Source organism: Microvirga sp. Mcv34, from assembly GCF_024519725.1.
Classification (GTDB): Bacteria; Pseudomonadota; Alphaproteobacteria; order Rhizobiales; family Beijerinckiaceae; genus Microvirga.
Map to the genome: position 1 here is coordinate 115,344 of NZ_JALJRK010000003.1, position 50,601 is coordinate 165,944.

General features: G+C 62.3%; 74 protein-coding genes (2 of these 74 running past the window's edge). 13 read left to right on the forward strand and 61 right to left on the reverse strand.

Translation table 11 applies throughout. The annotated features are described in order from the left end of the window. The 3 genes from OC446_RS02895 to OC446_RS02905 form a co-directional block, all read right to left on the reverse strand. A protein-coding gene (locus OC446_RS02895) for a TRAP transporter substrate-binding protein (RefSeq protein ID WP_262027539.1) crosses the window boundary here: on the reverse strand, positions 1-1,052 show its 5' portion. Its footprint begins 37 nt before the window's first position; only the first 1,052 of its 1,089 coding nucleotides appear in the window; the start codon lies at positions 1,050-1,052; its stop codon lies beyond the left edge, outside the window. A 135-nt stretch (positions 1,053-1,187) separates the two neighbouring features. Further along, entirely contained in the window at positions 1,188-2,678 is a 1,491-nt protein-coding gene (locus tag OC446_RS02900) for a sensor histidine kinase (protein WP_262027540.1), read from the reverse strand. A gap of 137 nt (positions 2,679-2,815) precedes the next feature. Continuing rightward, positions 2,816-3,010 (reverse strand): hypothetical protein, encoded by a 195-nt coding sequence (locus OC446_RS02905; protein ID WP_262027541.1) that lies wholly within the window; start codon positions 3,008-3,010, stop codon positions 2,816-2,818. Between the two features lie 159 nt (positions 3,011-3,169). On the opposite strand from OC446_RS02905, the gene OC446_RS02910 reads away from it, so the two are divergent. The 3 genes from OC446_RS02910 (at position 3,170) to OC446_RS02920 (ending at position 6,517) form a co-directional block, all read left to right on the forward strand. Continuing rightward, complete coding sequence (locus OC446_RS02910) at positions 3,170-4,201, forward strand: endonuclease/exonuclease/phosphatase family protein (RefSeq protein WP_262027542.1); 1,032 nt, start codon at positions 3,170-3,172, stop codon at positions 4,199-4,201. A gap of 506 nt (positions 4,202-4,707) precedes the next feature. Then, positions 4,708-5,256, forward strand: coding sequence for a hypothetical protein (locus OC446_RS02915; RefSeq protein WP_262027543.1), 549 nt, complete (start codon positions 4,708-4,710; stop codon positions 5,254-5,256). 103 nt (positions 5,257-5,359) lie between these two features. Beyond that, positions 5,360-6,517, forward strand: a complete 1,158-nt coding sequence (locus OC446_RS02920; RefSeq protein ID WP_410054994.1) for a DNA-packaging protein — start codon at positions 5,360-5,362, stop codon at positions 6,515-6,517. Between the two features lie 675 nt (positions 6,518-7,192). Here the strand turns inward: OC446_RS02920 and OC446_RS02925 are convergent. Then, a complete protein-coding gene (locus OC446_RS02925; protein WP_262027544.1) occupies positions 7,193-7,558 on the reverse strand; it encodes a DoxX family membrane protein in 366 nt (121 codons plus the stop codon). A gap of 102 nt (positions 7,559-7,660) precedes the next feature. Here OC446_RS02925 and OC446_RS02930 point away from each other — a divergent pair, with 102 nt between their 5' ends. The 10 genes from OC446_RS02930 (at position 7,661) to OC446_RS02975 (ending at position 11,529) form a co-directional block, all read left to right on the forward strand. Next, a complete protein-coding gene (locus OC446_RS02930) occupies positions 7,661-8,854 on the forward strand; it encodes a phage portal protein (RefSeq protein ID WP_262027545.1) in 1,194 nt (397 codons plus the stop codon). A gap of 83 nt (positions 8,855-8,937) precedes the next feature. Further along, complete coding sequence (locus tag OC446_RS02935; protein ID WP_262027546.1) at positions 8,938-9,162, forward strand: hypothetical protein; 225 nt, start codon at positions 8,938-8,940, stop codon at positions 9,160-9,162. A gap of 12 nt (positions 9,163-9,174) precedes the next feature. Beyond that, complete coding sequence (locus tag OC446_RS02940) at positions 9,175-9,429, forward strand: hypothetical protein (RefSeq protein WP_262027547.1); 255 nt, start codon at positions 9,175-9,177, stop codon at positions 9,427-9,429. A gap of 1 nt (position 9,430) precedes the next feature. After that, on the forward strand, positions 9,431-9,769 hold the full coding sequence (locus OC446_RS02945) for a hypothetical protein (protein WP_262027548.1): 339 nt from the start codon (positions 9,431-9,433) through the stop codon (positions 9,767-9,769). Beyond that, complete coding sequence (locus tag OC446_RS02950; protein ID WP_262027549.1) at positions 9,759-9,968, forward strand: hypothetical protein; 210 nt, start codon at positions 9,759-9,761, stop codon at positions 9,966-9,968. Before OC446_RS02945 ends, OC446_RS02950 begins: the two co-directional genes overlap by 11 nt. Beyond that, entirely contained in the window at positions 9,968-10,138 is a 171-nt protein-coding gene (locus tag OC446_RS02955) for a hypothetical protein (RefSeq protein WP_262027550.1), read from the forward strand. Before OC446_RS02950 ends, OC446_RS02955 begins: the two co-directional genes overlap by 1 nt. Before the next feature lie 13 nt (positions 10,139-10,151). Then, complete coding sequence (locus OC446_RS02960) at positions 10,152-10,391, forward strand: hypothetical protein (protein WP_262027551.1); 240 nt, start codon at positions 10,152-10,154, stop codon at positions 10,389-10,391. Next, on the forward strand, positions 10,388-10,690 hold the full coding sequence (locus OC446_RS02965; RefSeq protein ID WP_262027552.1) for a hypothetical protein: 303 nt from the start codon (positions 10,388-10,390) through the stop codon (positions 10,688-10,690). The genes OC446_RS02960 and OC446_RS02965 overlap by 4 nt, the downstream gene beginning before the upstream one ends. 158 nt (positions 10,691-10,848) lie before the next feature. Continuing rightward, on the forward strand, positions 10,849-11,220 hold the full coding sequence (locus OC446_RS02970) for a hypothetical protein (RefSeq protein ID WP_262027553.1): 372 nt from the start codon (positions 10,849-10,851) through the stop codon (positions 11,218-11,220). Between the two features lie 51 nt (positions 11,221-11,271). After that, on the forward strand, positions 11,272-11,529 hold the full coding sequence (locus tag OC446_RS02975; RefSeq protein WP_262027554.1) for a hypothetical protein: 258 nt from the start codon (positions 11,272-11,274) through the stop codon (positions 11,527-11,529). A 93-nt stretch (positions 11,530-11,622) separates the two neighbouring features. Here OC446_RS02975 and OC446_RS02980 read toward each other — a convergent pair whose 3' ends face one another. From OC446_RS02980 to OC446_RS03260, 57 genes are all read right to left on the reverse strand, one after another. After that, positions 11,623-12,153, reverse strand: coding sequence for a hypothetical protein (locus tag OC446_RS02980; protein ID WP_262027555.1), 531 nt, complete (start codon positions 12,151-12,153; stop codon positions 11,623-11,625). A 649-nt stretch (positions 12,154-12,802) separates the two neighbouring features. After that, positions 12,803-13,720 carry a glycoside hydrolase family 108 protein gene (locus OC446_RS02985; RefSeq protein ID WP_262027556.1) on the reverse strand — a complete coding sequence of 306 codons (918 nt, stop codon included), beginning with the start codon at positions 13,718-13,720 and terminating at the stop codon, positions 12,803-12,805. Positions 13,721-13,804: 84 nt separating this feature from the next. Beyond that, complete coding sequence (locus OC446_RS02990; RefSeq protein WP_262027557.1) at positions 13,805-14,962, reverse strand: phage late control D family protein; 1,158 nt, start codon at positions 14,960-14,962, stop codon at positions 13,805-13,807. A gap of 94 nt (positions 14,963-15,056) precedes the next feature. Beyond that, on the reverse strand, positions 15,057-15,302 hold the full coding sequence (locus OC446_RS02995) for a tail protein X (protein ID WP_262027558.1): 246 nt from the start codon (positions 15,300-15,302) through the stop codon (positions 15,057-15,059). Continuing rightward, positions 15,299-15,724: a phage tail protein gene (locus tag OC446_RS03000; RefSeq protein ID WP_262027559.1), complete on the reverse strand. Its 426-nt coding sequence runs from the start codon at positions 15,722-15,724 to the stop codon at positions 15,299-15,301. Before OC446_RS03000 ends, OC446_RS02995 begins: the two co-directional genes overlap by 4 nt. Before the next feature lies 1 nt (position 15,725). Beyond that, positions 15,726-17,759: a phage tail tape measure protein gene (locus OC446_RS03005; protein ID WP_262027560.1), complete on the reverse strand. Its 2,034-nt coding sequence runs from the start codon at positions 17,757-17,759 to the stop codon at positions 15,726-15,728. 88 nt (positions 17,760-17,847) lie between these two features. After that, positions 17,848-18,306 (reverse strand): hypothetical protein, encoded by a 459-nt coding sequence (locus OC446_RS03010; RefSeq protein WP_262027561.1) that lies wholly within the window; start codon positions 18,304-18,306, stop codon positions 17,848-17,850. Positions 18,307-18,318: 12 nt separating this feature from the next. Continuing rightward, on the reverse strand, positions 18,319-18,852 hold the full coding sequence (locus OC446_RS03015) for a phage major tail tube protein (RefSeq protein ID WP_262027562.1): 534 nt from the start codon (positions 18,850-18,852) through the stop codon (positions 18,319-18,321). Between the two features lie 18 nt (positions 18,853-18,870). After that, a complete protein-coding gene (locus OC446_RS03020) occupies positions 18,871-19,623 on the reverse strand; it encodes a hypothetical protein (protein WP_262027563.1) in 753 nt (250 codons plus the stop codon). A 10-nt stretch (positions 19,624-19,633) separates the two neighbouring features. Then, positions 19,634-20,905 carry a phage tail protein gene (locus OC446_RS03025; protein ID WP_262027564.1) on the reverse strand — a complete coding sequence of 424 codons (1,272 nt, stop codon included), beginning with the start codon at positions 20,903-20,905 and terminating at the stop codon, positions 19,634-19,636. Positions 20,906-21,095: 190 nt separating this feature from the next. Further along, positions 21,096-21,587, reverse strand: coding sequence for a DUF4376 domain-containing protein (locus OC446_RS03030; protein WP_262027565.1), 492 nt, complete (start codon positions 21,585-21,587; stop codon positions 21,096-21,098). A 12-nt stretch (positions 21,588-21,599) separates the two neighbouring features. Further along, entirely contained in the window at positions 21,600-22,103 is a 504-nt protein-coding gene (locus OC446_RS03035) for an HNH endonuclease (RefSeq protein ID WP_262027566.1), read from the reverse strand. Continuing rightward, complete coding sequence (locus OC446_RS03040) at positions 22,103-22,549, reverse strand: hypothetical protein (RefSeq protein ID WP_262027567.1); 447 nt, start codon at positions 22,547-22,549, stop codon at positions 22,103-22,105. The genes OC446_RS03035 and OC446_RS03040 overlap by 1 nt, the downstream gene beginning before the upstream one ends. Before the next feature lie 358 nt (positions 22,550-22,907). After that, positions 22,908-23,270 (reverse strand): hypothetical protein, encoded by a 363-nt coding sequence (locus OC446_RS03045; protein ID WP_262027568.1) that lies wholly within the window; start codon positions 23,268-23,270, stop codon positions 22,908-22,910. Beyond that, the gene (locus OC446_RS03050) at positions 23,267-23,626 is read right to left on the reverse strand and encodes a hypothetical protein (RefSeq protein ID WP_262027569.1); all 360 of its coding nucleotides are present in this window, start codon (positions 23,624-23,626) and stop codon (positions 23,267-23,269) included. Before OC446_RS03050 ends, OC446_RS03045 begins: the two co-directional genes overlap by 4 nt. Then, the gene (locus OC446_RS03055; RefSeq protein ID WP_262027570.1) at positions 23,626-24,567 is read right to left on the reverse strand and encodes a hypothetical protein; all 942 of its coding nucleotides are present in this window, start codon (positions 24,565-24,567) and stop codon (positions 23,626-23,628) included. The genes OC446_RS03050 and OC446_RS03055 overlap by 1 nt, the downstream gene beginning before the upstream one ends. A 3-nt stretch (positions 24,568-24,570) precedes the next feature. Next, entirely contained in the window at positions 24,571-24,768 is a 198-nt protein-coding gene (locus OC446_RS03060) for a hypothetical protein (protein WP_262027571.1), read from the reverse strand. Between the two features lie 12 nt (positions 24,769-24,780). Beyond that, entirely contained in the window at positions 24,781-27,063 is a 2,283-nt protein-coding gene (locus tag OC446_RS03065; protein WP_262027572.1) for a hypothetical protein, read from the reverse strand. A 9-nt stretch (positions 27,064-27,072) separates the two neighbouring features. Further along, positions 27,073-27,708, reverse strand: coding sequence for a phage tail protein I (locus tag OC446_RS03070; protein WP_262027573.1), 636 nt, complete (start codon positions 27,706-27,708; stop codon positions 27,073-27,075). Further along, entirely contained in the window at positions 27,705-28,634 is a 930-nt protein-coding gene (locus OC446_RS03075; RefSeq protein WP_262027574.1) for a baseplate J/gp47 family protein, read from the reverse strand. The genes OC446_RS03070 and OC446_RS03075 overlap by 4 nt, the downstream gene beginning before the upstream one ends. An 87-nt stretch (positions 28,635-28,721) precedes the next feature. Beyond that, positions 28,722-29,222: a hypothetical protein gene (locus tag OC446_RS03080; RefSeq protein WP_262027575.1), complete on the reverse strand. Its 501-nt coding sequence runs from the start codon at positions 29,220-29,222 to the stop codon at positions 28,722-28,724. A gap of 3 nt (positions 29,223-29,225) precedes the next feature. Beyond that, entirely contained in the window at positions 29,226-29,465 is a 240-nt protein-coding gene (locus tag OC446_RS03085) for a hypothetical protein (protein WP_262027576.1), read from the reverse strand. Between the two features lie 10 nt (positions 29,466-29,475). After that, a complete protein-coding gene (locus OC446_RS03090) occupies positions 29,476-30,129 on the reverse strand; it encodes a hypothetical protein (RefSeq protein ID WP_262027577.1) in 654 nt (217 codons plus the stop codon). Next, the gene (locus OC446_RS03095) at positions 30,129-30,962 is read right to left on the reverse strand and encodes a hypothetical protein (protein WP_262027578.1); all 834 of its coding nucleotides are present in this window, start codon (positions 30,960-30,962) and stop codon (positions 30,129-30,131) included. The genes OC446_RS03090 and OC446_RS03095 overlap by 1 nt, the downstream gene beginning before the upstream one ends. 438 nt (positions 30,963-31,400) lie before the next feature. Next, the gene (locus OC446_RS03100; RefSeq protein ID WP_262027579.1) at positions 31,401-32,405 is read right to left on the reverse strand and encodes a major capsid protein; all 1,005 of its coding nucleotides are present in this window, start codon (positions 32,403-32,405) and stop codon (positions 31,401-31,403) included. A 32-nt stretch (positions 32,406-32,437) separates the two neighbouring features. Further along, entirely contained in the window at positions 32,438-32,812 is a 375-nt protein-coding gene (locus OC446_RS03105; RefSeq protein ID WP_262027580.1) for a head decoration protein, read from the reverse strand. 40 nt (positions 32,813-32,852) lie between these two features. Beyond that, the gene (locus OC446_RS03110) at positions 32,853-34,514 is read right to left on the reverse strand and encodes a S49 family peptidase (protein ID WP_262027581.1); all 1,662 of its coding nucleotides are present in this window, start codon (positions 34,512-34,514) and stop codon (positions 32,853-32,855) included. 288 nt (positions 34,515-34,802) lie between these two features. After that, positions 34,803-36,416 (reverse strand): phage portal protein, encoded by a 1,614-nt coding sequence (locus tag OC446_RS03115; RefSeq protein WP_262027582.1) that lies wholly within the window; start codon positions 36,414-36,416, stop codon positions 34,803-34,805. 24 nt (positions 36,417-36,440) lie between these two features. Next, complete coding sequence (locus OC446_RS03120; protein WP_262027583.1) at positions 36,441-38,333, reverse strand: phage terminase large subunit family protein; 1,893 nt, start codon at positions 38,331-38,333, stop codon at positions 36,441-36,443. 349 nt (positions 38,334-38,682) lie between these two features. Then, entirely contained in the window at positions 38,683-38,868 is a 186-nt protein-coding gene (locus tag OC446_RS03125) for a hypothetical protein (RefSeq protein WP_262027584.1), read from the reverse strand. Continuing rightward, positions 38,865-39,095 carry a hypothetical protein gene (locus tag OC446_RS03130; protein ID WP_262027585.1) on the reverse strand — a complete coding sequence of 77 codons (231 nt, stop codon included), beginning with the start codon at positions 39,093-39,095 and terminating at the stop codon, positions 38,865-38,867. The genes OC446_RS03125 and OC446_RS03130 overlap by 4 nt, the downstream gene beginning before the upstream one ends. 16 nt (positions 39,096-39,111) lie before the next feature. Then, positions 39,112-39,498 (reverse strand): hypothetical protein, encoded by a 387-nt coding sequence (locus OC446_RS03135; protein WP_262027586.1) that lies wholly within the window; start codon positions 39,496-39,498, stop codon positions 39,112-39,114. Positions 39,499-39,503: 5 nt separating this feature from the next. After that, entirely contained in the window at positions 39,504-39,671 is a 168-nt protein-coding gene (locus OC446_RS03140; RefSeq protein ID WP_262027587.1) for a hypothetical protein, read from the reverse strand. Between the two features lie 53 nt (positions 39,672-39,724). After that, positions 39,725-40,282: a hypothetical protein gene (locus OC446_RS03145; protein ID WP_262027588.1), complete on the reverse strand. Its 558-nt coding sequence runs from the start codon at positions 40,280-40,282 to the stop codon at positions 39,725-39,727. After that, positions 40,279-40,563 carry a hypothetical protein gene (locus OC446_RS03150; RefSeq protein ID WP_262027589.1) on the reverse strand — a complete coding sequence of 95 codons (285 nt, stop codon included), beginning with the start codon at positions 40,561-40,563 and terminating at the stop codon, positions 40,279-40,281. Before OC446_RS03150 ends, OC446_RS03145 begins: the two co-directional genes overlap by 4 nt. Further along, positions 40,560-41,009 (reverse strand): WYL domain-containing protein, encoded by a 450-nt coding sequence (locus OC446_RS03155; protein ID WP_262027590.1) that lies wholly within the window; start codon positions 41,007-41,009, stop codon positions 40,560-40,562. The genes OC446_RS03150 and OC446_RS03155 overlap by 4 nt, the downstream gene beginning before the upstream one ends. Next, positions 41,006-41,479 (reverse strand): hypothetical protein, encoded by a 474-nt coding sequence (locus OC446_RS03160; protein WP_262027591.1) that lies wholly within the window; start codon positions 41,477-41,479, stop codon positions 41,006-41,008. Before OC446_RS03160 ends, OC446_RS03155 begins: the two co-directional genes overlap by 4 nt. A gap of 88 nt (positions 41,480-41,567) precedes the next feature. Next, positions 41,568-42,086, reverse strand: a complete 519-nt coding sequence (locus tag OC446_RS03165) for a hypothetical protein (RefSeq protein ID WP_262027592.1) — start codon at positions 42,084-42,086, stop codon at positions 41,568-41,570. 189 nt (positions 42,087-42,275) lie between these two features. Then, positions 42,276-43,055, reverse strand: coding sequence for a hypothetical protein (locus tag OC446_RS03170; RefSeq protein ID WP_262027593.1), 780 nt, complete (start codon positions 43,053-43,055; stop codon positions 42,276-42,278). Between the two features lie 198 nt (positions 43,056-43,253). Then, positions 43,254-43,619, reverse strand: a complete 366-nt coding sequence (locus OC446_RS03175; RefSeq protein ID WP_262027594.1) for a DUF2493 domain-containing protein — start codon at positions 43,617-43,619, stop codon at positions 43,254-43,256. Next, complete coding sequence (locus tag OC446_RS03180) at positions 43,616-43,780, reverse strand: hypothetical protein (protein ID WP_262027595.1); 165 nt, start codon at positions 43,778-43,780, stop codon at positions 43,616-43,618. Before OC446_RS03180 ends, OC446_RS03175 begins: the two co-directional genes overlap by 4 nt. Beyond that, positions 43,777-44,106 carry a hypothetical protein gene (locus tag OC446_RS03185; protein WP_262027596.1) on the reverse strand — a complete coding sequence of 110 codons (330 nt, stop codon included), beginning with the start codon at positions 44,104-44,106 and terminating at the stop codon, positions 43,777-43,779. The genes OC446_RS03180 and OC446_RS03185 overlap by 4 nt, the downstream gene beginning before the upstream one ends. Further along, positions 44,103-44,804 (reverse strand): hypothetical protein, encoded by a 702-nt coding sequence (locus OC446_RS03190; RefSeq protein WP_262027597.1) that lies wholly within the window; start codon positions 44,802-44,804, stop codon positions 44,103-44,105. Before OC446_RS03190 ends, OC446_RS03185 begins: the two co-directional genes overlap by 4 nt. Next, on the reverse strand, positions 44,801-45,052 hold the full coding sequence (locus tag OC446_RS03195; protein WP_262027598.1) for a hypothetical protein: 252 nt from the start codon (positions 45,050-45,052) through the stop codon (positions 44,801-44,803). The genes OC446_RS03190 and OC446_RS03195 overlap by 4 nt, the downstream gene beginning before the upstream one ends. Beyond that, positions 45,049-45,270: a hypothetical protein gene (locus OC446_RS03200; RefSeq protein ID WP_262027599.1), complete on the reverse strand. Its 222-nt coding sequence runs from the start codon at positions 45,268-45,270 to the stop codon at positions 45,049-45,051. The genes OC446_RS03195 and OC446_RS03200 overlap by 4 nt, the downstream gene beginning before the upstream one ends. Then, positions 45,267-45,485: a hypothetical protein gene (locus tag OC446_RS03205; RefSeq protein WP_262027600.1), complete on the reverse strand. Its 219-nt coding sequence runs from the start codon at positions 45,483-45,485 to the stop codon at positions 45,267-45,269. Before OC446_RS03205 ends, OC446_RS03200 begins: the two co-directional genes overlap by 4 nt. Further along, a complete protein-coding gene (locus OC446_RS03210; protein ID WP_262027601.1) occupies positions 45,482-46,300 on the reverse strand; it encodes a hypothetical protein in 819 nt (272 codons plus the stop codon). Before OC446_RS03210 ends, OC446_RS03205 begins: the two co-directional genes overlap by 4 nt. Next, complete coding sequence (locus OC446_RS03215; RefSeq protein WP_262027602.1) at positions 46,297-46,653, reverse strand: hypothetical protein; 357 nt, start codon at positions 46,651-46,653, stop codon at positions 46,297-46,299. Before OC446_RS03215 ends, OC446_RS03210 begins: the two co-directional genes overlap by 4 nt. After that, complete coding sequence (locus tag OC446_RS03220) at positions 46,650-47,234, reverse strand: YfbR-like 5'-deoxynucleotidase (protein ID WP_262027603.1); 585 nt, start codon at positions 47,232-47,234, stop codon at positions 46,650-46,652. The genes OC446_RS03215 and OC446_RS03220 overlap by 4 nt, the downstream gene beginning before the upstream one ends. After that, positions 47,231-47,491, reverse strand: a complete 261-nt coding sequence (locus OC446_RS03225) for a hypothetical protein (RefSeq protein WP_262027604.1) — start codon at positions 47,489-47,491, stop codon at positions 47,231-47,233. Before OC446_RS03225 ends, OC446_RS03220 begins: the two co-directional genes overlap by 4 nt. A 16-nt stretch (positions 47,492-47,507) precedes the next feature. Continuing rightward, positions 47,508-48,095 (reverse strand): hypothetical protein, encoded by a 588-nt coding sequence (locus OC446_RS03230; RefSeq protein WP_262027605.1) that lies wholly within the window; start codon positions 48,093-48,095, stop codon positions 47,508-47,510. A 5-nt stretch (positions 48,096-48,100) separates the two neighbouring features. After that, the gene (locus tag OC446_RS03235; protein WP_262027606.1) at positions 48,101-48,496 is read right to left on the reverse strand and encodes a hypothetical protein; all 396 of its coding nucleotides are present in this window, start codon (positions 48,494-48,496) and stop codon (positions 48,101-48,103) included. Between the two features lie 4 nt (positions 48,497-48,500). Next, positions 48,501-49,085: a hypothetical protein gene (locus tag OC446_RS03240; RefSeq protein ID WP_262027607.1), complete on the reverse strand. Its 585-nt coding sequence runs from the start codon at positions 49,083-49,085 to the stop codon at positions 48,501-48,503. A 10-nt stretch (positions 49,086-49,095) separates the two neighbouring features. Further along, entirely contained in the window at positions 49,096-49,683 is a 588-nt protein-coding gene (locus OC446_RS03245; RefSeq protein ID WP_262027608.1) for a DUF1643 domain-containing protein, read from the reverse strand. 5 nt (positions 49,684-49,688) lie between these two features. After that, complete coding sequence (locus OC446_RS03250; protein WP_262027609.1) at positions 49,689-49,955, reverse strand: hypothetical protein; 267 nt, start codon at positions 49,953-49,955, stop codon at positions 49,689-49,691. Next, positions 49,952-50,185, reverse strand: coding sequence for a hypothetical protein (locus tag OC446_RS03255; protein WP_262027610.1), 234 nt, complete (start codon positions 50,183-50,185; stop codon positions 49,952-49,954). Before OC446_RS03255 ends, OC446_RS03250 begins: the two co-directional genes overlap by 4 nt. 4 nt (positions 50,186-50,189) lie before the next feature. After that, positions 50,190-50,601, reverse strand: the 3' portion of a protein-coding gene (locus OC446_RS03260) for a phage tail protein (RefSeq protein WP_262027611.1). It continues 155 nt past the right edge of the window; the window shows 412 of its 567 coding nt (coding positions 156-567); the start codon falls outside the window, past its right edge — the gene reads right to left on this strand; its stop codon occupies positions 50,190-50,192.

The window sequence follows — 50,601 nt, forward strand, 5'->3', positions numbered from 1 at the left end:
TAGGCGTATTCGGCCACTTGGAACCAGAGATATTCTTCGTTCCGGAACGCCTTGACCGCGTCGATGATCTTCTTGAAATCGGCGTTCTTGGCCGAGACCTCATCGAAGACCTCGTTGGTGGCCTTGTAGGCGGCTTCGAGGATCTCCTGCGAGAACGGACGCAGCTGCGTGCCCGATCCGAGCAGGCGGCGCAGGGCGGCCGGGTTCCGGGCGTCGTACTTGGCCAGCATGTCATTGTTGGCATAGCCGGCGGCCGTGGTCAGGATTGCCTGATACGACTTGGGGAGTTCTTTCCACTTGGCCTGGTTGATAAAGAGGTGGATCGCGGGACCGCCCTCCCAGAAGCCCGGATAATAGTAGTACGGGGCGACTTTCGAGAAGCCGAGCTTCTCGTCGTCGTAGGGGCCAACCCACTCAGCGGCGTCGATGGTGCCGCGCTCGAGCGACGGATAGATGTCGCCACCGGGGATCTGCTGCGGCACGGCGCCGAGCTTCTGCATCACCAGGCCGGCGATGCCGGCGATACGGATCTTCAGGCCCTTCAGGTCCTCGACGGTCTTGATCTCCTTACGGTACCAGCCACCCATCTGCACGCCGGTGTTGCCGGCCGGCATGCCGTACATGTTGTGCTTGGCGTAGAACTCGTTCAGCAGGTCGTTGCCGCCGCCCTGATAGAGCCAGGCGTTCATCTGGCGGGCATTGAGGCCGAACGGAGCCGCCGTGCCGAGAGCGAAGGTCGGATCCTTGCCGAAATAATAGTAGGAGCAGGTGTGGCCCATCTCGATCGTGCCGTTGCCGACCGCATCGGCGATCTGAGGCTGGCCGACAATTTCACCAGCAGCGAAGGGCTGGATCTGGAACTTGCCGTCCGTCGCCTCGGAGACGAACTTCGCGATCACTTCGGCGCCGCCGTAGATGGTGTCCAGGGACTTGGGGAAGCCCGATTGCAGACGCCACTTCAACTCGGGCATGGACTGGGCGATGGCCGGAGCGGCCACGGCGGTCGCGGCGGCTCCAACCGCTGCGGCCTGCATAAACTGACGACGTTTCATTGCTTTTTTTCCTCTCTGGATCGTGACCTTCGTCACTTGCGCCTATTGACACTAAATTAGGTTGCGTTCGCAAGAAGCCTGACGGCTCTATCGACTAATGATCTATGCCCCTTGTGAAAACGTCCTCGCTCGTGCTCAAGAAAGCGGCACGTCGATTGTGCAGACGACCCCGTCGGGCTCGTAGTCCAAGCTGACCGTGCCGTTCAGCTCCCGGGCCAGACCATCCTGAATCAGCCGCGATCCAAAACCCTTGCGGGTCGGAGGTGTGACCGGCGGACCGCCACGCTCCGCCCAGCGCAGCGACAGGCGCGGACCGCTCGGACCGGCAAGGATTGACCAGGAGATACGGACGACGCCCGATGCGGTGCTCAGGGCGCCGTACTTCAGGGCGTTGGTGAAAAGCTCGTGCAGGATCATGGAGAAGCTGAGAGCCATCGGGGGCGAAATGCGAAGAGCCGGGCCTTCGGTTTCGACGCGGCTGCACTCCGCCTCGTCGGTCCGGTAAGGCGCGCATGCCTCCGTTAGGACGTCCGAGAATTCGGCTCCCTCCCACTTCTCCCGCGTCAGCACGTCATGAGCGCGGGCGAGGGCGAACAGTCGCGCCTCGAAGGTGGCGCAGGCGGACGGCAGAGGCTGAAGACTTTGGGTCGCAGCGCCGCGGAAGCTTTGCGCCGCAAGGGATTGGACCGTTGCGAGCGTGTTCTTCACCCGATGATTCAACTCGTTGAGCAGCAGACGCTGATGCTCTTCGGAACGCTTCTGCTCGGTGATGTCGATCTGAATTCCATCCCAGACGATCTTGCCGTTCGGCAGCCGGCGCGGCGCATCGACGATGCGCTGCCAGCGGATCTCACCGGTCTTGGCGTGGCGAATGGCGAACTCGATGTCGAGGGGTTTGAGTTGGGCATGCGCTTCCAGCTGCGCCCGATGGACGGACTCGCGGAACTCCGGGAGGATGAGATTGAAGAGAAGACTTTGATCGCCCGGGACCTTGTCCGCGGGGATGCCGTTCAACCGCTCGCAACTGGCCGAGACGTAGATGAAGCGACGGCCCTCAAAGCCGACGCCGTTATCCATCTGATAAACCATGCCGAGCGGGAGATTGTCGGCTAGAGCGCTGATCTGCGCCTGGCGCTCGCGCATTTCTTCCTCGGCGCAGTGGCGCTCCGTCCGGTCGCGGAAGCTGACGCCGAGGCCGCTCTTGAAGGGAAAGACGCGAAATTCCAGGTAGTGCCCCGGGCGGCCCACGGCTTCGGCCTCGAACACGTGAGGCTGTCCGGACGCGAGTACCTCTTCGTAGCGCCGCCTCAGCTCGGTGCCGCCGGATTGGGGGAACACATCCCAGATCACCTGGTGCAGCATGGAATGGCGAGGCTCGCCGAAATAACTTTCCGCCGCGCGGTTGATATAGCTGAAGCGCCATTGGTCATCGAGGGCGTAGAACGCGTCTCCGATGCCTTCCAGGACCACCGAGAGCTGAGCTTGGACCTTCGTTTCGATGGTATGGGCGAGGGCCTCTTGCAGGGCGCTGTCTGGGGCGCCCTTGAATTGCTCGGAGACAGAGGCGGCGAAGTCGCCGGTGAGCTGCTCCAGATCCACGGGTGAGGCCAATACGGTGCCGAGCATGTTCATTCATGAAACATAATCACGAAACCGAGATTAACGCAACGTTTCTACATTTCAATAAACAGGTGGCCATTCGGTTCAACCGGGTGCTTCGCCGGTTCCGATCGCGACCTCAAATTTGCCCGGTCCGCGCGGAATCAGGATTCCGGCTGGGCCTGGCCTTTGTCGAAGTTTGGGTTCTTCGGAATGCTGAAGGCTTCCGCGGCGCAGATCAGCATGAACAGAGCGATCACGCCGCCGATCTCGGCCACGCTCACCAGAATCGAAGAGGGGTCGCCCATATAAGCGAAAGCGCCCATGACGAGCGCGGAAACAGCAGCCCAAAAGATCATGGGCCTTCTCCCCTGCAAAGCTTGATGCGCACACATAACGGCCTAGGTCCCAATAAGTTCCTAAGGCCGGGCGAAAGATTCCCGAGACCTGCCGTAACGGCAAGGGAAAAATGCCCTAAATCCCGATCTTCGATAAACTATTTTCGAGTCGTTCGTTCCATGCGCCCGATCATTCGTCGGATCGTCCGAAAACTCGATGCTCCCGAGGCCTCGATCCTGGGGGATGCGCGAAAGGCCGCGCTGAAGCGCGAGGGCGACCAAGACGCCTTCCTGGCGCGCATTCCGGCCTTTCGGGCCATGGAACAGGAGCCGCCGGCGCACCCGCTTCCTTGGCCCGGCTCGTTGAGAATTGCGGCCCTCAATGCGGAACGCATGAAGGATCGACCGTCGGTTCGCCGTATGATGAGCCGAGCGGGTGCCGATATCGCATTGTTCAGCGAAGTCGATCTCGGCATGGCTCGGTCCGGCAACGTGCACAACATCCGCGATCTCATCACCGGAACGGGAGAGGGCTATCTCTACGGCGTCGAGTTCGTGGAACTCGATCTCGGTGATCGACAGGAGATGCGCGCCCATCCGGGCGAGCGGAATGTCTGCGGTCTCCACGGCAACGCCATCGTGAGCGGGCTGGCCGTCGAGGCCCCGCATCTGATTCCGCTCGAGGAGAACGGCCTCTGGTTTTTCGGCATCGACGGCGCGCAGCGGCGAATCGGCGGGCGGATGGCGCTGGCCGCGCGAGTCGCCGGGGCACCTTCGCCGCTCTGGATCGTCTCCACCCACCTCGAAAGCAAGACCGATCCGGCGGATCGCCAAGCGCAGATCCAGGCGCTTCTGCGCGCCCTCGATTCCGTCGCACGGAACGCGCCCTGCATTATCGGCGGGGACTTCAACACCAAGGCTCTGCCGCGCGGAGAGGATGAGCGGCGCCGCCTGCTCGAGGCGCCGGAGCGCGACGAGCCCTTGTTCGCCGACCTGCGCGACGCCGGATTTACATGGCGACACGCGAATCTCGCGCTGCCGACCCAAAACCCAGGTCCGACCAGCAAGCACGAGCCGCCGTTCGGAAAACTCGACTGGCTGGTGGTGCGCGGGCTCTCGGCGGCAAATCCGCAGATCGTGCCAGCGCGGGACGAGCAGGGCAGGGCCATTTCGGATCACGAGATGATCACGGTCGATGTGAGCTTTCCGTGAGTCGCGGGGCAAGCGTTCATGTATAGCTTCGCTTGCGATCCCGTTCCGAGGTGAAGCTTGAAATAAAGCCGAGTAACGAGCGTTTCAGGCATCTGATCAGTATTTTGATGCCCGATGGTAGAGACTGTGAGAGTGCGTCGGATGTTTTTGATTGATTTATCGTATGTTCTGATTTTGATCGCGCATGGACGCAACAACATCCGATGTTGCGTCGACTAGGAGAACTTTCCAGAAACGTCTTTCGGATGAGAACGGATTCGCTCCAGTGAAGCCGAGTCGGTCTGACGGTTGTGGACAAAGCGATCTTACGAGATGGGCATGGCGGCGCAAACCCTTGCCCTGCAACAATGTCCGTTAGTGATACACAATAACCTTGACAGCGTTACGGTCTTAGAGTACAAAACGTGAACACTGACGAAGTGTGAATGCAGCCCCCGCTTCACGGTTTCCGGTGTCCCTCCACCGCCCAGCGCCTCCGCCTGGGCGGTTTTTTATTGGCTCATTCCATGCCCAAGAGAATCGAAGTCACCGACGAACAGAGGCAGCAGGCCTGGGAGATCTATGCCCGCGAGCCGGGCAAGAATCTCCCGGACATCCAGAAATTTCTCGGCCTCAGCGCCAGCGGCTTCGTGCGGATGCGCCAGCGCTGGGGCTGGCCGTCTCGCCAGGTTGCGCTCAACGAAAACGCCTTAAGCAAGGCCGGCAAGAACGAGGGCGGCGTCGCGGGCCTTCACAAGGCCGCCGCGGCATCAGTCAACGATGCCGCGCGGGCTCTCGCCCAGGCGACCCGGGTTCAGATCGACGCGCTTATGGACGAACAGCGCACCGGACGCGCCAAGGATCACGACAAGACGGCCCGACGGCTCGCCTCCTATGCCAAGACGCTGGCGTCTGCCCGGGCCCTGCTCGAACAGGAAGGCTCACCGCTCGATGACAGCGAGCATCACGATAAACCACGACGCAGCCTCCACGAGCTGCGCGACGAACTTGCTCACCATCTTGACCGGGTTATCGCGGAAGAGGAGGCTCGCGGACGCGACGGCATCCTGGTCTGAACACGATTTCGAACAGGTGCTGCGCCATTGGCCGATCCGCTGCCGGCCCGAGCAGCGGCTGCCCGGCCTTGCGCGCAAGCACGATCCCTGGACGACCTGGCTCATCCTCGGTGGGCGAGGGGCGGGCAAGACCCGCACCGGCGCCGAGTGGGTGCGCGGCATCGCGCTTGCGCAACCCGACTTCGCCCATCAATCGTCGCGGCGTATCGCGCTGATCGGCGAAACTTTTTCCGATGCGCGCAACGTGATGGTGGAGGGGCCTGCGGGCATTCTCTCCATCCATGGGCGCCATGAACGTCCCGCCTGGTCGCCGTCCCTGCGCAAGCTCGAATGGGCGAACGGCGCGGTCGCGCATGTGTTCTCGGCGGAGGATCCGGATTCCCTGCGCGGCCCGCAATTCGACGCCGCCTGGGCCGACGAGCTCGCCAAGTGGAGGCACGTGGAGGAGACCTGGGACATGCTGCAATTCGGCCTTCGCCTTGGAGCGCATCCGCGCCAGATGGTGACGACCACACCGCGGCCGATCCCGCTCATCAAGCGCTTCCTCGCCGATCCCACAGTGGCGGTGTCGCGGGTGCGCACGTCCGACAATGCAGAGAACCTGGCGCCTGTCTTTCTCGATACGGTCATGCGCCGCTATGCAGGCACGCGTCTTGGCCGGCAGGAACTCGACGGAGACATCATCGAGGATCGTCCGGACGCCCTGTGGACCCGCGACGTGATCGAAGCGAACCGCGTCGCGTCCGCGCCGCCGCTCGCGCGCATCGTCGTGGCCGTCGACCCGCCGGCCTCCTCGTCGAAGCGCGCCGATGCCTGCGGGATCGTTGCAGCGGGCGTGGACGAGGACGGCATCGCATATGTCATGGAGGATGCGACCGCCGCGCACCTGAAGCCGCCGGAATGGGCCGCGAAGGCCGTGGCGCTCTACCGGCGCTTGGAGGCCGACGCGCTCGTCGTCGAGACGAACCAGGGCGGCGAGATGGCGACCGGCGTGATCCGTGAGGTCGATCCTTCCGTGCCCGTGATCGGCGTGCGCGCGACGCGCGGCAAGTACCTGCGCGCCGAGCCGGTCTCTGTGCTCTACGCGCAGGCCCGCGTTCGTCACGTGGGGGCGCTGCCGGAACTGGAAGACGAGCTGTGTGACTTCGGCCCTGGCGGTCTCACCTCAGGCCGATCTCCCGACCGTATGGACGCCCTCGTGTGGGCGCTCACCGACCTGATGCTGCGGGAGAAGCGCGAGCCACGGGTGCGGGTGTTGTGACGGGCGCGCCTCGAAGAAGCGCGATCACCGGCATGGGACCTCAGATCGCGTTCAGCGTGTCATGACGAGGCTTGAAAAACGCCCCAGCCGAAGCACTACGTTCACGCAAGTCTCCAGCCGGGGCGCCGTGACTCCCGTAGGGGCAAAAAACGGAGCCACGGTGCATAAGCTATGGGGTTTCACGCAATCCTCAACGTCTCCTGATGGAGTGAGTCTTTGGAGCAGCTCTCCCGGAAGGGAACACCTCTTTAGAGCCCGATGTCCCAAGCATCGCACACGGAACCGTTCGAGGGTAAGGGGCGGGCGATCATTCGCCTGGAGGCCGGGGCGGATGGCAGCCCATCCGTGCCGCTCCGCCCCGCCATCTGCCTCATGTCGTCCCGAATAGGAGAAGGGACGACAGAGCTCGAGAAACTGATGGTCGCGCCAGCCAAGTGGGGGGACCAACCTGGCTGGCGCGTGAATGTCGCTGGATGCCCCGCAACATCTGAAGACTACCTCATGGTCTGTGACCGTCCAATGACAACCCTGCAAAAATTGCCCGCTTCTTCGGCAACCCATGCGGAAGTTGTCGCCATTCTGAAACGCGCGAAGGCAGAGAGCGTCAGCGGCGTGTCGGACGGCATCCTCTACGTCATCACCGGCCTCGTGAGTCAGACGGCTTCTTCGCGACGATCAGAGTCTGATGGCGCTCACATTCCGCAATCTTTCCGCCGTCGTGGTGAGCCAGGATGAGATCGCCGCCTTGCTCTGGAGAAGCGCCTCGTCGCGAAGCAGGAGGTCTCGATAGACCGTTCCGTTCAGGAGGCTGAAGAGCACGATGGCGGGGATCGCGAAGCGCCATTGGAGTCCGATGGCGATGCAAAATCCCAGGACGAGTTCCACGAGAGTGGCTCCGGGAGCGACGAGCCAGGCATAGGGGACGCCCATGTCCTTCAGAGTCCACATGGCGTCATTGTTCTGGTTGAACTTGCTGATGCTGGGCAGCAGGAGAAAGGCGGCCAAGAGCAGCCTTCCGCTCAGAATGAATGTGCGCTGCATGGCCTATTCCGGCGATGTTTATGTTACAAAGTATCGAAACGTAGTCGCCGGGGCCCGTGCCGTCAATAGAGACGGCAAATTGTTGTTATTCAAGGAGATTGCATGTTGAAGGGATGGTCCAGGCGATTTCGCTCGCCGCCCGAAGCCAAGGCTTCGCGCGCGCAAAGCGCCGTCGCGCTCTATGTCGCCGGGCGCGCCGTGTGGACGCCGCGCGACTATGCGGCTTTGTCCCGCGAGGGCTTCCAGAAGAACGCCATCGTGCATCGCGCCGTGCGGCTCGTGAGCGAGGCGGCGGCGTCGCTGCCGCTGGTGCTCAAGAGCGACGACCGGGAGCTGTCGGCGCATCCGCTTCTCGATCTGCTCTCGCGGCCGAATGCGCGCGAGACCGGACAGCGCTTTCTGGAGAGCCTCTACGGCCACCTCATGGTGTCCGGCAATGCCTATGTGGAGGCGGTAAGCCTCGACGGTGCGCCGCACGAGCTCTACGCCCTGCGGCCCGACCGGATGCGCGTGGTGCCCGACGCGGACGGCTGGCCGGGCGCTTACGAATACGCGGTCGGCACGCAAACCGTGCGCTTCGCCATCCGCGACGACGACAACGTGCAGCCGATCCTGCATCTGACCCTGTTCCATCCGGCGGACGACCATTACGGCCTCTCGCCCATGGAAGCGGCCGCGACCGCGCTCGACATCCACAATGCGGCGGGCGCGTGGAACAAGGCGCTTCTCGACAACGCGGCGCGTCCCTCCGGTGCGCTCGTCGTCGGCGGCGCGACGCTCACCGACGCGCAGTTCGACCGGCTGAAGAGCGAGCTCGAAACCAATTATCAGGGCGCCGGCAATGCGGGCCGCCCGCTGCTCCTCGAGGGCGGCCTCGACTGGCGGCCGCTCTCGCTCTCGCCGAAGGACATGGATTTCGTCGAAGCGAAAGCGGCCGCCGCCCGCGAGATCGCGCTCGCCTTCGGCGTGCCGCCCCTGCTGCTCGGCCTTCCCGGCGACAGCACCCACGCGAATTACGCCGAAGCCAACCGCGCCTTCTATCGCCAGACGGTGATCCCGCTCGTGAAGCGCACGGCGGAATCGCTGGCGCACTGGCTCGCCCCCGGCTTCGGCGAAACCCTGCGCCTCGAACCTGACCTCGACGCCATCGAGGCGCTCGCCGATGAACGCGAAAGCCTCTGGCGCCGCGTCTCCGCGGCGACGTTCCTGTCCGACGACGAGAACACATCGGGTTCGCAATCCGGAAAAGGCCGGATCTTCGTCGGGACGTTCCGGGAAAGGCGCCTCGCGGCGTAATCGGACATTTCGTCCGCTTTTTCTGTTGACGCCCGGAAATTTTGTCCGCTAGTCTCCCTCGATCAACAGAGGGACACGACCCCATGAAGAAGACGTTCACGATCCGGCCGAACTCCTTCGGCTCCTCGCCTGTCACCATCCACGCCGAGAACGAGCGAGACGCGGCGATCCGCTTCGCCGAGACTGTCGGCCTGATCGCCGTCGATATCGAGATCCCTCCGCCGGCTCCGGATGCTCCGTTTCATCTGTCCTTCACAATCGGGACCGGCCGGAAGTTCGTCGCTTACGATGCTGCTATCGATCAGTAAGGAGCCGGGACGATGAAGCTCTATCGGATCTGGAATGATCTCGGCGAGAGCCAAGGGACCGAATATTTCGGCTCCATGAGGGAAGCTGAGCGCGGCGCTCGCGCTGTCCTGAATGGAGACGAGCAAACGGACGCCGTCGAGATCTCCCTCGTCGAGATCGTCCCTCTCACAAAAGCTAACCTGATCGAGATCCTCAACTCCTCCGGCGGACGCTGCGAAGCCTCCTCCGAAGTCGTGAAGACGATCCGTCGCAAGGGAGACCGATAGGATGATCCGCGCTACTGCCTCCGCCGGCGTCGCCTTCGCGGAACGCATGATCCGGGAAGGGGAGGTTTACGCCGAGGCCGTCCGCCGCTGGACGGAGGATCTCCGCTCCCGCCATGACGTCGCGGCCGTTCACTTCGACGACGGATGGATCGATCGAGAGAAGGGGAGCCTCGTCATCCCGTCTTATGCTCCCTTTGTCGGCCCGATCACCGTCGGATCCCTGATCGCGATCGGCTTCCCGGATAAGGCGACCCGCCTCGTCCGCGTGATCCGGATCGAGGAGAGCCTTCTCGGAGGCGGCCCCCGCTATTTCTTCGAGATGGTCGCCGATGCCGGATGATCTCGCCAGAGCGGCCGCCGCTCATTCGACAGAGGCTCATGTTCTCCTGTCCGTATCGAGGGAGCTTCGCGAGGCCGCGCGGCGCGTCCGATCGCTCGGAAATTACGAGATCGACTTTGGCGACGAGGCGGAGACGATCGCCAGGATCGCCGACAAGCTCGATCGGAAGCGGCGAGCCATCATGAAGGATCCGAAGTGATGCCTACTCTCCTCCTGAACTTCCTCGTCGCCTTCGGCTTCACGATCGCCGCGATCCTGACAGGGATCCCGGCCTTCGCGGGAAGCCGGATCGCGATCGTCCTCTTCGCCGGCGTCCTGATCGCCGGCTTCTTCACCCTTCACAAGCTGTCCAAAGGAGCGCCGAGATAATGGAGAACGCGCAATGACACCCGAAGAATATGAAGCTGCGCTCGCGCAAGTCGGCCTTAAGCCGGGAGGAGAGACCTCCCGGTTTTTCGGCGTTACGGACCGGACGGAACGCCGATGGAGATCGGCCGGACCATCCCCAGAGGCCGCCCTCGTCCTCCGTATAATGTGCGAGTTCAAGATATCGGCCGCCGAGGTTCTCGAACGCCTGGACCCGCCTCCCGCGGCGCCTGAGAGCGAGGAGGACGCCGGATGAACGAGCCGGACCTCGGATCCTTCCTCGCCTTCCTCGCCGCCGTCATCGCCGCGGCGCTCCCTGTCATCGTCGGAATAATCGGCCTGAGCCTCCTCGCCGTCGTGATCGGCGTCCTCCTCTGCGTCGTCGCCGCCTTCGTCTTCCTGAAGGTCGCGCCGATCGCCGGAATCGGGATTTGGATCGTCGGACTTATTGTTTCGATATTCCTTGTCCGGGATTCGAAGCGCCGGAGCCGCGAGGAGGAGCGCCATCGGGAGCTTTTGCGGTCCATCGAGGCAAGGGACAAACCGCGCCCTTAGACCGCGTCACCCTGACTCATGTCCTGTCGCTCGACGAAAGTCGATAGCGAACCCTTGCGTTTGTTCATCGCCGTTAATGATTCGCTAACTATGTTTTACCGAGCCGCGCCGGGATCGCGCGGACTCCCCCGTCCAAAAACGAAAAGGCAGACACGACAATGCCCCAAACTTTTAGCTACGGCCGCCTTGTGGCCGAAATCGCTCTCCTCTCCACCAACGCTCAAGACGAGGCCGACGAAATTCGGCTCGAAGCCGCGATCCGGGAACTCGATTCCATTTACGCCGGCGTCGTGAAGGGGATCGTCGCGGGAACCGGAGCCGCTTCGCTGCCGCCGCGCTATCTGCCGGAGGAGGACACGGAGGCTATCGACGCCGTGAAACTCCTCGAGCCTCTCCGGAGGCATGTCGAAAACATGATCGATGAATTCCGGAAAGGGACGAGGGAAATCAGCCGGGAAGCGGCGATCCGGAATTGCCAGATCATTCTTTCGATGATCCCGGCCCCGACGAGCGCGAACGAGTCGGCATAGCTTCGCCTTAATTCCGAGTTGCTTTCCCCTTCGGCGACGGAGGGGGAAGCGATGGGACGGGAACCGGCGAAATTGATCGCGGACGATTCTTCCTTCCGCTGCGACGACCTCGTCGCCATGCCCCTTCAAGGCGACGCCTTCCTCTTCGAGATCCAAGGCGGCCATGTGGCCGAGATCCTGTCCGCCGAGTGCGCCCAAGCCCTCGCGATCTGGATTCTCATGCGGTCCGGAGCCGAGATCTCGAGCCTCGAAGCGACGGACGGAAATATCCGCGTCCGGTTCCTAAACGGCAAACGGCCCGGATCCTGAGATCCGAGCCGTCCGCCAAGAGGAGCCGCAATGAACCGCCGAGGGAGGAAACCAAGCCGGTAGGAGGACGCTAACTCCCGATTCCTTCTGCCGTCAATGCGGGATGAACGGCTCGATCGCGTCGATAACGAGCCGGAGATCCGCGCTCTTCCCGGCGAGATAGATCGCCATTCCGAGGCCGCCGGCGATCGTCACTCCGACGAGGAGCCAGGATCGAGTCGGAACCTTCCCGTCGACCGCTCCCGGCGCGGTGAGATGGAGAACGGCCGCGAGGAACTGGAGCCAGAAGAAGGCGCCGACGATATCGTTATTTAGCATCCAAGCCGGTTGACCGGAGATCCGCCAGATCAGCCCCCAAAGGCTCGAGAGGAGCGTCGCGATCCATCCGAGCGTGATCCCGAGCGTAAGATGAATCACGCGATCATATTGATGATGAGCCAGAGCGAAGAGGACCGGACGGGAATAGGCGATCGCGACGGCGAGCGAGACGATCAGAAGAAGCGATCGAAGAAAGGCGAGCCATTCGTCATTAGGGATGATCGCCGCGAGGATCCAATAAACGCCGAAGGCGGCCGTCGCCGCCCAGATGATCCGATTACGAATGAGGCCGCGGAAGCCTGTCATCTTGAAGCCGCTCCATTCTCTCAATGACGCCTAGCGTCGTCTGATAAACCTCGTCCGCCTTCTCGGCGTGATCGAGAGCGGCTGTTTTCATCCGTCCGAGGATCGACTTCGCGTTTTCAACCTCTGCGCTGATCTGATCGCGAAGCGCCTTGTCGTCCGAGCGTCCGAAGAATGGCATTGCGATTCCGAGGCTCATGACCTCGTCTCCCGGCTCGAGGAATGGGAGCGCCCGTTACCGAACTTGTCTTGAAGCTGGAAAGCAAACTCGACCTTCGCCGCGAGGAGTTCTGTCGCCTTGGCTTGTTCTTCCATCGCTCGCCGTAAGCCCTCGTTCGAAACGTTCGTTTGTTCTAACCCGCTCAAGTTCGCTGCGGAAGCCGCGTTAAACGATGAAACGATCTGAAGAACCTCTCGAAGCTCCTTCACCCGTTCCGCATGAGCCGACAGAAGCGCCCGGAAGAGAACGACAACGGCGATCGACAAAAGGACCGTGATCGAACCCCAAACGGGATGGAAGTCGAGAAGACTCTTCGCTGCCTGTGTCGGATCCATGATCGCCCCCGCTCCGGATCTCTGCGCTATAACCCGGAAACCGCGGAGGCGACGCTACGTTAAAGCCGCGCCTCCGCTTAGGTTTCCTAGATTGCGATTAGATCGGCGCCCCTGAGAGGATTCGCCACTTCTCGAGGAGAGCGTTCCACGCCACCGCGGCGCCGGAGACGATCGGCCCCGCGGCCGTGAGGAAGACGAAGACCTTTTGCGTCGTCGGCGAGATATTCGCGAACGGTTCGAGCGCCGTCGCGAGCGCGGAGATGATCGTCACCAGAAGGCCGAGAAGCGCCGTAATGATCGCGACGCCCTGTTTCGTCGAGGAGAGGCCCGTCATCGAAGGAGCGGCCGAGGCGCGAGCCTGGATGAAGATCTCCTCCGTCGGAACCTCGACGATCGTTTGAGCGAGGGAGAGGAGACGCTTTCGCTCCTCGGCCGGCTTCTTCGCCATCGTGAGCGCGTGACCGATAACTCCCGGCTGCGCCTTCCATTGCCCCTTGGGATCCTTGCCAGTGACGCGGATCGTCCACCCGCGGCCGTTCGCGCTGAAGCCTTTGCTTCCCTTCAGACCGCGGAGATAGTCCATCCGAGCGTCGATATAATCGACGATCAGTTTCTCGAGGCCGGCGTCGGAGAGGCAACGCTCCCGGATCGCGGCGATCGTCTTATTCCCGATAATGCCATCCGCGCCGGCTCCGACGAGGCGTTGCAAGGTCTTTGCGGCCTGTGCCGGACCGGAGTTCACCGCGAAGTCAAAGACCGCGTAATCGAGGCCGGAGGGAAGATCGTCGAACTTGATCGGCGCGAGATACTGAGCGCGGAGGATCTCTTCCGCCTCCCGGAGCGTAAGCTTCTGGACCTCCGCGGCCGTCGCCGCCCGTCCGAGTTTCCGCGAGGCTCCGAGCGTCTTCGCCGTGATGCCGTACTTCGTCGGACCGCCGGCGTCTGTCTTCGCGTTGACGTACCCGCCTTCATGTCCGAAGACGAGGCCGATCGCCGTATCTGTATTTTCTCTCATGATGGGCGCCTTCTCTTAGGAGACGCTCCACCGATAACCCGGAATCCGAATTTCGGAACCTCGGCGCCGAAATCCGGCGGAGGATCAATCCGCGATGATGTCGACGAGGTTCGGATCCGGCGCCGGAGTCGACGTCCCGGCGTCCTCGGCGCCCTTCTTCTCGCTATCGCCGCGCTTATCCGAGCCGACCTTCTCTCCCGGCCGCGCGATCGTGAGTCGAGTGATCCATCCCTCGGACTTGGAATAAAGCTGTTCCGCGGTATCGATCCGATATTCGCCGTCCACGCCCGGACGGATCCCGTCCAGGATGCAAGCCCCCTCTGCCATCGCTTCGGCGTTGCCGTTAATCGAGACGCTCCCGGATCCCTTCTTCCGCTCGCTCTCGGCCTTCTGGGATTCCGCGGCCGCCTTCGCCTCCGCCTTCGTCGCTCGCGTGTTGCGGAGCCGGAGCTTCGCGTCGCCGGACTTCGCGCCCCCTGCCTCGCCGGCCTCGACGCTCTCTGTCTTCCATTCCGCCTCGTCCGGATCCCAATAAGAGACCTCGAACTCGGAGAAGGCCGGCCGCCGGATGATCGGCTCGACGTCGCAATCGATATAGTTGTCGCCGCGCCGGACATAGATCGTCGGGAGGTCCGGATTTATGCCGCCATCGTCGGCCGCTGCGCTCTTGCCGGCGTTGCGCTTCGTAAACGAGACATTCTTCCCGGAGATCTTCACCGTCGCGCCGATCTCGCGAGCCGTGCGCCTGGACCAATGAAGGAAGCTCTCGCCCGTCATCGCCCAATAAGGCCGCTTGATATCCTCGAGATCCTTCGAGACCTTGACGGAGAAGCCGGCCTTCTTCCCGGCGGCCTCGACGACCTCCGAGAACTTCTTCCCCTGTCCCTCTTCGTCCTCCTGCCAATCCTTCGAGACCGGCTCCTTCGCCTTCCCCGATTGATCGGCCGCGGATCCCGTAATCGCGAGGATCATTCCCTCCGCCTTGCTCTCGCGGAAGCGAACGTTCGTCACCTTGCCGGTAAAGACGCCGACGCCTCCCTCGCCCTCCCATCCGAGGACGATCTCGATCTCGTCCTCTTCCATGGGTAGGAGGATCTGAGCGTCGGCGTCGTCGAGTTCGATCTCGCAAGTATCAGACTCGATTCCCGGACCGTCCGAGATCCGAACCGAGATAAGATAGGGATCGAACGCGGAGGTCATATCCTGCCCGTTGATCGAGACTTGCCAGAAGGAACGAGACATTAAAATGCCCCCTTGTGCACCGCCTCAACCCTTTTGTTTATCAAAGGCTTAGAGGCAAAAAACGGGAGGAAAAGGCCGGTTTGTGCACCGCCCATTATGAGACACCGAAGAGGCGGACGACCTTCCGGACCGATCGGCCCTTCGCGACTTCCTGATCCCAGACGACATTAACGAGCGTCCCGACGGCGAGGAACGGATCCCGCTCGCCGGCGGAGAGATGGGGATTCGCGTCGAGCGTCTGAGCGATGATCTCCGGCGCCGGCCGGCGATAGAGTCGCCAAACGAGCTTAGAGAGCGTGATCCCTTCGCCCTCGATCCGGATCGGCTTAAAGTCTGTCATGCGAGGACTCCCATCATCGCGGCGAAATAGCCTTCCGCGTTCGGCGCCTTCGTCCGCTCGAGCGTCGCCGTGAACTCGATAATCCGGCCGACGCCGTCCTCCGCGAGCCGCTCGCTCGTCTTATTGATGCTTGTAATCGCGTACCATCCCCGGACGGCGCCGTCGCCCCTTGTGACGAGTTGCGGGACGCCGGAGACGCGGAGCGCCTCGAAGGCTTCAAGCTCCGAGAGACCGCCGATCCTCTGAGGGAAGATCTTCCCGGCCAATCGCCAGATATTTTCATTCTCGCCGGTATGCTCGAGGTCATTCGCCGCGCCGACGATCGCCTTCCGCGCGAAGGCTGTATTCCCGTCTTCCTCGTAGCGATGGACGTTGAACGGTTGAACCCGGACGGCGAGGGGACCGATATTGATAAGTGCCATATTACGTCACCTGGAATGTGTCGGCGTAGCCATTCCGCCGCGCCTGTTGAATCGCCTTGTCGACCGTCCGGACGGAGCTTTGTTTCCCCGGAACGGAGGCCGCATCCTTCGCCCCCTTGACCGCGTCGCCAGCCGATCGAGCCGCCGGCCCGATGCTGTCGAGGATCGCCTTCAGAGTCCGCGCCTGTTCGATCGCCGACGAGATCGCGCCGGCCTCGACGTTCGGCGCCACCGTCATATTGAGAGCGCCGATCGCCGTCTCCGCCTCGACGGCCTTCGTCTTCGTCGCGTCGAGTTGCGAGGTATCGACGGACGGCCGGACCGGAGGCTCCGGATGTGCGACCGGCGTCGCGAAGCGATCCTCGGCGCCGGGAGGGATGCCGCTCCGGGAGAGCCGGAAGCTATTCAGACCGTTGAGGACCGGCGCCAACTGATCGGGACGATACGCCGTCGCCGCTCGATTGATGCCGAGGCCGGAGATCTCTCCCGCTTGCTGTCCGAGACCCTGGAGAGCGGCTCGCGCCCCGCGGACGGCTTCCGCCAGTTGGTCGAACTCCGCGAGCGCCGCCTCGGCCCTCGATAGATCTGCCGCGGCCTCGTCTCCAGACTTGCCCCAAGGAAGCCAGGATCCGCCGAGATTTCCTCTCGCGTTCTCAACGTCGGCCGAGAGGAGACGCCGGCGCCGCTCGACTTCGAGATCGAGAGCGAAGTCCGGATCGTTCCGCGCCCGTTCCGCTGCCGCGACGGCCTGTCGCGAACGGATCTGAGCGTCTGTCCCGGCCGTAAGGCGATTGTCTCCGAATGTGCTTTGAGAGATCGCCTCGGCCGATGCCCGTTGCTCCTGGAGCCGCCCCATCTCGGCCGAGTCCGCCGCCGCCTTATCCGCGGCCTCCTTCTCCTTCCGGAGCCGCTCCGTCTCCTGGATAACCTTCTCCATGCGTTCCATGCCGGAGAGCCAATCCTCGACGACGGTCCCGCGGTTTACGGAGTCGGCGAGCTTGTCGAAGCCGTCGGCCGCGCGTTCCGCTCCGCGCCCGATGTTGTCGAGCGCCGTCGACGTCCCGATCGAATCCAGGAAGCGCCCCATCCCCTGAAGCGATCGCGTCCAGGAGTTCCCGAGGCGATCGACGGAGGATTGAGCGTCCGCCGTGACGCGCTTCGCGTCCTCCGCCACCGTGCCGGCCGCGTTGCCGACGTCCTTCGCCATCTTCTGCCATTCGCCGCGATAGGTCAGGAGCGCCCGGACGCCGCGCGAGAACTCCATATCGCCGATCAGTTGCGGGAGTTTCGAGAGATCGCCCTTCGTCGCCTTCCAAGCCAGATCCTCGAAGGTCTCGATCAGGTTCTTTCCGTCCTTCCGCGCCTTCGCCATCTCCTTGCGGAGATCGATCCCGAATTTCGAGAACTTCTTCGTCGTCTCCTCGCTCTCCATCTTCGTGAAGATATTGTTCATAGAGGCGGCCGCCTCTTCCGCCGTGCCGGTCCCTTTCCGGACGACCTGAAGCATAGAGACGAATTGCGCGAGTCCCTGTGTCCCTTTGATGCCGACGGCGCCGGCGGCCGCTGCCAGAGACGGGAGATATCGAGCCATATCGTTTAGCTCGAATTGCCCCTCTTTGCCGCCCTTCGCCATGATATCGAAGGCCGTTTGCATCTCCTGACCGGAGATCTTGAAGTTCGTCCCAACGGCCTCGGCCGTCTTCGCAATGTCTGAGACCTCCGAGCCGGAAGCCGCGGCCGTGCGAACGACGGCAGGGAGGAACGCCATCGCATCCGGGAGGGAGCGGCCGGCCGAGACGAGAGCCTCGAGGCCCGAAACGACGCCGTCGATCGGCGTCGCCGTCTCTTGCGCGAGGCCGTGAAGCTCCGAGGAGATCTTCTTAATCTCTTCCGCGCTCGCGTCGGCCGTGATGCCGATCCGCGTCATCCGGCGATCGAAGGTCGCGAACTCGACGAAGCTCTTCCGCATGAGCGCGGCCGCGCCGACAACGCCGCCGATCTGAGCCATCGCGCGGCCGCTAGCGCCGACGAGCATCGATCCAGAAGAAGCGGCCGCGCGGGATGCACCGGCGGCCGCGGATCGCGTCGAGGCTTGTGTCTGTCGAGCCTGTCGTTCGAGCGCGTTAAGGCGCTTCGCTACGCTCGAGAACGCTCCGCCCGTCTGATCCCTCGCCGTTAGGCGAAGTCTCGCTTCCATATCCGCCGCCATGCTCCGACGCCTCCGTCTCTAATGAGCCGTTGTCCGGCCCCGGCTGCGGAGGAGTCGGCGTCGAGGAAACCGGGATAATCCCGTCCTGGACGTCGTTCCGGATCTCCTCCGGAAGATGAATCATGAAGTTCTCGATAACCGCGGCCGCGTCCGGGAATTCGATCGCTTCGATCTGATCGCGCGACCATCCGGAAACCTCTTCCATGAGGTTGAAGATCGACGAGAACTCGCCGGCCTTCCATCGGACGAGATCGCCGATCGTGAACGGCCGGAAGACGATCGCCTTCCGCGTCTCGCCGTTGAACGTCAAAGCCGCGCGGAGCTTTGTCACCTTCCCGCGCGGCTTCGTCTTCTTTCCTGTCGTGTCGCTCATGAGATTTTCGCCTTAAGCCTGCGGGATCCGGAGGATCGAGTTAATATCGGCGTTGAGATTGACGCCGTTTTGATAGCGGGAATTTTCGAAGAAGTCCCAACGGAACAACTCCTTCCCGCCCATGTGCAACTCGTAATGATAGATCTCGCGGAGGCTGTGATCGTGGCCCATGAGTTCGCCACGACGGAAGGCGTCCGGCTCGATCCGGCCGATACGAGCCTGAAACACCGCGCGACCTTCCAGGAGAGCGCCCGTCCGCTTGTTCCGGATCGCTCCATAGGCCGTGAAAATGTTTCGTTGCTGCGTCGCGATGCCGAAGCCGGAGATCGTGTCCTCGTTCCATCCGGCGAGCTTGAAGCCGGCCTCGAGACGGGAGACGCCGACCGCGACCTCGACGTCGACGATCCCGCCGCCTGGAGCGTGATCGGCGTAAATCTCTTCGAGCGTCGGGAGGCGAAGGTCTTGCAACTGGAGATGCAAGCTCTTGGACGGATCGTGGTCTCCACAGAAAAGATTGGCCGCTTCCATCACGTAAAGATTAGACATTCTCTGAACTCCTTTCGTCTATCCAGCAAGACGGACGACGTTCGATAGGTGAAAGCGGCCGTCGAACTTGCCGCCTGTCTTTGTAACCCGACTTTGCCCCTTCAGCTTGTGAAGCGTCTTGATTAGGTTCGCCCGTCCAATTTCCGGGAGCCGTGCGTCGAGTTCGTCGAGTGTTAAGGCTCCTTCTTCGAGAGCGGATAGGATCCTCCCTTTCGGACCGTTCGGATCGAACCTGATTTCGAAGAACCGCGCGACGCGCTTCGCCCTATTGCCTTCGTCGGCCCATGAGGCGCGTTGGACCCTGCTTAGACGCTCGCGGACGGCCGGCTCCTTGGCTCGCTCGCGCATAGCTTCGGAGATCGCCTTATTCGTCCGCCCCCGGACTTCAGGAGCGTTAAGGACGGACGTCATTTTTCGACGATAGTCCGGATCCTGCCAGAGCGCCTTAGAGAAGGAGGAGTTCGCCCCTTCGCCGCCGGGATGCTGATTCCACAATCCCGAGCGAGAAGCGATCTCCTCCGCCTCGATCTTAAAAGCCTCCTGATCGGAGAGTCTGTCCCGAAGGATGACCTCTTCGATCTCGGCGCCATCGCGCCACGCCGCGGCGAGCTTGTTATAGAAGAGCGTCGAGCGGACGGTCTCTCCGGCCGCCCGACGTCTAGCGAGGCTCCGAGCCTTGCGAGCATGGTCAAAGACCCGCCGGCCTGTCCCTTTGCCTATGTAGCGGACTATCCCGTCGACGAGGACGGCATAGACATACGCGCTAGACATGCCGCCCTCCTTAAGCCGCTAGATTCAACTGCTGCTCAAGATTCGCCACCATCTCGTTAACCGCTTCGCGATAGCGGCTCGATTCCGTCGTGATCTTGCGGAGGACGGCCGGCTCCTCGGCCGCGAACGAGATCGTCAGATGACCGAGGCGGATCTCCTCGGCCGAGTTCTGATCCTTCTGGAAGCCGACCTTATATCCGAGGATATGTTGATCGGCCTTGAGGTCGCGGAGGAAGAACTTCATCGTATTCACGATGGACTCGATCGTCTGTCCCGTCAGGTTGAAGCGGCCGAGGTAGTAGCGAAGCGCCCTCATAAGCGAGATATGGATGAAGTCGCGGCCGCGCGTCTGATTGTAGAACCGCCACAACTCGTCCTCGCCGGCGTTATCCGTCCCGATGAAGACGAAGCCGCCGGAGGAGATCGCGAAGTCGGAGCCGATCTCGCCGCGGACGAGGATCCCCATGTTCGCCGAGAGGAGAGATTGCCCCTCGTTCGCGTCCGAGGTCAGGTTGAAGCGGATCGGACGAGCCGGTCCGACGATGCCGTAAACCTGTTGATTGGCTGCGCTATGGAACGGAGCGCCCTTCTCATGATCGCGGCGAGCCAGAAGGCCGGCAACGCGAGGAGCGAAGGGACGGACGACGACGGTCCCGGAGACAGGATCCATCACCTTGACCCCGCCGACGACCGGGATCAGACGCGAGGAGGAGAGCGTCTCGCGCCACGCCTCGTCCGAAGCCTGATCCGTGCCGGCGCTCTCCACGACGGCATGGGCGAGAAGCTGATTCAGGACGGGAGGCAGAGCGGCGACGACGGCGTTCGCCTCGCCACCGGCGCCGAGTTGCGCCGTGTAGCCCGGAGCGACGATGATCCGAGGCGTCGCCGACACCATCTCCGGCGCGTCGATAAGCGCCCAAAGGCCCGTTCCGTCCGTCGAGGAGCCGACGATCCCGGCGATCGCGCTCGCGAGCTTCGCGGCCGCATCGGCGCCCGTCGGAGAGGCCGTCCGGACGATGACGATCTCGGCCGCGACCTGGAGCGCCCCAAGCTGATCGTTGATCCCGCGGACCGCGTCGGCGAGATACTCGGATTCGCCGAGCGCCTTCAGTTTCGCGCGATCGTTCGAATAGATCTTGACCGGCGTATCGAGCGGGAAGACCGCGGGATCCGCATCCGTCGCCGGACCGACGAGGCCGATCGTCGAGAGGTCCGCCGAGATGACCGGACGCGGATCGTTATCAACCGTCCGCGTGACTAGGCCGAAGGTAGGATCTGCCATGAATTAACCCTCTAACTTTGGCGCGATGATCGTCGCCGAGCTTAATCGCGTCCGCGCGCCTTCGAGCGGAGCCGACAGTCCGACCGTTAACCCGGAAATTCGGATCGCGTAAGCCGAGAGCCAGAGAGGCAAAAAGAAAGGCCCGGAGCCGGAGCGCCGAGCCTTCGGAGGGAGGGGAGGGAAGGGACGCTTAAGCGTCGATCTCCGCCAGGATCGCGACGATCTCGTCGGCCGAGGTCGCGGCCTCGATCGCCTGGACCTTCTGTCGCGCGAGAACGTGCATCTGTCCGGTTCGGACGCCGATCGCGATCCCGAGAGCGTTGATCTCGTCGGATCCCATCGGGACACCGTTTCCGTTGACGTCGCTCCATTCCGTTTCGAAGGTCTGTCCGGCCTTCTCCATCCGTCCGGCGAGTTGCGTCGCGCGATCGACGAGATCAATCGACTTCTCGTCCGCGGCATAGGTGACGCCTCCGACCTCGATCGGCGCCGAGATCTGAGCATCGCGCCAAGCCTTAACGCGAGCCGAGGCGATCGGCTTCATAAGAGCGACGTCGAGAGAGACGACCTGTCCCTCGAGCTTCCACGCATCGCGGAAGGCGCGATCCGGGAGGCCGCCCTTCACGCGGCCGGATTCGATATCCCCTTGAGGAGTGCTGATATAGGTCTGGACGTCTGCCATCTTGAGAACCTCTTAAAATGCGGCGAATTCGCCGTGATGCTTCTTCGCCGCCTCCCGATAGGCGGCCCCTGCTAGTTCTGCCGTCTCGAAGCATCCCAGAGAGTGACGCTTCCCGTCCGCCATGATTTCGGCCTTGAATGGACGTTTTAACTTGCGCTTCTCAGAGAGGCGAGAGACGCCTTTGAACCCTGTCGAGTTCGAATAGCTTCTCGCGTTCCTCGCGTTGCCGTAATCGTCCGCCTCGCGGAGATTGTCCTCGCGATTGTTCGTCGTGTCGCCGTCCTTATGATCGACGATCGCCTCCGGCCATCGCCCGAAGTGAAGGAAGAACGCGACCTGATGGACCCTCCATCGGAAGCCGAGAGTTTCCCCTTTGCGGTAGCCGAGAGGCTCTAGAGTGCCGACAGGCTTCCCGGCGATGCAACGCCCCTGCGTCACCTTCCAAACGACCTCTCGGCCGTCCCATTCCATCTTGGCGAGGATCGCCGCGAGAACCTCCGCCGGAGGTTGCTTCACTATGCTGCTAGGCGCCATGCGTTTCTGTATTCCCTAGTCTTCGGGAGTTGATCGACCCGACAGATCGCGAACGACGAAGAGTTTCTTCCCTCCGGCGTGTCCCAGACCTCGCGCGGGATATCCTTCTTAATGAGGTATTCGATCGCCTCCTCCTCTGTCATGGGAGGAAGCGCCTCGTAAGCGATCCAATAGTCGGCCGGCCCGATGAAGTTTCCGGCCGCGTCGCGCTCCTCCCGATGATACATTTCGACCGGAGGCAGGATCCCGCCGGCGAGCGCGGCCGCCATCCAATTCGGATCCGGGACGAGGATCGCGGCCGGAGCCGGAGCGCCGTCGCCGAGAGGCGGATCATAGACGACCCTGAACTCCGTCTGGACCGGATCCAGGTTCGCGGCCGCCCATGCGAGACGATCCCAGAGATGAACGTTCGTGAAATCCGGCGTCATGCGAGAATGCCCTTAACGGAGAAACTAAGAAATCCGGTAACGTCGGCGATCGTCCATGTCGTATTGACACAATTCAAATCGCAGTAATTGGCAGATGACGAGCTTCCGGCGGCCGTTCCCCCGGCTGCGCTCCCGATATTTGCGTTAACGGCGTACTCGGCCGCTTGCATAGGGGCGGAAAAGTTTGGCCGGAAACTTCCGACGCCTACGTCCGTAAGGCTCGAAGCGCCGAAGCTAGTCCGGAATGACGCGGGAGTCGTCGTTGTGTTGATCGTTCCCCATGCCTTCACCGCGCCTTTAACGACGTCCGTCGTCGCCCCCGCGCCGGGAGGGCCGATATTCTGAGCCCTAAGCGTACTCATGCGAGCCTCCCGTTAGAGGAAAGATTAATGAAGGCGTCGACGAGCGTGTTTGTGTTGTCGCGCGTTCGCAACGTCGCCCCCGTAGCATCGAACCCTGCCGCCTCGGGATTGCCGACCGTGCTTCCGATCGTGACCGGCGCTGTCGCTACCATGGGCGCCGCATAGTGAGCGATATATTGCCCGACTGCCGCGTCGGTGACGGACGAGATGTTAAACGAGGCGTTAGCGAGCATGGCCGCAGGCGTCGCCCCGCCGTTGAGCGATCCCCACGCCTTAGCCGCCCCCTCGACGACGCGCTCGACGCCGAGGCTCTTTCCGGTTGCGCGATCTGCGATCGTTGAAGCTCTAACCGTGCTCATGCCAAGGGTCCGCAAAAATGAAGCTGCGAATAGTTGTCGATTGCCGCGTTCGACGTCGTGACGAAGTTGTTAACGAAGGATTGCGAGCCTGTGTTGTTCGCCGAAACGCCCGTAAGTCCGGCCGAGACGGCGGACGCGACCGGAGAGACAGAGAACGTAGAGGTAAAGTTTAGTGTCGCGGCGCCGACGCCGGTATCGACGAGCGACGAGACATTGAGTGTCGCATTTCCGAGAATTGCCGGTTGCGCCACGTGGACGATAAGCGCGAACCCTTTCACGAAATCGGCCTTCTGGACCGCCGGCGGCCGGTCTGGATTGGTGCGGGAGCGGAGAAGATCCGCTTTGAGTTCGCTCATTAGACGATGCTCCAACTTGAGCCGGGAGCGATATCGACCGTCACGCCGTTAGCGATCTCGATCGGCCCCGCGGACATTCCGTTTTCGTTGCCCGTAAACGTGATGTTCGACGCGATAACCTTCGCGTTCGTGCGGATAATGCTGTCCTCTCCGAGCGACGGTCCGCCGCCGGCGTCTTTCCAGACCCCGCCCCAATAACGTTCGAGTTTCCCCGTCGTCGAATTGTTCCGGATCGCGCCTTCCGTCGGCGATTGCGGACGCTGTCCGGTTGTTCCGACCGGGACGAGGATCGACGTCTCGTCCGTCATCGCGACGGCTTCGGCTCCGACCTTCGGCGTCTTCTCGAAGACGACGATCCCGTCCTCGTCTTCGATCCGGAGAGGAGCGTCGACGAGGTCTCCGTTCGCCGCGTAGCGTTCGAGCCGGAGATCATTGTTCTCGTCCTTTCCGATGCCCCAACGCCGGACCCCGCCGACGAGGAAGCGGATCCATCGCGCGGCGCCGGCCGCTGCATCCAGGAGGACGTTATAGGAGACCTTCGAGTTCGAAGCGTCGACCTTTACCGGGATCACTTCCTTCTGTGCCGGCGTGACGAAGACGCGGTTCGCGTCCTCCGTGACGATGTTCGCCGGGACGACGCCGAGGAGGATATCCGCAATATCCTGTTGAGCCTGTCGGACCTCGGCCTCGAGTTGATCTAGGACCGCTTGCTTCTCCTCGATCAGAGGGACGAGCGAGGCGTCGAGGCGCTCGAGGCCGGTATTACGGAGCGCGGAGATAACCTCGTCGACCTCGACTCGCTGCGCCTCGATCGACCGGAGGCGAGCGCCGATCGATCCCATAACGAAATCCCAAGTCACCGGATCGAGCTTCGTCCGACTATTGGACCTGTAATCCTCGTCCGGATCCGGAAGAGGGACGGGAGTCGTATCGACCGCCATTGTTTACCCTTCCTGCGGAGTTGCCGAGTCGATGACGTCGGCGCCGTATTCCGCGACGATCTCGTTAAGAGCGGCGCCCGTCATCGTATGGACCGGGAGAGGGAGGAGCTTCGCCTTCCTATAGAAGACAGGCTCCTTAAGCTTCACGTTGTAAGCCGTACCCTCGTCAAATGCCGGCGTCTGCGTCTGTTGCGTTGCCATTGCCGATCCTCCTTAGAGCGCGAAGAGCGCCGCGTTCTGCGCGAAGTAATTGTTCACGACGTTAGACGTCGAGCCGCCACCGGCCCAACGCGCCGCCGTCGTTCCCGCCGGGACGGTAAAGGTCGACAGGATCGTCCGCCGGGACGGCTTATCCTTGTCGATCGTCGTCGTCGAAGTCGTCGGAGAGATGAGCGCCGGACCGTCTGCGACCATGATCCGCGGCTCATAGGTATGAACGGCCGGATCGAAGTCGTCGAGGACGTCGACCGTCTGGACCTGTGTCGTCGAGAGGCCGAACTCGATCCGCTTCGAGACCGCTCTCCAAGTGTTGCGGATCCGGCCGGCCTGATAGACCGCATTTGCGGAAAGCTCGATCATCGGCGCGAGGTCCGGCGTCGCCAGGATGACGGCCCGGATCTCGACATGAGGAGGAAGCCCGACGAGAGGATTCCCGCCGAGAGTGTCCGCCGGCTTCAGCTTCGACCATTCCGCCGCGCCCTGCGGCCGTATCTCCCATTCGAGCGCCGTCCCCTCCGGCGTCCAGTTTGGATACAGGAGCGAGAATTGCGTCATTCCGTTTTCGAGCGTCATCGGACGGAAGTCGATAACGGATCGAGAGTTCGCAAAGCGAGCGGCGTTGATCCGGAAATTAAAGTCGAACTTCAGATCGCCTTGGCTCCACGCCCCGTCCGTCGAGAGGAAGGACGTCCCGCCGGAGAAATTATTGTTCCCGGTCCCGCGAAGCTGATGATTGCCCGTCGTAACCGTGAACCACGCGAACCGCTTCCCCGGCTGGAAGTAAGTCGGAGGAATCGGGAACTTGTTCCAATTGAGCTTAAGTTGCGCCGGCGTGAGGACGGACGTCGCGAGGACCGAGTCGTAAAGCGGAACGCCTGTCTCGTCGACCTCGCACACGAAGAGATGAACCTCGCCGTCCGGCGCCACGACGGAGAAGTCGAGTTCGATCGAGGTCGCGATCATCGGATTCGCGTTGTTGAAGGTCTGCCCGAAGACGGAGCCGTTAACGCCGATCTGTTGCGGCTGATATTCCCAATAATAATCGTAGTACGTTTCGACCTTCACTTGCCGGACGGCGAAGACCCGATGATCGACAAAGTCGAAGTTCGCGACGATGCCGTCCGAGACCCAAAGCTCGCCGTCCTTCTGGAAGGAGGATTGAGCATGAAGAGCCGGAGCGTAACGACTCCATTCGGCCGCGTTCTCGCAAATGTTGATCGTCGGACCGAAGGAGATCCGGCTTCTCGGAACGCTCTTTTGAATCGCCGTGATGACGGTGTGCGTTAGCTGAGAGATATTCCTCGTCTCGCCGCTACCCTCATTGAAGATCCGCTTCACTTCCGAGTAAGCCGGGAGCATCCGACGCCCGGAGAAGCGAACGAGCGGATTATCCTCGTTCACAAGCTCGAGCCGCCCTTCCTTGTAGGACGCGAAGGGGAATTGAATTCCCTCTTTGATCCGCGCGAGCCATGCCGAATGGTTGCTATCCCATTGATCCATGACGAGCGCGGGATCGTACCAATCGGAGCGAGCGCCCTCCGGGACTTGAAGCTGCCGACGCATCGCCGCGATATCCCGGCGCATCTCTCGAACGATTTCCGGCCGAGGAATGACGAGGCTGTTCACGTGCGCGGCAAGGTTCGAGAGGTCCGTCTCGAGCGTCGCGACGCGGACGAAGGCGCCGGCGAGGGAGACTTCGAGCGCCGTAACCCTGCCTTCGACCTCATAGAGCGTCTTTGCTCGCCACGCCTCGCCCGGAACGATCTCGACGATCCCGGTATTCCCGAGGAGGACGAAGGCAATGCAAGAGTTATCCGCCGGAATCTCCGGCTTCGTCGGATCGGTCGAAAGCTCCACCGCGCCCGGAGCGAGGATGATGTTAACGAAGCGGTCCTCGACCTTCGGAACGGCGATGTTCACCGTCTCGCCCGTCTCCGAGTCCGTCTCGACCTGTCGGTTCTGAGAGCGCGTCGCCTCCTGCCCCTGGACGACGAGACCGATCCAGCGCCGGTTATCCGTGATCGCGGGAATATGAACCTGAAGCGAGACGACCGTCGCCGCGTCCGATGAATAAACGATCTCGTCGTCGAAGAGGACTCCAGGAGAGACGCGGACCGTCGCCGCGTCGACCTTCTCGACCGTATATCCGGACCAATGACTCGGATATCCGATCGCGCCGCCGACGACGTCGTCGACGCCCTGTCGAGCATAAGCGCCGATATCGTCAAAGTCGGCCGGCTGCGCGATCTCCGCTTCTGCAAAGAGTTTCGTCTTCATTGTTGACCCTCAAAGTTTATTGCGCGGGACGTAAGCCCCGAGACGGACGGCGTCGACGAGCGCCGGCCCGTCTGACAGTTGAAGAGACCGCTTGTGAGCGAAGTCGAGGCGATATTCGGTCTCCGGCGCCTTGGCGGCCCGGATCGCCTCCCGGACGCGACGGAAAGGCTCGTCCGACGGCGTCTTGAGCCTCGCCGTTCCGATCGCCGATCGCCCCATGACGAAGGAGCGCGGAGGCTTTACCGTCGGGACTTTAACGAGGAAGCGAGCCAGGAACGGAGGATGACCGATCGGCGTCCGGCCGAGGACGGCCTTCCCGAAGATCATCGGCGCCGGATAGGAGATCGCGTCGAGGAGCGTCGCGTCGACATAGGAGAGAGCCAGAAGAGCGCCGGCTCGCGTTCCCTTCATCCGAGCGAAGCGGATCGCTTCCCGGAGCATCCGGCGCTTACGCTCCTCCGGCCAATCGGAGAACCATAGATCGACGCTTTTATGAGCCGCCAGGAACGGCAGGAAGGCCGCCGGCGTCCTGTCCGGATCCATGATCTCGCGAAGAGGGACCGGGAGATCGTCCGTCAATGCGACGGCGAGCGCCCTCTCGAACTCTAAGGCGTTTTGCGGGAGGAGTTCCTCGAGTTCGCTCATGTGCGAACCACCGGCCGAACGGAAATCGAAGTGCAAACCGGGATCGTGTAGGGATCCGCCGGGATGCCGGCGAAGCCTCCCAGATCGCGAGCGACGAGGACGTTCGGCCCATAGGCCGCGCCGATCGTCAGGCTTGCCGGGACTCCGGCCCCGATCGCGGTCCGCTCCGCCGTGACGGCGAGGATCCGCGCCGCGGCCTCGTCTGCGACGATCGAGGCGTCCGGCCCTGTGCCGACCTCGATCTCGAAGTCGAGCGCGTATTCGGCCCGACGCGCATTGATGACGACGACGGAGGTCGCTTCCGGCTTCGCGTGATCGTTATCGACGGCCGCGCGGACCGCTGAGATCTCGGCCGAGGTCGCGAGGCGGCCGCCTGGACCGATAACGACGAGATCGACGTCCCCGCGCCGGCCGTGAACCGCGCGACCGATAACGGCCGCGTCGTGCATCCCCGGCCATGCTGCGAAGGCTCGCGACAGATAGGCGGCCGCGGAGCCGGCGGACGGCTTGTCGAAGGAGAGGAGATAGCGATTCAGGAGTTGCGCGTCGGTCTCGTAAACGGCCGCGGCGCCTGTCACCGGGTTCGCCGGGACGACGATCAGACGCTCGAGGTTCGCGCCGGCGACGATGTTATCGAGGTCCGTCCCCTTCGCGAAGGGAGCGAGGACGCCCTTCACCGCGGCATTGACCCGCGCTCGATCGAGGAGACGGAAATAGGAGAACGCCTCGCCGGCGACGACGACGGGATCGAACTCCAGGGACGCGACGTCGTAAGCCGGGAGCGTCGGATCCTTGGCCCGATACTGATCCCAGACCGCGACGAACCGCGCCTTAAAGGCTGCGATGAGGGTTTCCGGATTAAGCGGCTCGATTGCGTTCGGCGCCGGGATCCGAGAGAGGTCGATAACTGTCGGCGAATAGCTCAATTTTGCGACTTTCGAGGCGTGTCCGGTTTCCAACCGATAACCGCGAAAGATCGAATTTCAAAGCAGACGAGCCGAGCGTCGGAGAGCCTAAGCCGACGCTCGATCCCAGATCCCGCCGCCGCGATCGATAAGGCCGACGGAGCGGCGCCCCTCCGGCGTGAAGTCGCCGAGATGACCGCGCGGCATGTAAACGCCTTCGAGCCAGTATTGAAGATGACCGGAGCGGAGCCGATCGACGGCCGCCTCGATCGCTTCTTCGCTGTCGAGAGCCTCCGGGTTGCGGAGCCGGACCCGCGTTATCCGATAGCAAGGCTCGAAGAGCGAGACGGCCGTCGCGATCGCCCAAAAGTGACGAGAGATAACCTCCGGCGTCGCGCTCTCGCCGAGCATGTGAGGGACGAACGATCCAACCCATTCCCGGAGAATCCGCTCATGGAACCGCGTCGACAGGATCGAGGCGATCGATTGCTCGACATGGTCCCAACCCTGAAGGATCTTCCCGGTCCGCCGATCGACGCCGACGCGGACGGCCGTCGCCGGGATCTTTGGGATCCCGGCCGCGTCGGCGAAGCTGAAGCCGTCCGCCATCGATTAGGCGCTCTTCTTCGACGTCTTCGAAGAGGACTCGGAGACAGTCTCCGCGACAGGCTTCAAGCCGTTTTCGGTCTCGGCCTGGACCGCGGCCGGATCGGTCTCGGAGAGCGTTCCGAGGTCAAGCTCGTAACGAGCTTCCGGCTCCGTGAGCTTGATCGTCTTTTGATCCGTCCCGAGCTTCTTCCCGGCGACATAGCGGCCGGCCTTCTCCGTCACGTAGTAGGTTTTCGCTGCCATCTTCGACTCCTTATCTGTCGCCGGCTTCACCCCGGCCGATATAGCCCTCTGCGACGACGTTCCCCTTTGAGCGGACGTCGCCGTTAACCCAAACGTCGCCGTCGATCGTCTGAGTCCTGCCTCCGACGCCCTTCGCGGCGAAGCCCTTCATAAACTGGACCGGCTCCGCGAAGACTGTCGGCGCATTGACCGTTAACCCGTCTTTCGTGAGCGTGAAACTCAACTCGCCGCGCGAGACTGTAACCGCGGCGCCGTTCTGGACGACCTTCGTATCGCCGACCGTCGTCTCGACGAGATCGTCCTTCGTCCGGATCTTCACGTTTCCGACCGTGAGAACGTCTGTATCGAGGCTGTCGTCCGGAGCCTCGAAGCCGTCCTTCTTCGAGAAGGAGAGCGGGACCGCGAACGCCTGTCCGAAGTCGCCGACCGGCGAAATCATAGACATTTGCTGCCCCTTCGAGGGAGGCTGTCGGTGTTTGAACTGCCCCGCCGGCGCCGTCCACGGAATCCAGGGAGAGAGGAAAGGCTCGTCGTCCGTCCCGCCGAGGCGAAGCTTTATCCGGTTGCCTTTGACCTCATGAACCGTCCCCTTCCGCGCGAAGTTCGCGAAGGCTCGCTTCAGATCCTCGAGTTCGTGAACAAGCTCCGCGAGTTCTCCGGCCATTATTCGACCTCCGGAGGGAGCGGACCGATATCGATCGGCCCTGTCATCCTGTCGCCCTTAAGCGTGAGTTTCTCGAGGCGCCGCTCGTCCTCCGGCCGCGGGATGATGACGTTCGCGATCCCGAGCGAAGCGGCCGCGTCGCCGGATGCTCCCATCGCGTGAAGCGCCTCTTCCCATGTATTCGGGACGGGACCGTTCTCGATAATGCCGCGGATCATCTTCGCCGGCCCGGAGAGATCATCGTCCTCGGCCGCCAGATCGACGAACCGCTTCCACGCGACCCATTCGGAGGAGGCGTCAAGGTTCACGCCGGGAGGAGGATCGGACAGGACGTCGACCGTCATCACGATTTGACGGGAGGCGAAGCGCGGCGCCCCCTGTCCGCTTTCACCGCGCCGGATCCTGATCCGGTCCCTCTTCGGCGCAAACGTCCGCCAGAGGTCCGCCCATGGGCTTTCCGGATCGAGGAGCGCGTTCGTAATCTGCCGCGCGATGATGCCGACCGATAGCTCGAGACCCTCGTCCGTCGGCCGGATGACAGTCTCGACCTCCTCGACCGTCTCGCCGTTGTCGTTCTCATAGCGGACCGCGACGCGGCCGGCGATCGAGATCTCGATAACGAGGTCGACGTTCCCCTCGAACGAGGTCAGGGAGTTTCCGTCGAGCGCGAGGCTCGCCTCGTTCGTGTAAACCGTAACGACGCCCCCGTCGTCTCCCTCGACGGCGAGATCCGCCGACAGGTTAGCGGAATCGAGGACGCGATCGCCGACGAGCGTTCGGCCCTTGATCGCGCGGACAGTGATAAGACGGAGAACGTCGATCGAAAGGCTCATGACTTTACCGAGATCAATGGGACGACGATCCTCGCGCTCCCATCGGACTCGGGACGGCCGGCCTCGAAAAACTGGAATCCCTCAACGGGAGCGGAAAGCTCGATCCGATCGCCGCGCCGCGGGAGATGCCCCGCCGGAAACTGCGACTTATCGAACGACATAACGGCTTCGGCCGATGCAAACATTCCGACGAAGTCGCCACCCTGACGAGCGCCGTCGGCCCTGCCGATCGTCGGACGAAGCGTAAGGACGCCGACGAGATCCTCTAAAACGGAACGAGAGGGATCCGTCCGGGATCCCCCTCCTTCAGTGTATGACGAGCCGGAGGGAGGCTTCATCGGGATTAACCGGACCGTCCGACCAGATCCGAAGACCCGATCGACGGCCGCCGATGCCCTCTTATCCGCCTCGTCAAAGCGTGACACCTGTCGGCGCTCCTTAGATCTGGCCGCGGAGAAGCATCTCCGGACGACGGCAGACATAAAGCGGATAGCAATAGCCCTCCACCGTCACAAATGCCTGACGATCGCGATCCGGGATCGTGAGAGCGTAAATGTCCTGTCCCGGCTGATTGACGAAGGGAGCGAACTCGGCCGGAGCATAGTTCACTTCGAAGGCGTCCGTCCCGACAGGGAAGAAGCGAGCCTGTCCGGCCGGAACCTCAAGCTCGCCGGTATCGCTGCCGAAATAGCGATGATAGACGACGCCGAAGATATCGACCGTCTCCGGATTCTGCTCGAGAAGCTCCAGGACGCGAGTCGAGTTCTTGATCGCTTCGCGCGTGTACGGATGCCCGAGGAGCTTATCGAAGTAGTCCGGAGCGGCGAGCGCGTGAACGCGAGCGCCGGGACGCCATCCACCGCGGGAGTTGCGGCGCATCGTGTCAATAAGCGTCTGATGCTTCGCCCGGAGATCCGTATTCGGATCGTCGAGGCCCATATCGATCGGCGCCGGCTCCTCGATGCCCCAATTCTCGAACCAATCATCGATAACGGTTGTCCCGTCGGCGTCCATCACCTTACCGAAGACGGCGCCGAGACGCATATGTTCATGCGTCAATTCCATATCGTCTCGGATCCGCTGTCCGCGAGCGACGACTTCCTCTTGCATCGAAGCGAGCCGGACCGTCTCGTCGCCGATGTTGATGATCCCTTGAACCTCTTCGGCGTAGATCGTCGAACCTTCGGCGAGACGATGAGCCTCGAAGATCCGCATCTTCCCCGGCTTCTTCTCAAGTTGCTTGGGAGCGGCGCCGATCGGCGAGATCGGGATCAGATCGACGCGGCCCTCCGTCACCTTCACGGCGACTTGACGGGTCCGGCGACGCTGGACGTTGAAGAGATTCATCTGTCCGAGCATCATCGGATGATATGGGATCCGCTGCATCGCCGAGGACAGAGAGACCCCGCGGAAGAGACGGTTATTGAAGATATCGAGAAGCATTTAAGCTAACCCTTCTGAGAGCGCGGAGTCGATTAGCGCATGACGATGTGGGAGCCGGCCAAGTCCGCATAAGCGGCGAGCTTGTCGGCGTCTGCGGGAGAACCGGAGAAGCGGAGCATAGACCGCTGAACCTCGGCGTCTCGAACGATGAAGGTCGCCTTTACGGCCTTCGTCGAAGCGTCGACGGCCTGAAGGAGAATGGCCTTCGCCGTCTCGGCGCCGCCGGTCCCGGCGTTGTTGTACGCGGCCGCCTGTCCGTTCGCGGCCTGTCCGAAAACGTGACCGGCTTCGAACTTGCCGGCGCCGGCCGGAATGGTCAGGACGTCGCGGGAGCGGTAGCCGTGCGCCTCGGAGACGAGGAAACCGGCGTATTCGGTAGCGATCGGAAGATCGAGTTCGGTAGGCATTGGATGGAAATCCTTTGACTAGAGAGAGGGAATCCGCCGGTTAGCGGTTCGCGGGAAGGACGCGGTCGATCACGGCGCCCCAGGAGGCCGCGTCGTTATCCGCCTTCGGCGAGTTCCCGCCCGAAGAGGCGTTCGTCTCGATCTCGTCGAGAGCCGCATCGGCGCCGCGCTGCGCGATCGGAGGGACGCTCGAGGCCACGACCGGCGCCGGGATGCCGGCAACGAAGGAGGCGACGTCATCGGCCGACATAGAAGGCGACTTAACGGCGAGATCGAGAGCGATCCGCTCCTTGCCCTTTACGCGATCGTCAGCCAGGATCGATGCAAAGCGATCGTTCGCCGCCTTGGTGCCGGCCGCGACCCCTTCGGATTTTGCCGTTTCATTGGATTCATTAGACATATTCATACCTCCATGATCTCCGCTGTCTTTGTCGGAGTCGTTTCCGTCGTTGCTATCGTCGTCCTTCCCGTCGTCTAGCTCGAGTTCGCTATCGACATACCATTTGTGGACCATGGTGGATCCGGCGAACTTGATCGCATACGGCGTCTCGTCAGAGACTTCCTCGATCGTGCCGGACTTCTGACCCTTCATGTGCGGTTTCCCTTTTACCCGCACACGATCGCCCTTTTTGAATTTTGTCTCTTCCCCAGCCATTAGAATCCCTTTCGTCGGATTACCCATTGTCGCCATGATGTCGAAGCAATCGAGGTCGGAAGCGGCTCCGACCTCGGCTCCCATCTGAGTGCCAGACTTCATTCGCGACGATCTTCCGACGCTGCGTCCGGCTGATAGAGCGGCGAGAACGTCGTCGAACGTCCCGACGCTGTCGGCGAGACCGGCCTTAACCGCATCCTCGCCGATATAGGTTCGGCCTTCCGTCTCGCGGATAGCCTTAAGGGAGATCTTCGATCCGCGGTTCTCGTAAACGAGGCGGACGAACTTGTCGTAAATCGTATCGACTTCGGCCTGAAGCTCCGCCTTTACTTCGGAGGAGAGCGGCTCGAGGGAATTTCCGTCGACTTTGTGAGCGCCGGCGAAGATCAGAGTCGGAGTAATACCTTCCTTCTCGAGCTTCTTCGACATATCGGCGTGAAGGAGGACGACGCCGATCGAGCCGGAGACGCCGGAAGGCGTCGTGATGATCTTCGTCGCGCCGGATGCCAGAGCATAACCGGCCGAGGCCGCCATCCCGTTGACGATCGCGTAAACAGGTTTGACGCTCGCGACCTTCCGGACGAGAGCGCCGAGTTCGAAGGCGCCGACGGCCTGTCCGCCGGGAGTCTCCAGATCGAGGAGGATCGCCTTCACGCGAGAATCGTTCGCGGCCGTCTTTAGCTGATAGGAGATCCCCTCATATGAGGTAAGGCCGGAGCTTGCTCCGACCCATGCGCCCCGGTTCACAAGGGAGCCTGTCGTCGTGATGACCGCGGCGCCGTTCCTCGTCATCTGATAAGGCGCCGGCCGATCCTGTCCTTCCATCCGGACCATCTCGCCGGCGAACCGGGAGGCGCCCGGAGCCGGCTTCCCGATCGAGGAGAGAGCGGCCTCGACGGACTGAGCGTCGACGCCGGCGCCGAGGACGAGGCCGTCGACCCCGATCCGGCCGGACAGGACTTGAGAGATAACCGCGGCCTTCTGAGGCGTGACGAGGAGCGGCCGGTTAAGGACGAGGTCCGCGATATGAACGAGAGAGCCTCTCATAGTCTCAATATCTCCTGGATCCCGCCTGGATCGCCATCCGTCGCCGCGTCGGTTCAATGCCGTTTTTGATCTGACATTCCCGTTCGGCCTGACGCATTTCGACTAATAACCTTGAATTGTCGATTTTTGAAAATCGCAATTCGCGCTCGACCTCGTTCGACCTGTATCGGACTAACTCCTCCTGTCCGCCGGAGATCGATCGGAGGTAGGCGTCGTTAAGAAATTTGTAGCGTTCGCATGGATCTGTAAGGTCCGGGACCACTCCGGGACTCGCGCCGTCTGCCATCGTCAATCCTCCTCTTTCGGAGCTTCGGGATCTTCGTCCGGAGTTTCGGCCGGAGCGCCGCCGGGAGAGCCGGGAGCCGGAAGGAGGCGAGGATCGGCCGCTCCGACCTCCTCGGCCGCTTCGATCTCGTCCGCCGTCTGTTCGTCGATATCCTCGACGTCGTGACCCTTCTCGGCCGCCCAAATCTCGCGCGTGATGACGCGATTCCGGAGGTCGATCTCGTTCGCCTTGGCCCTCTTCAGATCGTCGGCGACAGGCTTCGGAGGTCCGCGCCAATCCGCGCGAGTGATGCCGTCGCGCTCCTCGTAAAACTGATCGATCCCGCCCGGAAGGACGGTCCGCCCCTGCTCGATATCCTCCTCGAGCCATGCCTCGAAGGCCGCTTGATAGATCGGAGCGGCGAGCATCTTCCGGCGATAGAGCGCGATCGCATAGGAGTCGGCGCCTGCCGCCTGAAGGCTCGAATAAGTCGCGTTCGAGTAATCGCCGGTTAGTTGCTCGTAAGTGATGCCGAGGCAACGCGCGATCTCGCGGAGAAGGATCTTGACGAAGTCTCCGTAAGTAGAATTCGGATGCTCCGAGCGATGAAAGTTGAGTTTCTCGCCTGGAAATAGGTGGACGAGCTTCCCGAACTTCCCGAGATCGACCTTCGTCGACTTATACCATCCGAGGCGTTTACTCATGAAGGACGCCCAAGGGGAGGGAGGCGCCGCGTTCTCTTCTGCCTCTTCTCCCGACTGAAGCGCCTCGAGGACTTGCTCCGTCGGAGCGTCGCTCTCGATCGTCGCGGCGAAGATCGCTTGAATCAGAGCGGCCGTTAAGGTCGCGTTCGACAGTTGGTCAAACTGCCGGACGACCTGAAGCGCCGGCGCGAGAGGCGTCATCCCGCGGACCTGTGAGGGATGCCCGTCGAAAACGTGAAGGACGATCCGGCGGCCCCATCGATCGCGAGCCGGAACCTCGACATAGCCGAGCGCCGTAAAGTTGCCGTTCGGCTTCGGCCGGAAGCGATACGCGATAGGAGCGCCGAGCGCGTCCATCTTCACGCCCTGAACGACGTTCTCGATCGAGTTCGAGTTATTCAGGAGCCGCGCCGCGGGATGGATCATGACCTTCGTCGTGTGAGTGTTCGACGGCCGGCGCTTCGTCGGGAAGGTCGCCAGGATCTCGCCGGTCCCGAACCAATGCTTCAGAGCACCGGCGACTTGCTGTCCGAGCGGCTGTTTCCCGTAAGCGTCGCAAGAATAGGGATTCGCCGCCCAAGCATCGAAGCGCCGCTCGACGTCCCGCGCCCAAAGCTTCGCGGCCCTCGGCTCCATCCCCAGAGCGCGAGGATCCGGCCGATAGTTGAGCCGGAGCGAATCCCCGTTGATGATCGCGACCGCTTGCTCGACGCCGCCGGCGAGCCATCCGGAATTATGAAGGCTGTCGATCGCCTTCGAGGCGGCCTCTTCCCACGCCTCGACGACGTCGTCTTGAGGCTCCCGGAGCGCCGGCGTCTGCCATCCCCAGACGAACGGACTATCGCCTCCGCGGAGGAAGGAGGAGGACGCCCTCGGCTTTGAGACGAGCGCCGTCTCCTGTCCGCCGGAGAAGATCTTCGCGATTAAACCCATCTTTCAACCCTCCGACGGCGACGCTCATTGACCATTGAACGCGGCCGCCCAATCTTCGGAACGCTTCTGAGGCGCCGGCTTCGCCTCTCCCGAGACAGGCTCCGGAACCCTCCGCGACCGCTCCTCGAGGTCGATCGATCGGAGCGCCGGCGCCTGTCGAACCGCCACGGCATAGACGGCGCAATCGAGAGCTTCGACGCGCTGTCCGCGTTTCCGAGGCTGAAACTCAATGATCGCGCGATTCCGGACGTAACGGATCGCTCGCTTCTCGCCTGTGACCTGATCGAACCAATCATCCGGGAGATCTTCGGAGAGGCGGATCGCATTGGAATTTTGTTTCCCATCCTCGGAAATTGGATCGAGCGCCAAACTCTCGATAATATCGGTCTTAACTTGATCCACGCCGATTATGAAGAGACGGCTCCCGCCCTTCACTTTCTGAGCCTTCCGCCATACCGGCTTGGGACCGGCGTCGCCTTTGATCGCGTAAATTCGGCGATAGAGCCGCGGTTGACAGAAGTCGTAAACCTTCTGCGTCCGCCCTTCGCGGCCGCCGGAGTCGATCGCCGTCCCGTCGATCCCGATCTTCCATCCGTTCGGATGAGTCCAAGTCGTCTTAAGGAAGGCGTCGAATTCCTGCCAAGTGCCGTCATCGAGCGTGTTTCCGTCGATGATGAAATGAGCCAGGACAAAGCGCCGGCCGTCGACCGTCCATCCGAAGAGCGTCGCCTCGATTCTGTCGTCCTGGACGTCCGCGCCGCAAGTGATAAGGACGACCTCCGCCGGTATCCGGGAACGCTTAGTGTCCGGATCCGTCGTGACGCCGAAAGATTCGACGCGGGAGGCGAGGCCGGAGGCGTCGATCGAGTTAAGCGACGTCTTCCAGACGCGGCCCTCGATCGTATTCGCGAAGACCTGGAGATCCGCCGGCCCGGACTTCTTCGCCTTCAGGAACTCGGCCGCGAGCTTCGCCCATGAGGCATTAGCCAGGAGAGAAACGAGAGTGTTGATCCGGAATCCGGCGTGCCCCTTGACCTCCGGCCGCGTCTTCCGCCATCGGCCCTTATAGACCATCGCCGGCTTATGGCGCTCGTCGATCAACTCCTCGCAATGGGGACAGAGGAAGGCGGCCTTCTCCGGATCGCCGTCCGGCCATCGGATCATAGGCCAAAGAATTTCCGTGAACGTCCCGCAACTCGGACAGGGAACCTCGAAGACCCGTTGATCGCTCTCCGAATAAAGCTTGTCGACGACGGAGACGCCTTCCAACGTGGGAGTGCTGCCGACGACGATCTTCCGGTCCGGATGGGCGAGCGTTCGCTTCTCGGCGAGGAGGATCGGATCGCCTTCCGCGGTTAGCTCCATACCGTCGGCCTCGTCGACGAAGAGCTTCTTCGCGTCGTGCCGGCGGAGGTTGCGAGGCGATCGAGCCGAGAGGATCTTCAGGGATCCGCCTCCGAGGAAGCTCCGCCGCGTTAGCGTGTTCCTGCCGTCGAGCCGGCCGGACCGGATCAGACCGCGGAGCGCCGGCGACGCCTCGAAGGAGGGATCGATCTCGTCGACGGCATAACCGCGAGCGTCGTCATCTGTCGGAACGAGGAGGATGATCGAGCATGGATCGACGGCCGCCGTCGCCGCGATCGCGGAGATTAGACCCTTCGTGAATCCGATACGAGCCGACTTGATAATCGAGACGCGCTCGATCGTCGGATCGCCCATGACGTCGAGCATCTCATATTGATAAGGCCAGAGGCGAAACTTTCCCGGCTTCGCGCTGGACCCTTCCGGGAGGACGAAGTTCTCCTCCGCCCATTGCGAAAGCGTGACCTTCTTCGGAGGCTTAAGCTCGTCGAAGAGGGAGAGGACGAGCGCGTTCTCCGCCTTCGTGAAGTCCGCTCGCCGAAATTCGAAACTCATTGTCAGTCCGTCCGATCGTGTTATCGATTGATCGTCCGGTTCTGATTGGCGTCAGATCTAGGCGTTTCCTCCTTGTCCTAAGCCGCTCCGAGACTCGACCCCTCGGAGCGGCTTTTCTTTGGTTAACGCCCCCGCGCATAAGGGCAATTCTGACAAGAAGTCAGGTACAGACCCATTCAACATTGTCCTGCCGTCTCCACCGCATCGCTAGGCGGCGCATGGCTTTGGCGCGACGGGGCCGGAACCAGATGAGCCAATCGGAGCGCCACACAAGGCGGGGCCAGTCATCAGGTTTCTTGAGCATTCATTCCTCCGTTTTCGCATAAGCGGCCTTCTGACAAGGTTCCGATTATTTTCCCTTGGTGTGGGTGAGGGTGGAGCGGCTGCGCAATCGGTAGCCGAGTATCAGGTATGGGTGCTTGTCGGGATCTTCCGCCTTGTAGCGCCTCGCCCAGATCAATCCCGCAGGTCCGTCATCGTTCAGACAGGACTTCACGTAGCCACGCTCCGTTTTGAGCCAGATTACGCGCTTCATCGGCTCTCCTCCTTGTTGGGCTGATGGAGAGCGGAGCGGGCTCGCTGCCCGATATCGATCCCATCATAGGTGGAACCGTCGCCAGCATACCACTTGAGGGCTTGGGTCAACGTCGTGTTGTAGACTGAAAGGTGGGCGTAGAGACTTCGGAACTCGTCCCGCTCTTTCGTCAATCGCCTATTCTCGGCTTCAAGTTCTCTGATGCGGTCTCGGTAGGCATCCAACATGCTCATGTCCTGGCCTTCAGTAGCTCAGTAGGTTGATCTGGCGCAGCCGCTCCAACGCTTCTTCATGCGAGAGGGTGGATACGAACGGCGTGCGGATCTTTTGTTTCAGTTCGCCAAGCGCTGCCGCATACTGAGACGAGCGACGATGCACGTCTTCGATCCTGGCAGGGGCGTGCGGAGGGCTGCCGGTAGATATAATCCTGGTAGGCGCAACCGGCTTGCCTGTCGCCGCATCAAAAGCGAATGTTGTTGAAGGTTCCGTCAGCGCCGCTCGTTCCGCCTCTACAAAAGCCCTCTGGTAGAGGTAGCAATCCTTTGCCTCCTCATGGCTCTTGCACATGCGCATGGTCGTGCCCCTCATGTCCTCGCCGCAGTAGTCACAATCAATGCAGTGGTTTGCCATCGCTATTACTCCTCGTCTTCTTCTGGCCCTGCCTCAAGGGCAGCGGCCGGGTTGTAATTGTCATACCAGCGACTGACCCATTTATCGGGATCAAGCTCATGGTCCGTGAGGGATTGAAGGCGCTGGAACCAAGCCATGTATTCTGCCTCTATTCGCTCCGCCAAATCTGTCATGTTATACCTCTTTTGGCCTTAAAAGACGCCATCAAACGATCCTTTGCAGGCGCCTACCGAAAGTGTACGGCGGCGGCCGCCACCGGCGCCGCGTAGCGATAATATCCCATGCCCTGAAGCCGCTTGAGGAGCTTCGCGGCCCGTCTCTGAGCCGCGCGATCGATCCGCTCCTCGTCATCTGGGAGCGTCGCGGCCGCCCGAAGGCCGCCTTCCATCGCCGGGATAAAGATCTCCGTCATCGCCTCCGCGAAGGAGGATCCCTCGTTAAGCTCCAGGACGCCCCGATCGAGGAGATCTTGAAGGAAGTAGAAGAGGGAGAGCGCGATCGAGACCGCCGGCTGTTGATCGAAGTCCGCCGCGACGGCCTCCGCGACCCGATCGATCCGCGCCGCCACCTTCCGGCGCCCCTTATCGTGAAGATCCTCGAACGGCTCGACGTTCGCCCTCTGAAGGAGCCGGACGAGCCGCTCCGTCCTCTCCGCGACCTCCCGCTTCGCCTCCTCCTGATCCGGCGCCTCCGGATCCGGCCCGAAGCAATTACAGACCGCGACGCCGAAGATCAGCCTCGCCGGGAGAGCGATCTCGACTCTCTGATCGTCTCGGAGGTTCATCGGCCGGCCTCCCGTTGTGCCAGAGCGCGGAGGCCGGTCTCTGCCAGATCGCCGCAAACCTTATATCCGGCTTTCCGGCCCTCGGCTCTCTCGTCGTTCCCGCCTTTGTAGCCATCCCGGAGCGCCTTGATCCGCTCGAGATACTCGATCGAGCCGGCGAGCGTCTGGATATCCTGAAGCGCCATCTCGAGAACGTTCCGCGCCTGTGCTTGGCTCCCGAGGGCGACGTCCGCGGAGTTCACCTTCGCCCATTCCTCCGGCGTTTTGTGAAGCTTTGTCATGCCGTCGGCTCCCAGGAATGGACGTCTTTCATCGCGAAGTCGCGCTCCGCCTCTTTCGCGGGATCCCATCCGACGAGGATCCATTGCTCGCCGTCCGCCTTGTGATATTCGCTCTCCCGGTATTCGAGCCGGAGAGGGACGATCGTCCGGATCCCGCGCTCCTTTCGATAGTTCGTGTAATCAATCCAGACCGCGCGGCCGATCTCCGGGACCGGCGCCGGTTCGGTCTCCGGGAGCCGGAGATCGCCGTTCTCGACGAAGTGAGCCAGGAGCGGGAGAAGCTCCGAGACCATCCCTCGCGTTAGGTGCATCCGGCCGGCCTCGGACCCGAGCCATATACAATCCTCGTCGGCGAGGCTGCTCTCCTGGATCGAGGCCGGCTGATTATAGAGGTCCGAGAACTCGCCAATAACGAACCCGCGGCCTGTCTTGGTAAGCTGAATCATGCTGCTTCTTCCTCTGTCGTGTCTTCGTCGATCGTGTCTTCGTCCTGATCCGCGGACCCGACGGCCGGCGGAGTGTCTGTCGCCCTCGCGTTCTCCAGAGCATCGCGGCAAAGGCGCTCGAGGACTTCCGCGTCGAACGGCGTCAAATGCGGAAGCTCGAATCGTGCCTGTCCTGGAATAGCGAGGACGTTTTGCTTCACGCCTCGGACGATCCGGCCCCATGCCCGACGGAGGTTCTCGACCGGGATCAACGTTCCTTCGAGTTGCCTCCGCTTCAGATCGGCGAGTTCGCGTTGTGACCGTGTAAGGAGAGCCTTCTCCGTTACGGCGTCGATCCCGTTCCCGCCCTGCCGGCCGGCCGCTTGCTCCCGGAGATGCCGCGAGACGTTCCGGATCGTCTGTCGGAAGTCGAACCGGCCGCGGCCGATCCTGATCGCGATCCCCTTCTCGACGTAGCGCGTCAGGGACATTGGATCGCAATCCAGAAGCTCGCAAAGCTCGTTCGTCGAGACGATAACCCGCTCCTCGTCGAGCGATCGGCCGCGCGTCGGCGTCGTCTTAGAAAGAGGGATAGAGGTCTTCGGCTTTGACGAAGCCCGTTTTCTGCTTGGCTTCTTTCCGCTCTTCGCCGCTGTTTTCTTCGGCTTGGTTGTCATGTGTCTGCCCTATCAATTCCATCGGATAGGCTCCGATCGCGATCAGCCCGTCGACCGTGATCCGGTAGTTCGCCGTCCGAGCGCCGAACGTCGTCCCGCCCTCGTTCCACTCGTCGATATATCCGCGGTCCCGGAGAGCGGTCCGATAGTGATGATCGAGCCGCGCCTCCGGCATGGTCCAGGAGCGTAGGTCTTTCGGCCATTCGACCCGGAGGTCGCCGTCGACGAGAGAAACCCAAGGCCCGAAATTCTCATAAATGCCGCGGAGGAGCCGGAGGAGTTTCGCCTCATACGCTGGATTCCGTCGCGGAGCCGGGATGCTGATATCGTGTCGTGTCATGGTGCAAACTATCGTCCTAAATTCCATTTTTGAGAACCGAATTTCGAAGGCTTTCGCTCCCTGAAAACGGCCGAATTTCAACGCTTTTCCGAGAACCGTTGATTTTGCTCGCCTTTTTCTAACGTAACGGCCCTTGGAACTTCAAAAATTGAGCGAGATTTCGGGAGGCAGCGCCCCCGCATGGCGGCCCCCTCCATACCGATCCTTATAGGGGGGGGTGTGGCGCGGCTGCATCACTATTGCAATCGCGCAACGCCGCATGACCCTGCCTCATAGGAGCGTCTCCCTTCGAGCGCCCTTCCTCATGTTCGCTCCCGCCCACATCGGACGGAGGTTGGTCAGCGCCCACGCTGCGCGAATATCGTCTTCGTCTTCGAGATCAAAAGCCGAGACAGGAACGATATGGTCGATATGGATCTCTCCCGCGACGAACCGCTCCCAATTCATTCCCGGCTCGAACTGCCGCTCGATGTGCTGCTTCAGTCGCGACGCTGAGTACCCGAGGAATGTCTCGAGAGTCGGGCTCTTCCTGTCAGTCGTTATGATCTTCCGAAGTGTGTATTGAATGTTCCGAGATCGTCGCTTCTTTCGGAATTGGTTTCGTACTCTCTCCCTAAGATTGAAGGCCGGATCGTTCTGATATCGCCGCCGTCTTGACTCGCTATGGCTAATTCCCGGCTCGAGCCACGGCTTTGCCTCTCGCTCCTTAGCTTTCGCCCTCTCCATTAGCTGCCTACGCTCCTCCCTAGCCTGCTTCGCGCACTCCTTCACCCACATGAAATAGGCGTCGCGAGGTCTATACCGCTTGCCAGCGCGTCGCGCCGCGCGCTCGCGTTCGGCCCTCTTCTCCTCTGTCGTCGGCCTCTTCTTGCGGTGTGTATGCTTTCCCGCTCTAGCAACGGCCGCGCACTCACGACAGGATGAATAAAGCCCGTCGAGCCTATCCTTCTTCGGCCAAAAGGCGACCGCCGGCTTCGTGATGCCGCAAGCGCAACACCGCTTTTCGGCGACTGTCGGCTCCGGAACATAGATCGGGACGAGACGAGGCATTAGCGCGGCTCCGTCAGCCATTGGAGTTCGGGACGGGTTAGGTCGACCATGCTCGCTGGCCACCAATCCAGCCACGCCTGAGATTGCGGGCTTTCGGGATGCATTTCGAATTCGACCTCAAGGATCGGCACATTTCTATCCGACCCTCCCCCGACGAACCGGATCCTCCCGGTAGGTTTCATTTGACACCACTCCGATTCAATCATTGTCCCTGCTCTCCTGATCTATGAGGATCACCCGAATCCCCGCGGCCCTGCCGCGCTCGATCATATCCTTCGTGCCCTTGCCACCGGGAAAGGCGATGACCGCGTCTGGCTTCCCTTCGTCGATCATCTCTTGGTTTCTGATCGGTCCGGCCTTCCGGCCGTGCGTCTCCCAATCTGCCGGGAAGGAGCCGCATCGGATCCCGCGCTCCTGCGCCCAATCGAAGGCGAGGAGATCGGCGCCGTCCGACACGCCTTGAATGATGAAGGAGAGGCCGAGGCGCTCGACCGCTGCGTCTAAGACTTGATAGAGCCGCGCCCTATCCCGATACCGGCGGCCGCCGCAAACGATCGCCTTCATTCCTGCCTCTCCGCGAGATCAAGCGCGATGAAGAGCGCCAAGACGGCCGCGACGACCCAGACGGAAGGCCAAGAGCCGACGCCGGCGTTATATGCGTCCTCGAACTTGCCGGCGAAGACGACACCGGCGCCGAAGGCGAGGATCGGAGGAAGGCGCCTCATGAGCCGCGCTCCTCGAGCGCCTTCCGTCCGGCGTCTGTAACCTCGAACCGCGTTCCCCATCCATTCGACTCGCCTTCGACGAGGAGGCCGCGTCCGACGAGAAATCGAGCGACCTCGAGGAATTCCGGGCGAACGACGGCTTCAGGATGAGGGATGATCTCCCGCAATAGGCCGGCTTCGTTATCTGTGAGCGCCTGGACGCCGTCGAGGAGGGACAGGATCAACGCCCATCCGTCGCGCGTGATGTTGATCGAAGGGGAGGCGAGGCCGCTCTTCGCGATCCGGCTCCGGATATGTTCGGCGATCTTCTTCGCGTCTGCGCTCATGGCTTGCCCTTCCCGTCGAGGATTGCCTCGACCTCCTCGACGATCGGGAGCGTCTTCGCCTTCGCTCCAGGATAGTTCGTGATGATCTGTCGGACGGCCGCGGCGAGAAGGAGGATCGCCTTCCGCTCCGGCGTCTCCTCGGCCTGGACAGGCTCCGGCGCCTTCCCTTTGATCTCCTTCCGAACGGCGTCGACGGCCTGTCGGAACTCCCGCGCCTCTGCCGCCGATGTGCGGCCGATATCCAATGTCACCGCGTCGCATATCTCGACGAGCTTCGCGATCGCGCTATCCCGGAGGACGGCCTCGACGAACGGAGACTTCGGCGCCTCCTCCGGACGGCCGACCGGACCCGAAAAGAGATTGAACGTCGCGGCGACGAGGCGAGCGTTCGGGAAGGCGTCATCGTGAGGCTTGGCGAAGGTCGCGACGAGGCGCCGCTTCCCGTTCCTGAACGCTCGCGTATAGACGCCGAAGGAAGAGGCGCTCTCCGAAACCTCCAAAGGCCCGGACGTTGCCTCTTGCGCCAGAGCGACGAGGCTCTCCGGGATCTGCCGCGCCTCGAGGCTCTCGATATAGGCGAGGAGGGAGGCGAGGTCCGTCGGATAAATCGTCATCTCCCAACGATCGTCTTTTTCGAATTCAGCCCGGATCCGCTCGCGGACGTTCTTCCCGCGCTCTATTGCTGTCGTGTCTGTCATTGCTTCGTGTCCGTTTCCTGAAGCCGGCCTTCCCATCTCGCGACGAGTTCCTTCAGAGCGACGAGAACCTCGCCGCGCTTGCCGTTGCCGACATAGTTGATTTGCGTCTTATCCGGCTTCCCGAACGGATAGACGAGGAGCGCGAAGCCGAGGCGCTTCGGACCCTCTGTCCCGTTCATTGCCTCGTCGATCCCGTCGGCGAGCGCCCTCATGAACGCCGCGTTTTGCTCTTCTGCTTCTTTGCTCATGCCGTCCTCGAATTCTTAGCCCGATCGAGATCCGCTTCGAGGCTCTCGACATAATCGACGATCTTCTTCGCCTCCCGCGCCTGGACGGAGACGGAGAGGCCGGCGTCGGCGCCGACCTTCAGCCCTTCGAGGAGTTCCTTCCCTGTCAGAGCGTCGGGATCGACCTCGAGGCCCATCTTCTCGAGCATCCGATCGATAAGCGTCTTCCGCCGGCTCATGATCGCCCCGCCATCTCTCGGAGCTTCGTCAGGAGGAGACCGGCCTTCATGACGGCTCGCGCGACTCTGTCGAGTTGATCGTCGTCGAAGCCAAGGAGGACGTTATCGGAGTTCTCGACGGTCTCGAGGACTGTCTCGCCGGCGATCGTGACGAGGAGGCGGACCGGCTCCGGCGACTTCCTCGCGTTCGGGAAGGTTAGGACGTTGTCGTTCATGCCGGCGCCCTCTCGATTGTGTCGATATTCGCCTTCACGACTTCAAAGCCGACCACCACGACCCACGGATCCCCCTTCCAACTGTCGGCGCCGTTGATGGAGCGCCAGAGCTTCGCGAAGGCGAGCCTCGGCGCGATCGCGGCCTCGTAGAGATCATCTTCGGTCCGGATCTCGGACTTATCGACGCCGAAAACGTCCTGCGCATAGGCAGAGGCGAGCGGATCGATCCGAGGATCGCTGTCGCAATCGGCATAGGAGCCAATTTTCTGGATTCCCTCCGCGATCGCGTCGTCGTTCGAGATATCCTGAAGCCGCTCGACGCGAACCTCCGTCACGATCAGAGTAAGGCGCGAGGCCCATCGCGGCATATGGATTCCGGGACGGAGCCTCCCGGCCCAATCCGGAACGGCGTCAGGAGCCGGCCAATCGTCCGGCCGCCAATCGCCGCGGAAGTCCTGATTAGCGATCGAGCCGCCGGCGCCGAATAGGACCGTCATCGAACGAGGAGGGAGATCGCGCGGCGACGTCTCCTCATGTCCGTTTCCGACCCGCCACGCCTCCCGAACCCATAGGCGATCGCCGACGGCGAAGGGGATCCGATACGGACCGGAGAGAGCGCCCGTCGACAGATAATGGACCTCGCCGCGAGCGATATCGTCGCCGTCCTCGAGCGAGACGAGTTCCTCCGGCGGATAGACCGGGACGAGCTTTCCCTCGATCGAGCGGATCTTCAGGATCCGCCGCGTCTGCGTCTTCCTGCCCTCGAGGAGAGCGCGGATCATGGGAGCGGAGAAGAGGATCGGTTTATCGCTCATGATCTCGGCTCCTCGACGATGATCGCTTCGATGATGACCGGGACGATCCGGATCCCGGACTTCCGCGCGAACGCCCATCCCTCGGCCGTCGTCTGCCCCTGGAAGGCGTATTGATCGCCGACGAGGCTCCGGACTTCCCGGCGAGTGCGTCGAACCGTGTTCGGGATGATCCAAGGTCCGGAGCGGCCGGCGTTGATCTGAACCGCCGCATAGGAGACGGCCGGACGGATCTTCGCGAGACATTGCTCGTCGAATTCCTTCATCTTCTCGTCGCTGAGAGTGCCGGCCTTATGGAGACCTTCCGCCATAAGGTGAACGGAGCGAAGCGCGTCGCTCTTGTAAATCTTCGTCATGCTGCGGCCCTCCCGCCGAGTTCCTCGAAGCGGAAGAGGAATCGAGCCTTCGCGTAATCGCTGTCCCAATAGGGAAGCTTCCGATCGAGCGCCTTCCGGCCTTCCACCGTTCCCCATGTGTCGCGATTGTTCAAAAGCTGACGCTGCTCCGTAGCCAGGAGGACGAGATCCGCCTCCTTAACGGAAGGATCGAGCGGCGCCACGATGCCGAACCGTTTGAAGATCGCGGCCTCGACCCGCTCCTCTATCTCCCGATACTCCGGGAGGAGATCCTTAAGCGGCTTCGTTACGTCGCCGATAAACGCCTCCGCTGCGTCGTGCATGAGAGCGGCGAAGGCGTGTTCCTCCGGGACGATCTGAGAGGCATAAACCGAATGTTGAGCGACGCTGTAGAAGTGCGAGCATTGCCCCGCGAAACGGCATGTATTGGACAAGCCGTGAGCGATATCCTCGATCGTGAAGGCGGAGTTCTCCGGATCGAGGAGGTCGAAATATGCTCCGCTGTGAAGGATGATCGTCGGCCCGACGATTTTCCGGACTGTCGCGCTCGCCGGCCGGTCCTCGAATCGTGTCCGGTTCATGCTGCGGCCTTTCCATGTTGCGCGAGGATCTGTCGGCCGTAGGCTGTGAGCTTCCAAGCCTTCTGAGCGCCTCCGCCGATCGCGCCGGACATGGGAGGGAGCTTCTCGCTCTCGATCAGCCCATGACGGACGAGGCGATCGCGTGTCGGCGACTTCGGGAGCTTGTCGGCCCCGGAGATCTTCGAGGGATTAGCGAGGGAGCGGAGGATCTCGATCTCCTCCGGATTAGGGGAATAGGCTTGCTTTCGTGCCGGCATGATTGCGCCTTTCGTGTCAGGAGCGGGAAGGGATTTTCGCGATCTGGGATTTGATGTGAGCGCGGAGGCGCTCGTCCTGGACCGATCGAACGAGGTCGCGGAGGTCGCCGAGGATCGGCCATTTCCGAGGGAAGACGTCGTAAAGAGGGGTATCGTCCGGGAGACGAGCCGGGAGCTTGTCCGCGATCGCGAGGACGCGCTCGAAGATCTCCAGAGGATCGGGATCCGGCCGCCGAGGGACGAGCTTCTCGCCGATCTTCGCGATCTCGGCCCGGAGTTCATCCATCGCCCGGAGAGCGGAGAGGATCGCCTCGAAGTTATTCTCGATCGCGGCGACGAAGCCGACGTTATTCATCCCGGCGCGATCGAAGACGGCGCCGGTCCCTTCGATCTCGTCGAAGTCCTCCTCGAGTTCTGCCGCGTCGCTGTTGAGCGTGTCGAGGATGACCGGCGCCGTCGAATAGTTGCCGGCATAGATCGCGGACGATTTGAAGCCGTCGCCGTCGATCGTGTCCGTCTCCCACGGTCCGGGAGACGCCTTCGCCCGGAGCGTTTCGAGATGATCCGCGAGCGCGGATCCGGTTAGGCGTGTCGTGTCTGCCATCGCCCTTACTCCTGAGAGGGACCGGGAAGCGGACCGAATTTCGGCTTCGCCGCTTGTTTCGCGCGGATCTTCTCGACCTTCGTCCAAACGCGAGCGAGTTCCGTCTCCGCGGCCGCGTTCATCTGGATTCCGTGAGCGAGACAGAGAGCGGCGAGAGTGTTCATCACGCCTCCGACTTCCTGGAAAAGCTCGCCGACCGGCCGATCGAAGACGTAATCGACTAGCTGATGACACTCGCTCCGCGTCATGCCGGCCGCCTGGACCGCCTCCGTCGCCTCCTCGAAGAAGCGATGATTACGCTCGATCTTGTCGTTCGCGATCTCCTCGCCGAAGCAAGCCAGGAGCCAGAGGAGGACCCGCTCCTGATATGTGTCGGCGCCGTTCGGGATAATCTTTGCCATCTGCCTAGATCCTGCGTTCGAGGAAGCGGAGGAGCGCCTTCGCCTCGTCCCGGTTGATATCGAAGAGCGTCGGACACTCCGGAGCGCCGGCGAGGCGAAAGGCGAAGCCCTCTCCTCTGTCCTCGACGACCATCGGACCGATTATCCAAGCCGCGAGCGGGGAGGCGTCCGGGACGGTCCGCGGCTGAAGGAGCGGAATCGCTTCGCCCTGCTCGACCGCGAACTCGCTTTCGTGATGGATCGTCACCGTATGAAGCGGATCGTCGTTCCGATGCTTCTCGGCCTCCGCCTTCGTCCACCGGCCGGCCTCGATAATGTTCGAGCAATATCCTTGAGCGTTCCGCCGGTAGAAGTAGCCGCCGTGCCGGATGACATAGGCCGGCCGCTCCTCTTTCTTCGGGAGGAACTCGGACTCATGATGAAGATCGACGTCCGTATGAGAGATGAAGGTCTCGCGGATCGCCTCCGCTTGCTCCCGCGTCATCCGGCCGGCGTTGGAGATCCCGACGCTCCAGGTTTTCAGGTTGCGCGAGAGGAAATAGGCGCCGGCCTTCAGGACGTATTCCGGCTGTTCTGTGTCTGTCGTCATGATCGCCGCCTTAGAGGAAGAGCCACCGCGCCGGACTGTCGCCTTCCCGCGGGAACGGGAGGAGCGGAGCGTCCGAGCGCAAATAGAGAGGATGCCGAGGGGAGCCGTCGGCCGTGTAGCCGAGGCAATGGAGCGCGACGCCGGCCTCGCGGAGCGCGGAGACCGTCTCGTTCGCGTAATGCCGGAGCGGCTTCGGGAGAGCGCCGAACGCCATCACGACGAGGCCGGCCATCTTCGCGAGCCGGACGATCTCCGGCAGGTTTTCAGCCGATCGAGGCTCGACGCCCGGAGCGAGGAGATCCTTCGGATCCGTCGCGCGATAGTCCATCACGTTAGCTTTGACGTACCGGGAGAAGCCGAGGCGCCGCGCGAAGCCCCATTCCCGCCGGACTGTCGGATCGTCGACCGTCGCGTCCGCCGTCGAAGGATTCATCCCGACGAAGAGGACGAAGGGACCGCGAGCGTCGCCGATCTGCCCGATCTCGCGGATCAGTGTTTGACGATACCGGCCGCAATCGCTGAAGCCGCCGGCGCCGGAGACGCCGCAAGGGAGCGAGAGGCGAACCTTCCCGCCGGGATCATGTGTCGTGTCTGTCATGGTGCTTAGGCGCTCGCCGGCGCCTTCCTCTTGCTAGGCGGAGTCTGGAAGTAATGAGCGGCCTTCGCCGTCTTCATGAATTCGGGATAGGAGACGCGATATCCGGCCGCCCGGAGTGCCTTAAAGGCGGAGTATTTCGCCGCCTTCGCCGTCGGAGCTTCGCGGAGGACGGGCTCGAAGCCTGGAACCGTGATCTCGTATTGCATCGCTTCGCCTCTCTGATCTGCGAGCCGGCGGACGATCGCGCCGGCGATATCTCCGAGGAGGATCATAGGCGGCCGGCGCCTCGGCTCTTCGCCTTGAGGCGAGCGGACTTCCGGCCCTCGCGCTCGCCACGGCTGAGACGAGGCGTCTCCTCGACAGGGAGGCGTTTCCCGCGCTGCGATCGCTTGCCAGATCCCGCCGGAGCCGAGCCGATATCGATCCCCGGCGCCATAGCCGCGGCCGCCATCATCGCGCCGATCCCCATCATGCCGATTAGTCCGAGCTTGCTTCTGTGCATCGCCTTAGCCTCCCAATTTCCGAAGAATGAATCCGACCTCATGCTCGACGCGAGCCGGGAGGCGCTCTCGCACAACGGCCTGGAAGGTGGACGCGACATTGCCGCGCGTCATCTCGCGAGGGATCGACGGACCCCAGAGCTTTTCGATCGGGAGGCGAGAGCGGCCGAGGCGCTTATAGACCTGTCCGTTCGGCCCCATGAACGTTCCGGGAAAGGTCCGGCGGACGTTCCAAGGCTTCGCGGAGACGCCCTTCTTCCGCTGCGTCGGACCGAAGTCGGCGAGGCTGTGAAACTTTCCCGTCCCGACGATCTGAGCTTCGAGATTGCCGGCCGAGGCGTAACGCTTCTCGAGGGACTTCGGGACCGCGCTATAGGCGAGGCCGGTTTGTTTCGCGAGACCCCGCGCGACCTGAGTA

Bases quoted from the DNA above. Each gene is read 5' to 3' on its own strand.
- OC446_RS03115 (WP_262027582.1), bottom strand. From the start codon at position 36,416: ATGGGTTTAATCGCGAAGATCTTCTCCGGCGGACAGGAGACGGCGCTC.
- OC446_RS02985 (WP_262027556.1), bottom strand. From the start codon at position 13,720: ATGAGAGAAAATACAGATACGGCGATCGGCCTCGTCTTCGGACATGAA.
- OC446_RS03250 (WP_262027609.1), bottom strand. From the start codon at position 49,955: ATGATCCTCCTCGGAGATATCGCCGGCGCGATCGTCCGCCGGCTCGCA.
- OC446_RS02900 (WP_262027540.1), bottom strand. From the start codon at position 2,678: ATGCTCGGCACCGTATTGGCCTCACCCGTGGATCTGGAGCAGCTCACC.
- OC446_RS03080 (WP_262027575.1), bottom strand. From the start codon at position 29,222: ATGGCGGACGGCTTCAGCTTCGCCGACGCGGCCGGGATCCCAAAGATC.
- OC446_RS03225 (WP_262027604.1), bottom strand. From the start codon at position 47,491: ATGCCGGCACGAAAGCAAGCCTATTCCCCTAATCCGGAGGAGATCGAG.
- OC446_RS03210 (WP_262027601.1), bottom strand. From the start codon at position 46,300: ATGAGCGATAAACCGATCCTCTTCTCCGCTCCCATGATCCGCGCTCTC.
- OC446_RS02990 (WP_262027557.1), bottom strand. From the start codon at position 14,962: ATGTCTCGTTCCTTCTGGCAAGTCTCGATCAACGGGCAGGATATGACC.
- OC446_RS03085 (WP_262027576.1), bottom strand. From the start codon at position 29,465: ATGGCAGCGAAAACCTACTACGTGACGGAGAAGGCCGGCCGCTATGTC.
- OC446_RS02925 (WP_262027544.1), bottom strand. From the start codon at position 7,558: ATGCAGCGCACATTCATTCTGAGCGGAAGGCTGCTCTTGGCCGCCTTT.
- OC446_RS02935 (WP_262027546.1), top strand. From the start codon at position 8,938: ATGAAGAAGACGTTCACGATCCGGCCGAACTCCTTCGGCTCCTCGCCT.
- OC446_RS03180 (WP_262027595.1), bottom strand. From the start codon at position 43,780: ATGAGGCGCCTTCCTCCGATCCTCGCCTTCGGCGCCGGTGTCGTCTTC.
- OC446_RS03110 (WP_262027581.1), bottom strand. From the start codon at position 34,514: ATGAGAGGCTCTCTCGTTCATATCGCGGACCTCGTCCTTAACCGGCCG.
- OC446_RS03175 (WP_262027594.1), bottom strand. From the start codon at position 43,619: ATGAAGGCGATCGTTTGCGGCGGCCGCCGGTATCGGGATAGGGCGCGG.
- OC446_RS03010 (WP_262027561.1), bottom strand. From the start codon at position 18,306: ATGAGCGACACGACAGGAAAGAAGACGAAGCCGCGCGGGAAGGTGACA.
- OC446_RS03160 (WP_262027591.1), bottom strand. From the start codon at position 41,479: ATGTCCCTGACGCGCTACGTCGAGAAGGGGATCGCGATCAGGATCGGC.
- OC446_RS03025 (WP_262027564.1), bottom strand. From the start codon at position 20,905: ATGGCAGATCCTACCTTCGGCCTAGTCACGCGGACGGTTGATAACGAT.
- OC446_RS03235 (WP_262027606.1), bottom strand. From the start codon at position 48,496: ATGGCAAAGATTATCCCGAACGGCGCCGACACATATCAGGAGCGGGTC.
- OC446_RS03120 (WP_262027583.1), bottom strand. From the start codon at position 38,333: ATGAGTTTCGAATTTCGGCGAGCGGACTTCACGAAGGCGGAGAACGCG.
- OC446_RS03145 (WP_262027588.1), bottom strand. From the start codon at position 40,282: ATGAACCTCCGAGACGATCAGAGAGTCGAGATCGCTCTCCCGGCGAGG.
- OC446_RS02960 (WP_262027551.1), top strand. From the start codon at position 10,152: ATGACACCCGAAGAATATGAAGCTGCGCTCGCGCAAGTCGGCCTTAAG.
- OC446_RS03070 (WP_262027573.1), bottom strand. From the start codon at position 27,708: ATGAGCGAACTCGAGGAACTCCTCCCGCAAAACGCCTTAGAGTTCGAG.
- OC446_RS02945 (WP_262027548.1), top strand. From the start codon at position 9,431: ATGATCCGCGCTACTGCCTCCGCCGGCGTCGCCTTCGCGGAACGCATG.
- OC446_RS02940 (WP_262027547.1), top strand. From the start codon at position 9,175: ATGAAGCTCTATCGGATCTGGAATGATCTCGGCGAGAGCCAAGGGACC.
- OC446_RS03000 (WP_262027559.1), bottom strand. From the start codon at position 15,724: ATGGCACTTATCAATATCGGTCCCCTCGCCGTCCGGGTTCAACCGTTC.
- OC446_RS03150 (WP_262027589.1), bottom strand. From the start codon at position 40,563: ATGACAAAGCTTCACAAAACGCCGGAGGAATGGGCGAAGGTGAACTCC.
- OC446_RS03100 (WP_262027579.1), bottom strand. From the start codon at position 32,405: ATGCTTCTCGATATCTTCAATAACCGTCTCTTCCGCGGGGTCTCTCTG.
- OC446_RS02995 (WP_262027558.1), bottom strand. From the start codon at position 15,302: ATGACAGACTTTAAGCCGATCCGGATCGAGGGCGAAGGGATCACGCTC.
- OC446_RS03220 (WP_262027603.1), bottom strand. From the start codon at position 47,234: ATGAACCGGACACGATTCGAGGACCGGCCGGCGAGCGCGACAGTCCGG.
- OC446_RS03045 (WP_262027568.1), bottom strand. From the start codon at position 23,270: ATGAGCACGGTTAGAGCTTCAACGATCGCAGATCGCGCAACCGGAAAG.
- OC446_RS03095 (WP_262027578.1), bottom strand. From the start codon at position 30,962: ATGAGCCTTTCGATCGACGTTCTCCGTCTTATCACTGTCCGCGCGATC.
- OC446_RS03065 (WP_262027572.1), bottom strand. From the start codon at position 27,063: ATGAAGACGAAACTCTTTGCAGAAGCGGAGATCGCGCAGCCGGCCGAC.
- OC446_RS03255 (WP_262027610.1), bottom strand. From the start codon at position 50,185: ATGCACAGAAGCAAGCTCGGACTAATCGGCATGATGGGGATCGGCGCG.
- OC446_RS03050 (WP_262027569.1), bottom strand. From the start codon at position 23,626: ATGAGCGAACTCAAAGCGGATCTTCTCCGCTCCCGCACCAATCCAGAC.
- OC446_RS03195 (WP_262027598.1), bottom strand. From the start codon at position 45,052: ATGAGCAAAGAAGCAGAAGAGCAAAACGCGGCGTTCATGAGGGCGCTC.
- OC446_RS03230 (WP_262027605.1), bottom strand. From the start codon at position 48,095: ATGGCAGACACGACACGCCTAACCGGATCCGCGCTCGCGGATCATCTC.
- OC446_RS02950 (WP_262027549.1), top strand. From the start codon at position 9,759: ATGCCGGATGATCTCGCCAGAGCGGCCGCCGCTCATTCGACAGAGGCT.
- OC446_RS02905 (WP_262027541.1), bottom strand. From the start codon at position 3,010: ATGATCTTTTGGGCTGCTGTTTCCGCGCTCGTCATGGGCGCTTTCGCT.
- OC446_RS02955 (WP_262027550.1), top strand. From the start codon at position 9,968: ATGCCTACTCTCCTCCTGAACTTCCTCGTCGCCTTCGGCTTCACGATC.
- OC446_RS02930 (WP_262027545.1), top strand. From the start codon at position 7,661: ATGTTGAAGGGATGGTCCAGGCGATTTCGCTCGCCGCCCGAAGCCAAG.
- OC446_RS03005 (WP_262027560.1), bottom strand. From the start codon at position 17,759: ATGCTCGTCGGCGCTAGCGGCCGCGCGATGGCTCAGATCGGCGGCGTT.
- OC446_RS02965 (WP_262027552.1), top strand. From the start codon at position 10,388: ATGAACGAGCCGGACCTCGGATCCTTCCTCGCCTTCCTCGCCGCCGTC.
- OC446_RS03015 (WP_262027562.1), bottom strand. From the start codon at position 18,852: ATGTCTAATCTTTACGTGATGGAAGCGGCCAATCTTTTCTGTGGAGAC.
- OC446_RS03200 (WP_262027599.1), bottom strand. From the start codon at position 45,270: ATGAGCCGGCGGAAGACGCTTATCGATCGGATGCTCGAGAAGATGGGC.
- OC446_RS03020 (WP_262027563.1), bottom strand. From the start codon at position 19,623: ATGTCTAGCGCGTATGTCTATGCCGTCCTCGTCGACGGGATAGTCCGC.
- OC446_RS03215 (WP_262027602.1), bottom strand. From the start codon at position 46,653: ATGACGAAGATTTACAAGAGCGACGCGCTTCGCTCCGTTCACCTTATG.
- OC446_RS03040 (WP_262027567.1), bottom strand. From the start codon at position 22,549: ATGACGCCGGATTTCACGAACGTTCATCTCTGGGATCGTCTCGCATGG.
- OC446_RS02975 (WP_262027554.1), top strand. From the start codon at position 11,272: ATGGGACGGGAACCGGCGAAATTGATCGCGGACGATTCTTCCTTCCGC.
- OC446_RS02980 (WP_262027555.1), bottom strand. From the start codon at position 12,153: ATGACAGGCTTCCGCGGCCTCATTCGTAATCGGATCATCTGGGCGGCG.
- OC446_RS02915 (WP_262027543.1), top strand. From the start codon at position 4,708: ATGCCCAAGAGAATCGAAGTCACCGACGAACAGAGGCAGCAGGCCTGG.
- OC446_RS03090 (WP_262027577.1), bottom strand. From the start codon at position 30,129: ATGGCCGGAGAACTCGCGGAGCTTGTTCACGAACTCGAGGATCTGAAG.
- OC446_RS03055 (WP_262027570.1), bottom strand. From the start codon at position 24,567: ATGGCGGTCGATACGACTCCCGTCCCTCTTCCGGATCCGGACGAGGAT.
- OC446_RS03245 (WP_262027608.1), bottom strand. From the start codon at position 49,683: ATGACAGACACGACACATGATCCCGGCGGGAAGGTTCGCCTCTCGCTC.
- OC446_RS03170 (WP_262027593.1), bottom strand. From the start codon at position 43,055: ATGCCTCGTCTCGTCCCGATCTATGTTCCGGAGCCGACAGTCGCCGAA.
- OC446_RS03240 (WP_262027607.1), bottom strand. From the start codon at position 49,085: ATGACGACAGACACAGAACAGCCGGAATACGTCCTGAAGGCCGGCGCC.
- OC446_RS03060 (WP_262027571.1), bottom strand. From the start codon at position 24,768: ATGGCAACGCAACAGACGCAGACGCCGGCATTTGACGAGGGTACGGCT.
- OC446_RS03190 (WP_262027597.1), bottom strand. From the start codon at position 44,804: ATGACAGACACGACAGCAATAGAGCGCGGGAAGAACGTCCGCGAGCGG.
- OC446_RS03205 (WP_262027600.1), bottom strand. From the start codon at position 45,485: ATGAACGACAACGTCCTAACCTTCCCGAACGCGAGGAAGTCGCCGGAG.
- OC446_RS03155 (WP_262027590.1), bottom strand. From the start codon at position 41,009: ATGATTCAGCTTACCAAGACAGGCCGCGGGTTCGTTATTGGCGAGTTC.
- OC446_RS02910 (WP_262027542.1), top strand. From the start codon at position 3,170: ATGCGCCCGATCATTCGTCGGATCGTCCGAAAACTCGATGCTCCCGAG.
- OC446_RS03185 (WP_262027596.1), bottom strand. From the start codon at position 44,106: ATGAGCGCAGACGCGAAGAAGATCGCCGAACATATCCGGAGCCGGATC.
- OC446_RS03140 (WP_262027587.1), bottom strand. From the start codon at position 39,671: ATGACAGATTTGGCGGAGCGAATAGAGGCAGAATACATGGCTTGGTTC.
- OC446_RS03125 (WP_262027584.1), bottom strand. From the start codon at position 38,868: ATGAAGCGCGTAATCTGGCTCAAAACGGAGCGTGGCTACGTGAAGTCC.
- OC446_RS03105 (WP_262027580.1), bottom strand. From the start codon at position 32,812: ATGCCTACCGAACTCGATCTTCCGATCGCTACCGAATACGCCGGTTTC.
- OC446_RS03030 (WP_262027565.1), bottom strand. From the start codon at position 21,587: ATGGCAGACGTCCAGACCTATATCAGCACTCCTCAAGGGGATATCGAA.
- OC446_RS03130 (WP_262027585.1), bottom strand. From the start codon at position 39,095: ATGTTGGATGCCTACCGAGACCGCATCAGAGAACTTGAAGCCGAGAAT.
- OC446_RS02970 (WP_262027553.1), top strand. From the start codon at position 10,849: ATGCCCCAAACTTTTAGCTACGGCCGCCTTGTGGCCGAAATCGCTCTC.
- OC446_RS03135 (WP_262027586.1), bottom strand. From the start codon at position 39,498: ATGGCAAACCACTGCATTGATTGTGACTACTGCGGCGAGGACATGAGG.